The sequence below is a fragment of the Plantibacter auratus genome (assembly GCF_050587365.1).
Lineage (GTDB): Bacteria > Actinomycetota > Actinomycetes > Actinomycetales > Microbacteriaceae > Plantibacter > Plantibacter auratus.
In genome coordinates, this window is the sequence record NZ_JBOBFV010000001.1 from 1,309,815 (window position 1) to 1,366,711 (window position 56,897).

Genomic DNA, 56,897 nt, shown 5'->3' on the forward strand with positions numbered 1-56,897 from the left:
GGACGGCGTCGCGCATGGATACGGCGTCCCCGGCGTGGAAGCCGCAAGCGATGTTCGCGCTCGTGATCAGGGCGAACATGGCGTCGTCGTCGGCGGTCGGCACACCGCGCCAGACCTCGCCGAGGTCGCTGTTGAGGTCCACCTGCGCCACGGCCGCACCCCTTCCGCTCCGCCTCCCGCCACTGCGGGAAAGTCTAGGGTGGGGGTATGGACGAGGCACAGGTACGACTCGGCGTCAGCGGATACCTGGCCAGGATCGAGGCCGACCGCTTCGTGCCGGGCACCTATCAGCTGGTGGTCGATGGCACGCCGCAGTCGCACGTCAACCTCGATCAGCCCGAGGAGCTCTTCTTCGAGTACATCCAGCGGATCGGTCACATCATCGACGAGATCGCCGACCCCGGTCAGCCGATCACGGCGGTGCACCTCGGTGCCGGCGCGCTCACCCTCCCCCGCTACGTGGAGGCGACGAGGCCGGGCTCGCGGCAGCAGGTCGTCGAACTCGAGCGCGAACTGATCGATCTCGTGCGCGAGCACCTCCCCTGGTCGAAGCGCGCCCAGATCCGCGTCCGATACGGCGACGCCCGCGAGATCGTCGCGAAGCTGCCGCCAGGCCTGCGGGGCACCGTCGACCTCGTGGTCGTCGACATCTTCAGCGGCGCCAACACGCCGGCCCATGTCACGAGCACGGAGTTCTACGCCTCAGCGGTCGAGCTGCTGTCGCCGACCGGCGTCATCGTCGTGAACGTCGCCGACGGCCGCGGACTGGCGTTCGCCCGCGGACAGGCCGCGACGCTCGCCGACTCCGTGTCGCACGTCGCCGCCCTCGCGGAGACGCAGATCCTCAAGGGCCGCCGCTTCGGCAACGTCGTCCTCGTCGGTTCGAACACCGCCCTCCCACTCGACTTCCTGCCGAGGCTCCTCGCGGCCGGACCCCACCCCGCCAAGGCGGTGGCGGGCGCCGAGCTGCGCGCCTTCATCGCGGGCGCGCAGGTCGTGACGGACACGACCGCCGTCCCCTCCCCGAACCCCGCCCAGGGCATCTTCCAGACGAAGGGCTGACCATGGCCACCACGCAGACGCCGCGACGACGGTGCCTGCGTGCGCCCGCCTCGCTCACCACCCTGCTCGCCGCCGCCGCCCTGGCGCTCGTGGCCTGCACCGACGGGGAGCCACGATCACCGGGTACGGCCTCCCTTTCACCTTCCCCCGCGCCGAGCGCGTCCGCGTCGACGCCTACATCCGCGGTCCCCACCGGACCGGTCGCCCCGACCGGTGAGGCCTCCACGGTCGTCGGCGGCCTCGACGCGCCCTGGTCGATGGTCCGACTCGCCTCGGGCAGCACGCTGGTGAGCCAGCGCGACGCGGGCGACGTCCTCGAGGTCGTCAGCGGCGGCGCGGTGCGGCAGGTCGGCGTGGTCCCCGGGGTGGCCGCGGGAGGCGAGGGCGGCCTGCTCGGGCTCGCCGTCCTCACGCCGGCGGGATCGGAGACCGCGGGAACCTGGCTCTACGCCTACCTGACGACGTCGTCCGACAACCGCATCGTGCGGTTCCCGCTCACGGGAGCGGCCGGGTCGTACGCGCTGGGCGGCGTCGAGGAGGTCCTCGTCGGCATCCCCCGAGCCGGGAACCACAACGGCGGACGCATCGCGTTCGGACCGGACGGCATGCTCTACGCCACCGCGGGTGACGCCGGTGACCGCAGCCTGGCTCAGGACGTGGACAGCCTCGGCGGGAAGATCCTGCGGCTCACACCCGATGGCGCGGTGCCGGGCGACAACCCCTTCCCGGGGTCGCCCGTCTTCTCCCTCGGCCATCGCAACCCGCAGGGCATCGCGTGGGATCGCGACGGCGGCCTGTGGGCGAGCGAGTTCGGGCAGAACACCTGGGACGAGCTCAACCGGATCACCCCCGGTGGCAACTACGGATGGCCGGTCGCCGAGGGCGTCGCCGGAGCCCAGGGCATGATCGACCCGGTCGCGCAGTGGGCCACGGAGGACGCGAGCCCGAGCGGTCTCGCGATCGTCGACGACACGATCTTCATGGCCTCGCTCCGCGGCGAGCGCCTGTACGGCATCACCGACGGCGTGCACGTGCCGGCGGGGAGCAGCGCGCTCGTGGGCGTGATCGACGCGGTGCCCTACCTCGTCGGCGAGTTCGGACGGATCCGCGACGTCGTGGCCGGCCCGCCGGGGACCGCCTGGATCCTCACGAACAACACCGACGGCCGCGGTTCGCCCGGAACCGAGGACGACCGGATCGTCGAACTCCCCCTCGCCCCGCTCGCGGCCCGCTGAGGACTCACCGCCACACCTGTGGGTCATCCCGCTCCTGCGGTCCGGTGTCGGTCGCCGGGAGTACCATCCAGGCATGGCAGAACTCAGTCGGGTCACGGCGTGGGCACAGGCGCTCATCGTGCTGCACCTCGACCCGACGGTCTGGACCTTCGGCTTCGACAACGCCAAGCGACGCGCCGGCCTGTGCAACTTCACGACGAAGCGGATCACCGTCTCGCGCTATCTCGCGGCACGCTACGACGACGACGAGATCCACCAGATCCTTCTCCACGAGGTCGCGCACGCCCTCGCCGGGGCGCGCGCCGGGCACGGACCCAAGTGGCGCAAGGTCGCCGAGGAGATCGGCTACGAGGGCTCGCGGCTCCACGAGGGCCAGACGGCCGACGAACTCGCCCCGTGGGTCGGCACCTGCCCCTCGGGCCATGTCCTCTACCGGCACCGGCGCCCGAGCCGGGCGACCTCCTGCGGCAAGTGCTCGCGCTCGTGGGACGAACGCTTCCTCCTCAGCTGGGTGCACCGGGAGGTCACGCCGGCCATGCGGCGTCGGGCGGCCGCGTTCGACGGCTCCACCTCGCCTGAGCCAGGCATCGGGTCATGACCGGCGGCGCGGTTCCCGCCGGCAGCTGGATCGCACTCCTGCGCGGGGTCAACGTCGGCGGCGTCACGATCCGCTCCGCCGACCTCGCCGAGGTGTTCCGGTCGGCCGGGTTCTCGGGAGTCCGCACCGTCCTCGCGAGCGGCAACGTCGTCTTCGACGACCCCGAGCACCAGCCTGGCGAGACCGCGGACGATGCACGTGGTGCGCTGAAACGGCGCATCGAGCGGTCGCTCGCGGAGGCCTTCGGCTACGAGGCGTGGATCGTGCTCACGCATCAGCGCGCACTCGCCGACGTCATCGAGGCCTACCCTTGGCCGGAGGCCGAGCAGGTCCAGCCGTACGTCATGTTCTCCTCCGAGCAGGGCTCACTCGACGCCCTGCTCGCGTTCTCGACGGAGACCGGGGAGCAGCCCGACCGCGTCGCATCCGGCGACGGCGTCCTCTACTGGGAGGTTCCGAAGGGGTCGAGCACCGACACCGCCTTCGCGAAGGAGTCCTCGAAGGCCCGGTTCAAGCCGCACCTCACCACGCGCAACCTGCGGACGCTGCGCAAGCTCCTCTGAGCAGGCTGTTCCGCGGCGCCGGCGCAAGCCCCTGCGAGGCGCTCCACGGTGGCGTACGCTGAATTGATCAGCCAGCTGCACAATTCTGGAGGCATGCGTCATGACCGGCACCGATTCACCCACCACCGCGGACCGCGTCCGGCAGATCGCCGTCGCCGTCAGTGCGGTCCTCGCGATCATCGGCTCCTACATCGGGTCGGGAGCCGCCGGGGGCACGCAGGTCCAGAACGCGGCGAACGGCGCGTTGAGCGCCTCGTCGACGCCGATCGCACCGGACGGGCCCGCGTTCTCCATCTGGAGCGTCATCTACCTCGGGCTCGTCGCCTACGCGGTCTGGCAGTTCCTGCCCTCGCAGACGACCCGTGAGCGCCACCGTCGTCTCGGCTACTGGGTCGTGGCGAGCCTGCTGCTGAACGCGGCGTGGATCCTCGTGGTGCAGGCGGGCTTCCTGATCCTGAGCGTGTTCGTGATCATCGCCCTCCTCGGTGTCTTGGCCCGCATCTTCGTGATCGTGCTCCGGACCAAGCCGTCCGGCGTGGTCGACGCCATCATCACGGACGGCACGATGGGCCTCTACCTCGGATGGGTGTGCGTCGCGACGGCGGCGAACATCACCGCTGCGCTCGTCGGATCCGGGATCGGGAGCGCGGACGGTCCGGCCGCCGGTGTCTGGGCGATCATCGTCCTCGCGGTCGCCGGCGCGGTCGGGATCCTGCTCGCAGTCGTCGGCCGTGGACGGATCGCCCCCATGCTGTCGCTCTGCTGGGGGCTCGCGTGGGTGGCCGTGGGCCGCTTCACCGGCGAACTGCTGTCGACCGAAGCCGGGGTCACGGCGCTGATCGTCGCGGTCGTGGTGGCCGTCGTCACCGTGGCCGTCCGCGTCTCGCGGGGACGCGACCGAGCAGCGCTCGTCGACGCCTGACGCTCCGCCCGCTCGACGGCCGCGGCGCTACTCGCCGGTGCGGCCGTCGAGCTGTTCGCGGAGGACGTCGATGTGCCCGAGATGCCGGGCCGTCTCCTCGATCATGTGGAGCTCGATCCACCGCAGCGTGAACCGCTGGTCGTTGCCGAGGCAGACATCGTCGAGCTGATACCGCGACGCCACCTCGCGGGACTCCGCACAGGCCGCCTCGTAGTCGGCGATGATCTCGGCCAGGCTGTCGTCGGCCGTCACGCGCCATTCGCCGTCGGGGTCGTCGTCGGTCCACCGTGCCGGGACGTCCGACTGCCCGTCCATGTCCTCGCGGAACCAGCTGCGCTCGACATCGGCGAGGTGTCGGATGACGCCCGAGACGGTCGTGATGCTCGGCAACAGTCGCTTGGCCGCGAGCTCGTCGGTGAGTCCGCGTGCCTTCCAGACGATGCTGGCGCGCTGCAGATTGAGGAAGCCCTCGATCGTCTCGCGCTCGCCCCCGCGCTCAGGCGGCTGCGGGCGGTCGCCCCAGTCGGCCATCAGTCGACGACCTCGACCTCGTTCCCGAAGGCGACGTAGCCGGAGAAGTCCTTGCCGACCCGGTCGAACGCGGTCGGATACGGAGTGGGGTACGACCAGGCCACATCGGGCTTGACCTCGCCGCCGTCGGTGATGCCCCAGTATTGGGCGTCGCCCTTCCACGGGCAGTGGTACTGGGTGTCGGTCTCGACGAAGCGCTCGCGGTTGAGGCTCGACGGCGGGAAGTACCAGTTGCCCTCGATCTTGATGAGCTCCGATTCGGGGGCTTCGGCGAGGACGGTGGTTCCGAGGAGTGCGCGCATGCGCCGAGACTACGCCCGGAACACGGCTCCGTCCAGGACCGGGACGACGCTTGACACGTCGACCTCGCGTGCCGCCTGGACGTGCTGTGTGGCACCCGCCTGCGCGAGCTGCTGGGCGGTGGCGGACGCGGACAGCAGGTGCCCGACGCCGTTGCGCAGGCCCTCGTACGCGGCGGCAGCGGCGGCGGCCTCCGGTGAGGTGAAGTCGATACCGCGGAGTCCCAGCGCCTCGATCACGGCACCGGCCCCGAAGAGGTCCTCGACGGCGAACCGGGTCTCGGCCGTGTCGTCGAGTTCACCGACCGCGATGACGACGATGCTCGTACGCCGGCCGAGCTCGGCCTGCTTCGCGATGATCCAGTCCGCGACCGCCGACCGGTTGCGCAGGCACCCGGCGACGACCGTCGCACCCGCGTCGGCGAGGAGCGTGGCGATCTGCGCCGTCTCACCGCGGTCGTCCAACTCGGCGACGGCGACGGTCTCCCCGCCGCTCACGCGCTGCTCGACGGAGGTCGTCGCGTGGAGGACGTCCACGACGACCGCGACGTCCGCCGTCTCGACCCGCCGGGCTCCTGCGACGCCCCAGTCGAACCTGACCTGGTACTTGGTCTGGGCGAACGGCGGGTGGACGGGCGGCGGTGTGGCGGCTGCGGTACTCACCCGTTCATCGTATCCAGGCGCACCCACCCACCCCACGACTGTTGCGTCCGAAGACCTCCGTGGGGGTGGTCGCCAGCGCGGTGCGCTGACGCGAGCGCGGGTCATCGGACGTGAGCGCGGGCCTCCGGAGGGGCGCGCTCACGCGCCAGACCCGCGGTGACGTCAGCGCACCGCGCTGGCGCACGGGCAGGAGGGGTTCAGCGGGAGGCGGTGGGGAAACGACGGTCGTCGGGGTGGGGCGGACGCATCTCGTTCCGGATGAGCTCGAAATCGTGACGACTGAGCTCGAGGAACCCCCGACGGAGCTGGACACCCCAGTTCCGGGTGAAGCTCGTGAAGTCGAGGAGCGCGAGCATCGGACGGATGGGCGCCTCGACCGCGTCCGGGTACCAGTCGACACTCCGCCGCCAGGGCCGCCAATCGGCACCGTCCGGTCGCGGCACGGCCGCTTGGTAGACGGTGTCGTCGGAGACCCGCCCGATCGCGGTGAACGCCTTGAGCGGCTCGCCGTCCGGGGTGCTGACCCGCGGCGAGTAGTACACGAAGCCGTCGGACTCGCGCATCTGGTCGAGACCGCCGCGCTGCCCGTGGTTGATCTGCACGAAGCCGTGACGGACGCCGAGGACGACGTGATCCCGCTGGATCACGCCCAGCCAGTACCGGATCGCCATAGGCACAGTCTTCCCTACCGGCGCACCCCCTGCAGCCGCCGAGCCGCACATGCGACACTGAGGCATGCGCGTGATGCTGAAACTCGTCCTGGACTGTGATGTCGACGTCGCCTGGCGGGCACTCCGCTCCCCGGCCGTCCTGCGGGAGCTCTACAGCCCCGTCATGGGACTCGAGGCGCTCGACGCCGACGGGTTCCCGACCATCTGGGAGCCAGGGGCGCACCGCGTCCGTGTGAAGGCCGCCGGCGCGATCCCGGTCGGTGACCAGATCATCGACCTCGAGTTCATCGAGCGCCGCGACGGCACCCGCATCCTCCACGACCAGGGCGACCCGGTCAGCGGGCCGCTCAGCAAGCTCGCCGGGTGGGACCACCAGATGGCGGTCGCCCGCGACAAGCACGACCCGACGAAGACCCTGTACCGCGACCGACTCGTGATCACCGGCGCGATCGCCCCGCTCTACTGGTACCCGCTGTGGGCGACGTGGCAGTGGCGCGGTGCCCGCATCAAGGCGCTCGCGCCGAGCTGGGCCTACGACCCGCCGCTCCCCGGCGACGAGGAGGACGACGAGGTCGGCGCGACGGTCGAGGGCGCCATCTGACGCCTCGCCGTCCGGAGGCCCGACCAGCCGTGCGTCAGCGCTGAGCCGCCTCGCCCCAGTGCGTCGACTCACCCGCGGGTGCGACCCTGCGCGGCACACCCGTGGCCGACGACCGCAGCACCTCGGGCAGGAACCGGTCCGGCATGTTCTGGAACGCGACCGGCCGCAGGAAACGGGTGATCGCGGCCGTCCCCACCGAGGTGCTCGAGTCGTTCGTCGTCGCCGGCCACGGTCCGCCGTGCTGCATGGCGGGCGTGACGGCGACCCCGGTGGGCCAACCGCCGAACAGCACTCGGCCGGCGTGCGCCGAGAGCTGCTGGACGAGCTCGACGAGGTCGTCGCTCGTCTCGTCGGCACCGGCGTGCAGGGTGGCCGTCAGGTTGCCCTCGCAGAACTCCGGCACGAGGGGCGCGAACGCCGTACCGGCCGGGACCTCGACGAGGATCGACAACGGACCGAAGGTCTCGTCGAGCAGGGCGTCCCGACCGGCCCGCAGCGCGTCGAGTGAGACCGCGACGATCGTGGGGGTCGCCCAGCCGTCGCCGTCCTCGCCGACCCGCAGCGACCCCTCGGCGATGACCCGCACGCCGTCGGTGCCGAGGATGGCGTCTCGCCTCGCCTCGTACCCGGCCGTGATGCGGTCGTTCAGGAGTCGGTGCTCGGGGACCGCGGCAGCAGCCTCACGGATCGACTCGTCGAGCCCCGCGCCGTCCGGCAGGTAGACGAAGCCGGGCTTCGTGCACAGCTGACCCGCCGAGCCCGCGACACTCGTGACGAATCCTGTCGCGATGGCCGTCGCGGACTCGTCGAGGGCGGTCTGCGTCACGAACACGGGGTTGACGCTGCCGAGCTCGCCGAAGAACGGGATCGGGACGGGCCGTGCCGCCGCGAGGTCCGCGAGGATCCGGCCGGCCCGGAGGGAGCCCGTGAAGGAACCGGCCCGGACGCGCTCGTCCTGCAGCGCGACGACGCCGACTTCCTGGCCGATGATCGTCTGGAACACGCCGTCAGGAGCCCCGGACGCCCGGAGCGCGGCCTCGACGACGGCCGCCGTCGCGAGCGAGAGCCGCGGGTGCCCGTCGTGCACCTTGAGGATCACCGGGCATCCGGCCGCGAGGATCGACGCGGTGTCACCACCGGCGACGGAGAAGGCGAAGGGGAAGTTGCTCGCCGCGAAGTTCACGACCGGGCCGAGCGGCACGAGGACGCGGCGGAGTTCCGGGCGCGCGCCGAGAGCGAAGTCCGGGTCGGCCTCGTCGATCCGGACGTCGAGGTAGGAACCGTCGACGATCGTCTCCGCGAAGAGCCGCAGTTGCACGGCGGTGCGACGGAGCTCGCCTCGGAGCCGCGCCTCGGCGAGCCCCGTCTCGACCATGCCGACCGGGACGAGCTCGTCCGCGTGGGCCTGCAGGGCGTCGGCGACGGCGACGAGCGCTCGCGCACGGGCGTCCGCCGGCGTCGCGGCCCACGCGGGTGCCGCCGCGGCGGCTCCCCGGAGGACCTCCTCGAGCTGCTCGGGGGTGGTATCGGCGATGGTGGCGTCGGGGGCTGGCGTGGTCGTCATGTGATCCTCCAAGATCGTGGTGCGGTTCAGAACTGGAAGCCGGTCGGGAACGGATCGGCGGGGTCGAGGAGGTAGGAGCCGCTTCCGGTGACCCAGGCCCGACCGGAGATGGTCGGGATGACGGCCGGCCGGCCGGCCACCGTCGTCTCGGCGATCAGCCGGCCGGTGAACCGGCTGCCGATGAAGGACTCGTTGACGAAGTCCTGGTCGAGCGGCAGCTCACCGCGGGCCCAGAGCTCGGCCATGCGCGCCGAGGTGCCGGTGCCACATGGCGAGCGGTCGAACCACCCCGGGAAGATGGCCATGGCATGCCGGGACAGCACGGCGTCGGATCCCGGCGCGATGAACTCGACGTGGTGGCAGTGGTCGAGCCCGGCGATCTCGGGGTGCACGGGCGGCGCCTGCTCGTTGATCGCCGCCATGATCCGCAGGCCCGCGTCGAGGATGTCCTGCTGGCGGTCGCGGTCGAAGGGCAGGCCGACGTCGTCGAGGTCGACCATCGCGTAGAAGTTGCCGCCGAAGGCGAGGCTGTAGGGCACGGTGCCGAGGCCGGGCACCTCGATCGTGGCGTCGAGGCGGTCGACGTAGCTCGGGACGTTCTCGATCGTCACGCGGTCGGCGTGCCCGTCGCTGACGTCGACCCGCGCGATCACGAGTCCGGCGGGGGTGTCGAGCCGGATCGTCGTGACCGGCTCGACCACCTCCACCATGCCGGTCTCCACGAGGACCGTCGCGACCCCGATGGTGCCGTGCCCGCACATCGGCAGGCAGCCGGACACCTCGATGTACACGACGCCCCAGTCGCAGTCCGCACGCGTGGACGGCTGCAGGATCGCCCCGCTCATCGCCGCGTGACCGCGGGGCTCGTTCATGAGGAAGAGCCGCAGGTCGTCGAGGTGCTCCATGAAGTGGAGGCGCTTCTCGTTCATGGTCGCGCCGGGGATCACGCCGACCCCGCCGGTGACGACGCGGGTCGGCATGCCCTCGGTGTGCGAGTCGACCGCACTGATCATGCGGGAGGACTTCATGGTGTGCCTCTCAGGACTGGTGGTCGTGGTCGGGGTGTCGCGTCGGCCGCCAGGCTCAGCGTGCCGCGAGGTAGTCGAGCGCGCGACGCGTCTGCGTCGTGACCTGCTCCGTCTGGAGCGCGTTCAGCGGACCGCGCGGCGGACGCGTCGGACCACCGTAGCTCTCGCCGGCGATGTCGATCGACAGCTTGATGGCCTGGACGAACTCCGTCTTCGAGTCCCACCCGAAGACGGGCACGAGCTCGCGGTAGAGGGTGCGGGCCTCGTCGACGCGACCCGAGGTGACGAGCGTATACAGCTCGACGGCCTCGCGCGGAAAGGCGTTCGGGTAGCCGGCGAACCAGCCGACCGCGCCGGCGACGAGGGACTCGAAGAGGAGGTCGTCCGCCCCCGCGATGACGTCGAGGTCGGTCTTGTCCTGGATCTCGAGCACCCGACGGATGTCGGCCGAGAACTCCTTCACGGCGACCACGTGCTCGAGCTTGGCGAGCTCGACGAGCAGGTCGGGCGTGAGGTCGACCTTGGTGTCGATGGGGTTGTTGTAGGCCATGATCGGCAGGCCGACCTCGTCCACGCGGCTGTAGTGCTCGATGACCTCGTCGTCGTTCGCCCGGTAGATGGTGGGCGGCAGGAGCAGGACGCCGTCCGCGCCGTCCTCCTTCGCGTACTCGGCCCACTGCTGGGCCTGGTGCCAGCCGACGCCGTGCACCCCGGCGACGACGAGGCCGCGGTCGCCGACGGTGTCGACCGCGACCTGGATGACCTTGCGACGCTCGGCGTCCGTCAGCGACGAGTACTCACCGAGCGAGCCGTTCGGGCCGACGCCGCGGCAACCGTTCTCGATGAGCCAGTTGCAGTGCTCGGCGAAGCGGTCGTAGTCGACGGCGAGGCCTGCGGGCGCCGAGGCGTCCTCCTTGAACGCGAGGGTGGTCGCGACGATGACGCCGCCGAGGTCGAACTGCTTGGCCATGGGTGGTTCCTTTCCGAGGGAGTGGTGCGGAGACCGGTCGGTCATCCTGGGTGTTCGGCCGTCGGGGTCGACGGCGGTTCGTGGGGAGGGTGTCCCGGTGCCTGCGCGGCGAGTTCGCCGATGCGCAGCGGGGAGGCGATGGGCCGGCGGTCGCTCGAGACGCCGTCGATGAGGCCGCTGCCGCCGGATTCGGAGGCGACGCGGTGGAGGAGCTCCTCGACGGTGCGTCCGCACATGCGGCCCTGGCAGATCCCGAGCCCGGCACGCGTGCTGAGTTTGAGCGAGCGCAGGCCGGTCGCGCAGGTGGCGGTCGCCGTCGCTCGCAGGGAGCCGTAGTCGACCTCCTCGCAGCGGCAGATGGTGGTGTCGTCGTCGAGCCAGTCGCTCCAGCCGGCGCGGATGCCGTGGGCACGTTCGAGCCGGTCGGCGAAGGCGAGGAACGTGTCGCGTCGGCTCACGGCGGCGCGGATCCCGGAGGCACCGGGGAGGCCGCCGGCCGCAGCGTGTCCCGCGATCGCGCCCTCGGCGAGCGCGGCGTCGACACCCCCGATCCCGGTGATCTCCCCCGCCGCGAAGACGGTCGGGACGCTCGTGCGCTGCTCGGCGTCGACCTGGACGAACCGGGCTTCGGTGAGCGCGCAGCCGACCGCGACGGGCAGTTCGAGCCGCGGGGTGAACCCGTGACTGACGCACACGGCGTCCGCTTCGACCGTGCGCTCGGTGCCGGGGATCGGCGACCAGTCGGCGTCGACGGCGGCGATGGTCACGCGCTCGACCCGGTCGGCGCCGTGCGCGGCGACCACCGCGTGACCGACGCGGTACGGGATCCGGTGGCGGAGGTGGCCACCGACGTAACCGAGCAGTTCACCGGCCTTCCCGGTCACGCCGAGCAGCTGCCAGGGCTTGGGGAGCCAGCCCCTCGCGAGGCCGCCGACGGTCGTGGCCTCGTAGACCCCGAGCACGCGTGATCCGGTCGCGGTCAGGGACGCGGCCACCGGCAACAGGAACGGTCCGGCACCGGCCACGACCACCCGCTGACCGACGGTGACCCGCTCGCCCTTCGCGAGCGCCTGGGCGGCACCGGCCGAGAAGACGCCGGGGAGGTCCCAGCCGGGGAACGGCAGCGTGCGGTCGTGCGCGCCGGTCGCGAGGACGAGCGCGTCCGGCCGGAGGGTGAGGGGCGTGCGGTCGGTGCCGTCCGGCGGTCCGACGAGGACATGCAGGCGCAGGCCGGTCGCCCCGGAGGTGTCGTCGGACCCGTGGTCGGTGGCGGCGCGGTCGACGTCGATCGCCCAGACCTGCGCCTCGGTGATCACCGTGCAGGCGTCGTCGGCGTCGAGCGCCGCGCGCATGGAGACGAAGCGCTCGAAGCCGTGGTGCAGCGAGGCCTCTGCTTCCGACGGCCGGCTGGCCGGCAGGTGCCGCCAGTACTGACCGCCGAGCTCGTCCGAGGCGTCGAGCAGCGTGACGGCGGCGCCGAGCGCCCGGGCGGCGAGCGCGGCCTGGAGGCCGGCTGGCCCTGCGCCGACGACGACGACCTCACGCTGCCGGGCGCTCATGTCCGGTCCCCGAACGGGTCGTTCTCGGTCGTCGGTTCCGGGAGGGCGTCGTGCTGTGTCTCGATGCGGTCGCCGTCCGCGGCGCGACGCTGGCAGGCACGGACGTCCCGCTGGCCGTTCACCGTGACGATGCAGTCGAAGCAGACCCCGATGCCGCAGAAGACGCCGCGCGGCTTCCCGGACCCACTGGTGCGGCGCCAGGCGAGGACGCCGGAGCCCAACAGGACGCCGGCGATCGTCTGGCCGCGGAGTCCGTCGACGGGCGTCCCGTCGAGGTCGATGCGCAGCGCGTTCTCCGTGCCGGGCACGATGCGGTCCTCCGTCGCGGGCAGTCGTCTCGAGACCATCAGGCCACCTCCGCCGGCCGGTCGACGCGCAGGTGCGGGGCGAGGCCCGGGCGGTCGAGTTGGAACGGGGCGTCGTCGAGGTCGGCCGATCCGCCGAGCATGCGGGCGGCGATGAGCTCGGCCGTCGCGAGAGCCAGTCCGATGCCGGCGCCCTCGTGGCCCGTCGCGTGCCACAGGCCGTCGACGCGGTGGTCGGGGCCGATGACCGGGAGGTGGTCGGGCATGTACGGCCGGAAGCCGCCGTAGCTGCGCATGACCGAGGCGTCGCGGAGGAACGGGAAGAGGCGCAGCGACTTCGCCGCGACCTCGCGGAGCACGTCGACGTCGAGGCGCGCGTCGAACCCGATCTGCTGCCGGCTCGAGCCGATGAGGACCGTGCCCGCGGCGGTGGACTCGACGACGCTCGAGGTCTGGAGCGAGGCGTCGCTCGACTGCGTGGCCCCGAAGTAGTCGCCGTCGTAGACCTTGTGGTGCACGCGGTGCGGCATGCGGGTGGTGACGAGCACCATGCCGCGACGGGGACGGACCGGGACAGGTGCGCCGAGCAGGTCGCCGAGCTCGGCCGACCACGGTCCGGCGCAGACGAGGACCGCGTCGCCCGAGACGTCGCCCACGGAGGTCCTGACACCCGTGAGGCGTCCGGTCGCGCTCCGGACGCCGCCCGTCACGGTGACGCCGGTGCGCACGACAGCGCCCGCCCGCCGAGCCGAGGCGAGCAGGGCCTCCGTGGCGATGACGGGCTGGACCTGTGCGTCCTCGGGATAGTGGACGGCCGCCGTGGACGAGCGGGTGATCGACGGCTCCGCCGCGAGCAGCTCGTCCTCGGTGAGGGGGCTGGCGTCGACACCGGCCGCGCGCTGGGCGGCAGCGAAGTCGAGCAGGGGCTGCGCGCCGGCCTCGGTGGTGGCGACCACGATACCGCCCTTGCGCTCGAACTCGATGCTCGGGAAGGTCGGTCCCAGTTCGGCGCTGAGTTCGGCGGTGACGACGGGCCAGAGGCGTGAGGCATACCGCGCGAGGTCGAGTTCGGGGCCGGGCCCCTTGTCGGAGACGAGGAGGTTCCCCTCCCCCGAGCCGCTCGTGCCGCCGGCGGCCGCCGAACGGTCGAGCACGACGACCTCGGCACCGCGTCGGGCGAGGATCCGCGCGCAGGCCGCACCGACGATGCCGGCGCCGACGATGACGATGCGGGTCACGTGCGGTCCTCTCGGTCGGTGCAGGGAAGGGCTTTCAGTAATGTGTCACACATTCACTGAACAGGCAAGCGTGCACGATCGCGGATCCTGGTCGAGGTCCGCGCACGCACGCCAGGGGCTACTCGGCGTCGGATTCGGGCTTGCCGGCCCACCAGCCGGTGGTGTGCCCGATGTGTCGGTGCATGAGCTCGCGAGCGGCGACCCCGTCACCCCGCTCGAGGGCGTCGAAGAGTTCGTGGTGCTCCACGGCCGAGCGGTCGAGCTGCTGCGAATCGAGCATGGCGGCCAGTCCGACGAGCCGGGTACGTCCGCGGAGGTCCGCGACGAGCTCGACGAGCAGCGGGTTGCCGAGTTTCGCGGTGAGCGCGAGGTGGAACGCCTGGTCGGCTTCGAGGTACCGGGTCAGGTCGCCGTCGCGGGCACCGGCCACGATGTCGTCAGCCTGCTGCCGGAGCTCGGGCAGCGACCCGTGATCGAAGACCTCCGCCAGGTCCGCCATCGCGGGCGGCTCGAGGAGCTGGCGGATCTGCGCCGTGTTGCGGAGCGAGGCCTCGCTGACGACCGTGACGCGGAACCCCTTGTTCCGGACCGCCTCCACGAAGTCGCGCTTCTCGAGGTCGAGCATCGCTTCGCGGACGGGCGTCGCCGAGACGTTGAACTGCACCGCCAGCGTCGGTACCGAGATCATCGTCCCCGGCGCGAGCTCGCCCGAGATGATCGCCGCGGACACCGCCCGCTCCACCTGCGCCCGCAGGCTCAGCCGTTCCTCGGCCGGTCGGATCGCCGACATGCTCATCGCGACTCCCATCCTTCATCTCCCACCACGGTCCGCTCAGGTTACTGGGCGCGCATCCACGCTTCGATGCCCGACGCGTCGATGGGCAGCGCATCCGACAGCACCTCGGTGCCGTCGGCCGTCACGAGCAGGTCGTCCTCGAGCCGGACGCCGATGCCGCGCAGTTCCGGTGGAACCGTCTCGTCGAAGGCGTGGAAGTACAGCCCCGGCTCGACCGTGAGCACCATGCCGGGCGCCATCGAGCCGCCCTGGTAGGCCTCGTAGGAGGACTTGGCGCAGTCGTGGACATCGAGGCCGAGGTGGTGACCGATGCCGCACACGAGGTACCGCCGGTGCTGTTGCCCGACCGGGCTCAGAGCCTCGTCGACGGACACCGGCAGGAGGTCCCAGTCGTGGAGCCCCTGCGCGATGACCTCCATGGCCGCGTGGTGGAAGTCGGTGAAGTCGCGGCCCGGGCGTACGGCGGCCATCCCGGCGCGGTGGGACGCCTCGACGAGGTCGTGGACGCGACGCTGCTCCGGACTGAAGGTGCCCGAGACGGGGAAGGTGCGGGTCACGTCCGCCGTATAGAAGGCACGCGTCTCCACGCCCATGTCGAGCAGGATCGCGTCTTCGGGGCGGACCGGGCCGTCGCAGCGCACCCAGTGGAGCGTGGGTGCGTGCGCGCCGCTGCCGACGATGGTCGAGTAGCCGGGGCCGTTCCCCGTGGTGCGGGCGTGCCGGTCGAAGGTCCCCTGCAGCCAACGCTCACCCCCGCCGTCGACGGCCGTCGGCAGCTCCCGGATCACGGCGGAGAACCCGCCGACGGTCGCGTCGACCGCTCGCCGCAGCTCCGCGATCTCCCACTCGTCCTTGATCATGCGCAGTTCCGAAAGCACGCGGCCGAGTTCCGGCGCGACCGTCAGCGGCTCGAGCGAGCGATGCCGCGAGGTCAGGGTCCCCGCGAGGAGTGGTCGCTCGACGCCTCGGAGCGCGTCGGGCAGCGCGGCGAGCACCTCGACCCGGAGGTCGAGGACCGCCGACCAGTCGGCCGGCCCCGGCGCGGAGCCGACCCAGAGCTCACCGTGGTTGGCGTCGGCGAAGAACCCGGTCTCGCCCGGGTGCGCCGGTGCCGGGATGTACAACGTCGCGTCGTGACCGGCGCCGCTCGGACGCAGCACGAGGACCGCGTCCTCGGCGGAGCAGCCGGTGAGCCAGAAGAAGTCGCTGTCGGGGCGGAAGTCGTAGTTCGAGTCGTTGGCACGGACGGGCGCGCGTCCGGCGGCGACGACGAGTGTCCGCCCGACGAAGGCCTCGCTCAGCCGACGACGGTGCTCGGCTGCGGCCGCGGCGATCCCGGGCTCGACCGGCGGCGTGCGGTCGGGGGTGCCCCAGCCGGTGCCGAGGAACTCGCGGAACGCCGGCACCTCGGCCAGGCGGGGCAGCTTCGGGTCCGGGTTCGCCGGGCGCGGCATGGACGTGGCGGGTGCCTCCGTGGTGGCCGGCGCGAGGCCCGCCGTCTGCTCGGGTGCCTGCTGCTGCGTGTCGGTCATGCCTGCTCCTCATCCGCGCGACGGCCGCCGCGCTCGTCCACCATCGAGAACAGGCGGCGCACCACGGCGGCGTCCTGGATCCCGTCGTGCTCGTACTCGTTCGTGACCCATGCGGTCGCCCCGCCGACGGCGTCGACCGTCTCCAACTGCAGCTGCGCGTCCACGTACATGTCGTCGAAGTACACGGCCGCGGCGAGCGGCACCGTGCTCGCCTGCAGGACCGCGGGGTCGTACAGCGGGTCCCAGTCGGTCTTGGCCGCCAGTCGCTCCACTGCACCCTGGAAGGGCCGGAGCGAGCGGATCTCCTCGAACATCCAGGGATAGACCATCTCGCCCGTGAACAGCAGCGGCCTGGCCGTCTCGGCGAACGCCGGCCGTGCATCGCGCTCGGCCTGCGCCGCCCACGCGGTCGCCCCCGCGCCGGCGGCACCGTAGATGCTCTCCTGCAGGGCGATGAAGAGGGGGTTGTCGACGTAGGACGTCCTCCCCCAGACCTGCGCCAGGAAGGTGTCGCTCAGGCGGTCGCCGCTGTCGAACGCCTCGTCGAGCAGCCAGTGGAGGCGCTCGTAGCCGGGCTTCATCCCGAAGTCGATCCCGAGGTTCTGGAAGCGCCGCACGGTGAGTCGGTCGCCGTCCGGCAGGAGCACCTCCTCGGCGGCGAGTCGGTCGGCGATCCGCGCGACGGTGTCGACGTCCTGGGGGTACCGCTCGGCGAAGGCCCGGTTCTTGCGCTCGGTGCGCGGATAGGTGCGGCGGTACACCTCCGCCGCCGACGGGTGGATGCCCGCCAGACCGCCCGTGACGTAGCAGGCGGCCAGTCCCTCCGGGGCTCGCGAGAGGTAGGTGAGGGTCAGGAACCCGCCGTAGCTCTGACCGAGCGTCGACCAGCGACGGCCTCCGAAGACGGTGCGGCGCAGGTACTCGGCGTCGTCGACGATCGAGTCGGCCCGGAAGCGTTCCAGGTACTCGGCCTGTGCGGCAGCGTCACCGACGGCCGCGATGGACCGGCCGTCGATCCTGGTGCTCCGGCCGGTGCCGCGCTGGTCGAGCAGCACGAGCCGGAAGGTGCGGAGGGCCTCGGCGATCCAGCCGTCCCTGGACACCGGACGCGGGCCTTTGCCGCCCGGTCCGCCCTGGAGGAACACGAGGACCGGGAGCTGCTCGTCGCGACGCAGGGGGTCGACGAGTTCGCGGGCGAACACGCTGATCGTGCGGCCGTCGTCGGGCCGTCGCCAGTCGAGCGGGACGTCGACCGTGTGGTCGGTCACGTGGATCCCCGGCAGCAGGGAGGTGGTGGTGCGGTGGGTCATGCCTCTGTCCTTCCGGCGGCCGATCCGTGCGTCCGCTCCTGTTCGAGCATGGTGGCACGCGCGGCCTCCCAGCTCGGGTCGATCGTGGGCACGGCGGCGAGCAGGGTCTTCGTGTACTCGTCCTGCGGGTGGTCGAAGATCGCCTCGCGGTCACCCTGCTCGACCACCTTGCCCCGGTGCATGACGGCGACGTCGTGGGCGATCTGCCGCACGACGGCGAGGTCGTGCGCGATGAACAGGTAGCTCAGGCCGCGCTCGGCCTGCAGGTCTCGCAACAGGTCGATGATGCGTGCCTGCACCGACACGTCGAGCGCCGACACCGCCTCGTCGCAGATCACGAGCTTCGGGGAGACGGCGAGCGCCCGGGCGATCCCGATGCGCTGGGCCTGGCCGCCGGAGAACTGCCGCGGGTAGCGCTGGAGGTGGTCGGGGTTCAGGCCGACGCGGTCGAGCAGGTCGCGCACGAGGGCGCGCTTGCCCTGCTTCGGGGTGATCCCCTGGTAGTCGAGCGGAGCCGACACGATGCGCTCGACGGTGTGCCGGGGGTTCAGGGAGGAGAACGGGTCCTGGAAGACGACCTGCACCTTCGTCCGGAACGCGGCGAGCGCCGGCCCACGCGCGGCGGTGACGTCCTCACCGTCGAAGGTGATCGTGCCGGCGGTCGGTTCGATGAGCTTCGCGATCATCCGCGCGGTCGTCGACTTGCCGCTGCCCGACTCCCCGACGATGCCGAGCGTCTCGCCGGAGCGGACGGCGAACCCGACGTCGTCGACGGCGCGGAACTGGGTGGTGCGTGCGCGGAACGCCCCGTCACCCTTGGTCGTGAAGTCCTTCGTGAGCCCGGTGGCCTGCAGGAGCGCTGGTGCGTCGTTCATGCCTGTCCCTCTCCGGTCGTCGCGGGTGCCGTCGGGCGCTCGGTGAACGGGTCGTCGATCCGCGGAAGGGCGTCGAGCAGTGCGCGGGTGTACGGCGCCTGCGGCCGGGAGAAGATCTGCTCGGCGGCGCCCATCTCGACGGGGTCGCCGCCGCGCATGACGAGCACGTCGTCGGCGACCTGACTGACCACGGCGAGGTCGTGGGTGATGAAGATCATGCCGGTGCCGGTCTCCCGTTGCAGTTCGGAGAGGAGGTCGAGGATCTGCGCCTGGACGGTGACGTCGAGCGCCGTCGTCGGTTCGTCCGCGATGAGCAGGTCGGGTTCCAGGCAGAGCGCCATCGCGATCATGATGCGCTGCCGCATGCCGCCCGAGAACTGGTGCGGGTAGTGGTCGACGCGCCGGGAGGCGTCGGCGATGCGGACCCGTTCGAGGGCTTCGATCGTGACGGCCCTGGCGGCCTTCCGGGAACCGCCGCGATGGGCGCGGTACGCCTCCTCGATCTGCAGCCCGACCGTGTAGTACGGGTTGAGCGAGGAGAGCGGGTCCTGGAAGACCATCGCGATCCGATCGCCGCGCACTCGGCGCATCTCGCGGTCGCTGCGACCGACGAGCTCGTGTCCGCTCAGCCGGACGCTGCCGGTCGTGCGCCCGCCGTTCGGGAGCAGTCCCATGATCGCGAGCGAGGTCATGGACTTGCCGGAGCCGGACTCGCCCACGATGCCGAGGGTCTGGCCGTGCTGGACCGCGAACGACGCCTTCCGCACCACGTCGACGTCGCCGGAGGTGGTCGGGAAGGTGACCGTGAGGTCGTCGACCTCGAGCAGCGCCGCCCCGGGGACGGGCAGGGAGATGGTCCTGGTGACGGTGGGGCTCATGCGCTCTTCACTCTCACTCTCGGGTCGAGGAACGTGTACACGACGTCGACCACGACGTTGCCGATGACCACGAAGAACGCGGCCAGCAGGGTGACGCCCATGATGACGGGCTGGTCGTTCTTCGCGATCGAGTCGGCGGCGAGCTTGCCGACGCCGTTCAGTCCGAACACCGTCTCGGTGATGAGGGCGCCCCCGAGGAGGCCCGCGAAGTCCATGCCGAAGAGCGTGACGACGGGGGTGAGCGCCGGGCGCAGTGCGTGGCGGCGCAGGATGAGGGGCGCGGGCAGGCCCTTCGCCCGGGCGGTCCGCATGAAGTTCTCACCGAGGGTGTCGATGACATTCGCCCGGACGAGCCTCGCGTACATCGACGCGTACCCGAGGGCGAGCACGATCCACGGCATGAGGTAGTTCTGGAACCACCGGACCGGGTCCTCGGCGAAGGGCACGGCCTGCGGGAACGGCAGGATCTGCAATTGCACCACGAGGACGTACTGCAGGAGGAGCGCGAGGAAGTAGTTCGGCAGGCTGATGCCGGCGAGCGCGACCATCATCGCCCCACGGTCCCAGCCGGTCCCCTGCTTGACGGCGCTGAGCAGGCCACCGCTGACGCCGACGAGCAGCCAGAGGACCGCCGCACCGATCGCGACCGTCGCGGTCACGGGGAACCGCGCGGTGATCATGTCCATGACGGACTCGTTGGTCTGGAAGCTGAAGCCGAGGCACGGCGCCGCGCAGGAGACCGCCGAGGCGCCCTCCCCGTAGCTCCGGCCCATGACGATCCCACGGATGAACTCGAGGTACTGCTGCCAGAACGGCTGGTCGAGCCCGAGCTGCGCCCGGATCTGGTCGATGCGGTCGGGGGTGCAGGTCTTGCCGCAGATCTGCACCGCCGGGTCGGGCGACAGCAGGAAGAAGATGACGTAGGTGAAGAGGCTGATGAGCAGCAGGATGCCGATCGCCGACGCGATGCGGCGCAGGAGGTAGAGGGTCATGAGGCGGCGTCTCCCGAGTCGAGGGCCTTGCGCAGGCGGTCGCCGAGCACGGTGAAGGACAGCACCGTGAGGAACAGGAAGGTGCCGGGGATCAGGAAATACATCGGGTCGACCGCGTACCAGCCGACCGCGGTCGCGATCATCTGGCCCCAGCTCGGCGTGGGCGGGGTGACGCCGACACCGAGGAAGGAGAGGCCCGCCTCCGTGCCGATGTAACCGGGAACGGCGAGGGTGGCCAGGACGATGATGGTGCCGCGGAGGTTCGGCAGGATCTCGCGGAAGACGATGCGGATGCCCCCGGCGCCCGACGCACGCGCCGATTCGACGAACTCGCTCGTCCGCAGCGACATCGCCTGACCGCGCACCACCCGGGCGGTGTACGGCCAGCCGAAGAGGCTCAGCACGACGACGAGCAGGACCGGTCGGTTGCCGGCGGGCAGGGCCGACAGGAGCGCGATCATGAAGATGAGCGACGGGAACGCCATGAGGAAGTCCATGACGCGGGAGACGACCTGGTCGACCCACCCGCCGTAGAAGCCGGCGAGCATGCCGAGCACGACGCCGAGCACGGTCGTGACGATCGTCGCCGAGACGGCGATCGACAGCGACACCTGCGCACCGAAGGCGATGCGCGCGAAGATGTCGCGTCCGTTCCCGGGTTCGACCCCGAACCAGTGCTCGGCGGAGATCCCGCCGAGGTTGCCGATCGGCACGCCGCCGAGGTCGGAGTCCACGGCCGACTTGTCGAAGGTGTACGGACCCCAGCCGCTGATCGCGGTGATCAGCGGGGCGAGGATCGCGAGCAGCACGACGAGCACGATGAACGCGACGCTGAGCAGCACCGGTGGGCTGGAACGGAGGGTGGCGATCACCCGCCGCGCGGGGGTGGGCGCACCGACCGGCGCACCCACCTCCTCGGCGACGGTGGTCAGCTCACTGGGAACGGACGACGACATCTGCGGATACCGGCTTTCCGACTACTTGCCGGCCGAGGACAGGCCGACGGACACGTAGTCGATGCCACCGGAGTACCCGGCGTGCGAGTACGCACCGGCGACGTTGGCTCCGACGACCATGACCGTCTTCTCGAACAGCAGCGGCACCGTCGGCACGAGCTTCTGGATCTGCTCGTCGAGCGCGCCCCAAGCGGCGTTGGCCTCGTCGGTGTCGGTCATCGCGCGGATCTCGGCGATGCGCTCGTTGACGGCGGGGTCGTTCAGCTGCGCGATGTTCGAGTTGCCCTTCGGGAAGATCTGCGAGCCGTCGAAGAGCGGCGGCAGGAAGGTCGAGCCGGAGGCCCAGTCCGGGCACCAGCCGGTGATGGCGGCGTCGTTCTGCTGCGACGTCGTGCCGATGACCTCGTAGTAGGTCGAGGTGTCGATGAGGTTGAAGTTCACCGTGATGCCCGCCTTCGCGAGCGCCTGCTGCACCGCCTCGGCCTGCGCCTGCATCTTGGGCTGGCTGCGGATGTCGAGCGTGAAGGAGAAGCCGTCGGGCAGGCCCGCCTCGGCGAGGAGTTCCTTGGCCTTCTCCGGGTCACCGGCGTTGTCCTTGCTCGGGTAGAGGTCGAACTCGGTGTGGCCGGCGACGGTGGGCGGCAGCATGGTGGTCGCGATGTCCGCGAGCTGCGATCCGCCCGAGGCGTCCTTCACCGACTCGCGGTCGATGGCGTAGGCGATGGCCTGGCGGACCAGCGGGTTGTCCATGTTCGGCTTGGTCGTGTTCAGACCCATGTACGTGGTGCAGCCCTGGAGACCGGCGATGGTCCGAGCCTTGAGGGCCGGCGTCTGGATCCGGGAGATGGAGGCAGCCTGGACGGACCCGGCGATCGCGTTCGCGTCGTCACCCTGGCCGGCGATCATGCGCTCGTCGATGGTCGAGGCGTCGAGACCGAAGGTGAAGTCGAAGCCGTCCGGGTATGCCTTGCGGACGTCGTCCGTCTTCGGGTCCCACGAGTCGTTGCGGACGAGCTTCAGCTGCGAACCGCGCTCGTAGCTGTCGACCTTGTAGGGGCCGGAGGCGATCGGCATCTTGTCGAGGCTCGTCGTCGTCACCCGCTCGGTGTCGGCGGGGAAGGGCGTGAAGCTGTTCTGCCCGACGACGCTCGCGAAGTCGGCGAACGGCTCCTTGAGCGTGAAGACGATGGTCTGGTCGTCCGGCGTCTGGATGGACGGCAGGTCACCCGTGATGTATGGGCCCTCGTACGAGTCCGTGCCGGCGATCGTGAGGCGGGCGTAGGGCGATCCGACGGCGATGGCCGGGTCGAAGGAGCGCTCGACGCCGAACTTCACGTCCTTGCTCGTGATCGGCGTGCCGTCCTCGAACTTGAGGTCGTCCTTGAGCGTGAACGTCCACTGGAGGCCGTCGTCGCTCACCGTGCCGAGGTCGGTCGCGAGGTCGGGGACCATCTCGGTGCCCTTGGCGCCCTCGCCCGTCGACTGCGTCGTCAACGTGCGGTAGATGAGGCGGTAGAAGTTGTTCACGCCGCCATCGAAGCCCTGGACCGGGTCGAGGTGCGAGAAGTCCGCGTTCAGGAGGACGTCGACGGTGCCGCCCTTCACCGGGGTGCTGGACGGGCCGTCACCTCCCGAGCCCGAACCCGCGGAGGTACACCCCGCGAGGAGGAGGACGGCCGCCGCCGCGAGGGCGGGGATGGAGAATCGTTGCTTCATGACGCTCTGCTTTCGTGTCGATCGGGCGGGTCGCCCGCGGGTGGAGAGGGTGGAGCGGGGTCGGGGGACGGGAGGAGGTCAGTGGGCGCGGAACCAGACGCGCATGGCACCCGGTTCGCGGTTGCCCCAGAGGGCGTAGGGGATGAGGGTCGCGGTGGTCTGCGTCAGCGAGGCCGTCGTCTCGATGTCGGCGAGCGACGCCGCGGCCGGCTCGGCGTCGGGCGCACCGGACAGGACCGGGTAGAGCACGGCCGGAGCGGGGGCGTCGACCGTCGCCGGGACGAGGAGCGCGACGGCGTCGATCCCCTCCCGGTCCAGGATCCGACGGTGCTCGACGACCGCGCGACCCGCGTCGGCTCCGGAGAAGCGCAGGAGGTCGAGGTCCGCCGTCGTGTCCTGCTGCTCGGCGCAGGAGACGATCGGTCCGCGGACGAAGGCGATCGAGCCGCGGAGGGCGTCCACGGAGGGGTGCGCGCCGTGCGCCCGGACGGGCATCGGGAGGTCGAGCTTTACGGTGTCGCCCGCACGCCACCAGCGCCGGACGCGGATCCACCCGTCGACGGGTGCGAGCGGCGCGGTCGATCCGCCCACGCGGATGGAGCCGCCCACGACCCACGCGGGGATGCGGATGGCGAGCTCGACCTCGTCGTCGGCGGCGGTGTCCACCGTCACGGTGACCGCTCCGTCCCACGGATACGCGGTGTCGACGGTGACGGAGAGCCGTTCGGTCATGATCGACGCCGCGGTGAGGTGGGCCACTTCGACACCGGCGGGGGTCGACGTCGCGAGGTGATCCTGCAGCTCCGCGGTCCAGCGCACGATGTTCGGCGGGCAGCACGGGCAGCCGAACCAGCTCCGCCTGAGGAGTTCACCGTCCGCCTCCGCCCCCGACCGCTGGAGGTGGTCAGGGCGACGCTGCAGTGGGTTGTCGTAGAAGAAGGCCATGCCGTCCGCGGAGAGCCCGGCGGCGTAGGCGTTGTAGAGGACGGTCTCGACGGTGTCGAGGACGGCCGCCGACCCGGTCGCGAGGTACAGGCGCCAGCCCCACTGCATCACGGCGATCGCGGCACACGTCTCGCTGTAGGAGCGTTCGGACGGCAACTCGTAGCGGTCGCCGATCGCCTCGTCGGAGTGTCGACTCCCGAGGCCGCCCGTGAGGTAGAGCTTCGTCTCCACCATGTCGTCCCAGAGCCGCTGCAGCGACGCGAGCAGCTCCTGGTCGCCGCGTTCGAGGGCGACGTCGGTCGCTCCGGCGGCCAGGTACGCCATGCGGACGGCGTGGCCGGTCACGGAGTCGAGGTCGCGCAGAGGGGCCGAGTCCTGGAAGTACTCGGCGGGGAAGACCCGGAGCTCGACCGTGCCGTGACCACGTCGGTCGACGAACGCGGTCGCGAGCTCGAGGTAGGACGGCACGCCGGTCTCGCGGAACAGCTCGACCAGGGCCATCTCGACCTCGGGGTGCCCGCACACCTGCGGGTCGCCGTCCGGTCCGAACCGTTCGACCGCGAGGTCGGCGAACGCCCGGGCGACGATCAGCAGACGGTCGTCGCCGAGTCGACGCTTCGCGGCGACCGCCGCCTGGATGAGGTGCCCGAGGTTGTACAGCTCGTGGCCCCAGGCGAGGTCCTCCCAGGGTTCCTTCTCGATCTCCGGAGCCTGGAAGTAGGAGTTGAGGTAGCCGTCGTCGCGCTGCGCGGCTTCGATGACGCCGACGGCCTCCTCGTAGAAGTCGCGGACGTCGCCGGGTGCCGCCCCGACGACCTCGTCCTCGGCGAGCAGGTAGGCGAGGCCTTCGAGGGTCTTGAAGACGTCCGTGTCGAGGAACGGGTAGCGCCCGCGGAAGCGTGACGTGCCGTCCCCCGGGTCGGCGATCCGGGCGAGGTTGTCGAGGTTGCCGGCCAGGCGGAGCTGCTCGATCGAGTGCGGGACGGTGGCGTCCCGGTTCCGACGCTGCCACGCACCGAGTTCGCCGTCTCCCAGCGCGACCTGTCCGGCGCCCAGCGGGATGCGGACTCCTGCGATCGGTGCGACGGCGGCGTAACGGCCTCCCGCGTGCACCGCGGTGCTCGCTGCTCGGGCGTCTTCGTCGAAGCTCATGGGCGACAGGCCTTTCTGTACCGTGTGACACAGTACACGGATCCGGGTTTGTGGTGGGTGACACATTAATCACCTGTTCCAGCGGACTGTCAAGCGCCGACGACCGATTCCAGGAGATGGAAACACAGCCGTAACGCGCCACTCCCAGCAGACCCCTCGCCTGATGCGCTACGATGGAGGAACTTGCGTGCGATCGCGCCATCCGGTGCGGTACTCGCTTGCGTCGTAGAACGCTCCCTCTCTCCCCTGCACGGCACCCAGCGGTGCATGCCAGGGTCGATGACACTTCATACGGCGAACGGATGCGCGACCTGCGCCTTCGCCACCTCCCACCAGCGACGACGCCGACGGAAGCACGCCGTACCATCCACGTGAGTCATCAGGTGCGTGGTCACCCCGGCAGTGCCCGCTACCGCACACGAGTGCGCCGGCAGCCGTCATCGAAGCTCGTGGCCGTGCCTGAAAGAGACACACACCCATGACCGAAGCAACCATCACCTTCGACGCCCTCGGCGTCCCGGCACCACTCGTCGCCTCCCTCGCGAAGGACGGCAAGACGAGCGCGTTCCCCATCCAGATCGACACGCTCCCCGACACCCTCGGCGGACGCGACGTCCTCGGCCGCGGCAAGACCGGCTCCGGCAAGACCCTCGCCTTCAGCATCCCGATGGTCGCCCGTCTCGGCGGCGCCCTCGCCGGTGGCAAGCGCCGCCCGGGTCGCCCGCTCGGACTCGTCCTCGCACCGACGCGTGAGCTCGCCACCCAGATCGCGGCGGTCATGCAGCCGCTGGCCGACGCCTACTCGCTAAAGACCACCACGATCTTCGGCGGCGTCTCGCAGAAGCGTCAGGAAGAGGCGCTCCGCGCCGGCGTCGACATCGTCATCGCCTGCCCCGGCCGCCTCGAGGACCTCATGAAGCAGGGCTTCGTGAACCTCGACGCCGTGGAGATCACCGTCCTCGACGAGGCCGACCACATGGCCGACCTCGGCTTCCTGCCGGTCGTCACGCGCATTCTCGACAAGACGCCTCGCGGCGGCCAGCGTCTGCTGTTCTCCGCGACGCTCGACAACGGCGTGGACAAGCTCGTCCGCAAGTTCCTGCAGAACGAGGTGCTCCACTCCGTCGACGAGGCGAACTCGCCCGTCGCCGCGATGACGCACCACGTCTTCACGACCCCCTCGGTCGAGTCGAAGAAGGACCTCATCCAGGCCCTCGCCTCCGGCAGCGGCCGTCGCATCCTCTTCATGCGCACGAAGCACCACGCCAAGAAGCTCGCGAAGCAGCTCACCGACTCCGGCATCCCCGCGGTCGACCTGCACGGCAACCTCTCGCAGGTGGCCCGCGACCGCAACCTCGCGGCCTTCAGCGCCGGGACCGCCAAGGTCCTCGTCGCCACCGACGTCGCCGCCCGCGGTGTGCACGTCGACGACGTCGAGCTCGTCATCCACGTCGACCCGCCGACCGAGCACAAGGCGTACCTGCACCGCTCGGGCCGCACGGCTCGTGCGGGCAGCGCCGGTGACGTCGTCACCCTCGCGATCCCCGGCCAGATGGAGGACCTCAAGAAGCTCCTCCGCAAGGCTGAGATCAACGTCACCCCGCAGGCGGTCACCGCGACCTCCCCGGCGGTCCTCGAGCTCATCGGCGACGTCGCCGCCTACGTGAAGCCCGCGCCGCGTGCGGCCGTGCAGCAGCAGGGTGGTGGCGGCGGTGGTCGCTCGCAGGGTGCCAACGCGCAGCGCAAGCGCGCAGCCCGCGACGGCAACGGCCTCGGCAACGGTCACCGCGACCGCGACGGCGCCCGTGCCGGCGCGAGCCGCGACAGCGCTCCTCGCGAGGGCGGCCAGGGCGGCGGTCGTCGTGGCGGTCGTCCCGCCGGCGGCAACGGCGGTCAGGGCGGACAGCGCTCCGGCGCCGGTCGCTCGGGCGGTGCCCGTGCGGGTGCCGGTGCCGCCACCGGCGGCAGCCGCACGCACTACAGCACCGGCTACGCCGCGAACTCGGGTGCTCCCGCCGAGTCCTCGCGTCCCCGGACCAACCGACGCGCGTCCAGCGGCAACTAGCAGCGAACCGCTCGAACGAAGCGCCGTCCACCGCAGGGTGGGCGGCGCTTCGCCGTTCGCGGAGCCGCTCGATTTCGCGACACGGGGGCGCTCGGGATACGGTTCCACCATGAACGTCAACGCAGTCGTCCGCCCCGTCCGCGACGTCGACGCCGAGTCGCTGGGGCGTGTGCACGCCACGTGCTGGCACGAGACCTACGACCACCTCATCAGCTCGGCCACCCTCGCGAAGCTGTCACCACGCCGCATGGCCGAGCTGTGGACCCACTGGGCCGCGCAGGGTCCCGAGTACACGCACTTCGCAGCGCTCGTGGACGGCGAGATCGTCGGCTTCTCGGGTTCGGGCCCAGCCCGCGACGAGGACGCACCCCGTGAGCGCGAGCTGTACTTCATCTACCTGTTGGACGCGTTCCACGGGACCGGCATCGGTCAGCAGCTGTTCGACGCCGCCATCCCCGACGGTCAGCCGTCATTCCTGTGGGTCGCCGCGGACAATCCGCGCGCGCACCGCTTCTACCAGCGCAACGGGTTCGTCCTCGACGGTGGAGCCAAGACCGAGCCCTTCCTCGGCGAGATGATCGACGAGGTCCGCTACACCCGCTGACGCGCCCCGGCCCCTGAGCCGGTCCCCCGGTCCCTGAGCCCTTACCCGATCCCTGAGCCGCTCCCCCGGTCCGTGAGCCGCTCCCCCGGTCCCTGAGCCTGTCGAAGGGCAGGTCCCTGAGCCGCTCCCCCGGTCCCTGAGCCCGTACCCGGTCCCTGAGCTTGTCGAAGGGCTAGCGCAGCCGTCCGACGGAGGCGAGGGCCGCGCGGAGGAGCGTGCCGCGGCCGCCCTCCATCTCCGCGGCGATGGCGTCGGAGGACGCCGCCTCGGGTGTCATCCACGTGAGTTCGAGCGCGTCCTGGCGTGGTTCGCAGGTGCCGGTCACCGGGACGACGTACGCCAGGGCGACGGCGTGCTGGCGGTCGTCCGAGTACGGCGACAGGCCCGGCAACGGGAAGTACTCGGCCACCTGGAACGGCACGGGCGACGCGGGGAGCAGCGGGAACGCCATCGGACCGAGGTCCTTCTCCAGGTGGCGGAAGAGCGCGTCGCGAATCGTCTCGCCGTACATGACGCGACCGGAGACGAGCGTGCGCGTCATCTCGCCGAGCGCCGTGGCCCGGAGCAGGACGCCCACCTCGGTGACGACGCCGAAGCCGTCGACGCGGACCGGCACGGCCTCGACGTACAGCAGCGGGAGCCGGCGGCGGATCTCCTCGAGTTCGACGTCCGACAGCCAGCCCGGATTGGAATTGCCGGGGAGATCGGGTTCCGGGTTGGGATCAGGGGTACGAACGCTCATAGCTCCTTCATACCGTATGGAGCCGAGCGGCGATCCAGGCGGGCGGCGGTTCGACCGGACACCGCGCCCGACGCGCGGCGGGATCATACGGGGCCACGTGACCGCGCGCGACGCCGGTCGCGGTGTCGGTGGGGTGCAGGATGATGGAACCCATGACCGAGGTGCTCGAGCGCTTCTCCCCCGCGACGCGCGACTGGTTCGAGGGGGCCTTCGTCGCGCCCACGCCGGCGCAGGCGGGTGCCTGGGACGCGATCTCCCGCGGCGCCAACGCACTCGTCGTCGCGCCGACCGGTTCGGGCAAGACCCTGTCCGCGTTCCTCTGGTCGATCGACCGCCTGCTCTCCGAGGCCATCGCCGAGCACGCCGTGCGGCCACGCACCGGCGTCCCGCTCACCGGGCTCGAGGCCGACGAGGCGGAGGCCGCCGCCGCCCAGCGCGAGCGCTCCCGCGGCACCCGCGTCCTCTACATCTCACCGCTGAAGGCCCTCGGCGTCGACGTCGAGCGCAACCTCCGCACGCCGCTCGTCGGCATCGCCCAGGCGGCGCGCCGCCTCGGCACCGAGCCGCCCACCATCAGCGTCGGCGTCCGCTCGGGCGACACCCCGTCCGCCGACCGCCGGGCGATGGCCAAAGAGCCACCGGACATCCTCATCACCACCCCCGAGTCGCTCTTCCTCATGCTCACGAGCGCGGCGCGGGAGACCCTCCGCACGGTCGACACCGTCATCATCGACGAGATCCACGCCGTCGCCTCGACGAAGCGCGGCGCGCACCTCGCGGTGTCGCTCGAGCGGCTCGACGCCATGCTCGAGAAGCCGGTGCAGCGCATCGGGCTCTCCGCCACGGTGCGCCCTGCCGAGGAGGTCGCGCGGTTCCTCGGAGGCCGCGCACCGGTCGAGATCGTGGCCCCGCCGGCCGCGAAGACCTTCGACCTGCACGTGGTCGTCCCGGTCGACGACATGACCGACCCCGACGCCGGCATGCGGACACCCGGCGAGGCCGACGACGACGGCAGTGGCGGCGGGTTCACCGGGTACACCCCGAACAGCGACGGCGGCGGCGAAGACCGCGTCGGCAGCATCTGGCCGCACGTCGAGGAGGCGATCGTCGACCGCGTGCTCGCGCACCGCTCCACCATCGTGTTCGCCAACTCCCGTCGGCTGGCGGAGCGGCTCACGGCCCGGCTCAACGAGATCAACGAGGCCCGACTCAGCGAAACCACCCTCACGACCCCCGGTGCCGGGCGTCCACCGGCGCAGCTCATGGCCCAGAGCGGCCAGACCCGCGGATCGACGAGCGTCGCGGCCGCAGCCGCCCGGCCGGCCACCGAGGAGAGCGACGACGACATCCCCCTCCTCGCGCGCGCCCACCACGGATCCGTCTCCAAGGAGCAGCGTGCGGGCATCGAGGAGGACCTCAAGTCCGGACGTCTGCGCTGCGTGGTCGCGACCTCGAGCCTCGAGCTCGGCATCGACATGGGCGAGGTCGACCTCGTCATCCAGGTGGAGTCCCCGCCGAGCGTCGCGAGCGGACTGCAGCGGGTCGGCCGCGCCGGCCACCAGGTGGGCGAGGTCTCCCGAGGCGTCCTGTTCCCGAAGCACCGCGCCGACCTCATCAGCACCACGGTCGCGACCGAGCGGATGGAGGCCGGGCTCATCGAGGCGATCGAGGTCCCCTCGAACCCGCTCGACATCCTCGCGCAGCAGACGGTCGCGGCGGTCGCGCTCGACGAACTCGGCGTGGAGGACTGGTTCGAGACGGTCAAGCGCAGTGCCCCGTTCGCCTCCCTGCCCCGCTCGGCCTTCGAGGCGACGCTCGACCTCCTGGCCGGACGCTACCCCTCCGACGCCTTCGCCGAGCTGCGTCCGCGCATCGTCTGGGATCGCGACGCGGGGGTCCTGACCGGTCGGCCGGGAGCGCAGCGCCTCGCCGTCACGAGCGGCGGCACCATCCCCGACCGCGGGCTCTTCGGCGTGTTCATGGTCGGCGAGTCGGGCGCCGGCGCGCGCGTCGGTGAGCTCGACGAGGAGATGGTCTACGAGTCCCGCGTCGGCGACGTCTTCGCCCTCGGCGCCACGAGCTGGCGCATCCAGGAGATCACCCACGACCGCGTGCTCGTGACCCCGGCGTTCGGCCAGCCGGGGCGACTGCCGTTCTGGAAGGGCGACGGCATCGGTCGCCCGGCCGAGCTCGGTCGCGCCATCGGCGCCTTCGTGCGCGAGCTCGACACCACCGGCACGGGCTCCACCCCACGTCTCGAAGCAGCCGGCCTCGACGAGCGGGCCATCAGCAACCTCGTCGCCTACGTCCGCGAGCAGCGCGAGGCGACGGGTGTCGTCCCCAACGACACGACCCTCGTCGTCGAACGTTCACGCGACGAACTCGGCGACTGGCGGGTCATCCTCCACTCCCCCTACGGACTCCGTGTGCACGCCCCCTGGGCGCTCGCGGTCGGCGCCCGGGTGCAGGAGCGCCTCGGGGTCGACGGCTCGGCGGTGGCGAGCGACGACGGCATCATCGTCCGCCTGCCCGACACCGAGAGCGAGCCGCCGGGAGCCGAGCTCTTCGTCTTCGAACCGGAGGAGCTCGACGCCCTCGTCACGCAGGAGGTCGGCGGCTCGGCACTGTTCGCCTCACGGTTCCGCGAGTGCGCCGCCCGTGCCCTGCTGCTCCCGAACTACTCGCCGCAGAAACGCTCGCCGCTCTGGCAGCAGCGCCAGCGCTCGGCGCAGCTCCTCGAGGTCGCGAAGCAGTACCCGACGTTCCCGATCATCCTCGAGACGCTCCGCGAGTGTCTGCAGGACGTCTACGATCTCCCGGCCCTCGACCACCTCGCTCGAGAGCTGCAGTCGCGCGCGATCCGCATCGTCGAGACCACCACGGATCAGCCCTCGCCCTACGCCCGCTCGCTGCTGTTCGGCTACGTCGGCGCGTTCATGTACGAGGGCGACAGCCCCTTGGCCGAGCGTCGGGCCGCGGCGCTCGCGGTCGACAGCACCATGCTCGGCGAACTCCTCGGTCGGGTGGAACTCCGTGAACTCCTCGACCCCGGCGTCATCGAGCAGACCGCGCTCGAGCTGCAGCGTCTCGACCCCGAGCGTCGACTCAAGGGGGTCGAGGGCGTCGCCGACGCGCTGCGGATGCTCGGCCCGCTCACCATCGACGAGATCGCGGCCCGGACGACCTTCGACGGCGTCACCGTCTCCGCCGACGGCGAGGCGAGTCGTGGCGACGACCCGCAAGCCTGGGCCCCCGATCCGGCTCGCTCGGCGGCCGCCGTCGCCGAACTCGAACGCTCGAAGCGCGTCATCCGCGTCCCGATCGCCGGCGAGGAGCGCTTCGCCGCGATCGAGGATGCAGGCCGACTCCGCGACGCACTCGGCACCCCGCTGCCCATCGGCGTACCGGTCGCGTTCACCGAGCCGGTCGCCGATCCGTTGGGCGACCTCCTCGCCCGCCACGCGCGCACGCACGGGCCGTTCACGACCGGGCAGACGGCCAGGCGCTTCGGTCTCGGGACCGCGGTGGTCCAGCACACGCTCGCCCGGCTGGCCGACGCCGGCCGCGTGGTCAAGGGCGAGTTCCTCCCCGCCGGCCGGCAGCAGGTGGGCGAGGACGACGACGCCGACCGCAGCCCCACCGATGCGACGGAGTGGTGCGACGCCGGCGTGCTGCGCAAGCTCCGCATCCGTTCGCTCGCCGCGCTGCGGCACGAAGTCGAGCCGGTCGAGCAGCAGGCGTTCGCCCGGTTCCTGCCGGTGTGGCAGCACCTCGGCGGGACGCTCCGCGGCGTCGACGGCGTCGCGACGGTCATCGACCAGCTCGCCGGCGCGCCCATCCCGGCGTCGGCCTGGGAGTCGCTCATCCTGCCCTCGCGCGTCGCCGACTACAGTCCCGCCATGCTCGACGAACTCACCGCGACGGGCGAGGTCGTGTGGTCGGGTAGCGGTTCGATCCCCGGCAACGACGGCTGGGTCGCGCTCCACCTCGCCGACACGGCGCCCCTCACGTTGCCCCTCGCTCCGACGCCGCACACCCCGGACGCCCTGCAGACCGAACTGCTCGCGACGCTCGGCGGGGGCGGCGCGTACTTCTTCCGGCAGCTCGCGGAGTCGGTCGGCTCGACGGACGACAAGCTCCTCGTCGACGCCCTCTGGGAGCTCGTGTGGGCCGGGCTCGTCACCAACGACACCTTCTCGCCGCTCCGCACGCTCGTCGGTTCCGGCTCGGGGAACTCAGCGCACCGTGTGCAACGGCAGACCCCGCGCTCGAAGCTGTACCGCGGGCGCAACCTGCAGCGTCCCTCGATGTCGACGCGCGCGAGCCAGACCCTCGGCGGCCGGTGGTCGATCCTGCCGCTGGCCGAGCAGGACGCCACCATCCGAGCCGTCGCCACGGGCGAGACCCTGCTCGAGCGGTACGGCGTCGTGACGCGCGGGTCCGTCGTCGCGGAGGGCGTGACTGGCGGCTTCGCCCTCGCCTACCGCGTGCTGAAGCAGTTCGAGGAGAACGGTCGCTGCCGTCGCGGATACTTCGTGGAACGCCTCGGCGGGGCGCAGTTCGCCTCCTCCGGCACCGTCGACCGCCTGCGCGGGTTCATCCGGACCGACGACGAGCCACCGCTCGACGCCGTCACCCTCGCCGCGACCGACCCTGCGAACCCCTACGGCGCCGCCCTCGGTTGGCCGGGCCAGGAGGTCACCGGGGTGAAGCACCGGCCGGGGCGGAAGGCGGGTGCGCTCGTCGTCCTCGTCGACGGAGCGCCGGTCTACTACCTGGAACGCGGTGGCAAGACGGCCCTCGTCTTCTCGGAGGACGACGACCAGCTCCGCGCCGGGGCGCGTTCCCTGGCGTCCACGGTGCGCGCTGGTCGCATCGAGAAGCTCGGCATCGAGCAGGTCAACGGCGCCTTCGTGCTCGGCACCCCGACGGGCCACGCCCTCCGCGACGCCGGATTCGTCGAGACGCCGCGTGGATTGCGGCTCCGGCGTGGGTGAACCGGCTCGCGGCCGTCCCGCCACGGGTTGCGCCGGACACCCTGCCGGTGGCACCGTAGCCGGAACGGACGGAGCGGTTCATGCCAGAGGGTGACACGGTCTTCCAAGCCGCGCACCGGTTGCGGCAGGCGCTCGCCGGCGAGGTCGTCACCGGCTTCGACCTGCGGGTACCCGCCTTCGCGACCGTCGACCTGCGGGGCGACGTCGTCCACGACGTCATCCCGCGTGGCAAGCACCTCCTGCACCACATCGGCGACCACACGCTCCACACGCACCTCAAGATGGAGGGGTTGTGGCACGTCTACCAGCCGGGCGAGCACTGGCGGCGGCCGGCGTGGAAGGCCCGCGCGATCGTGTCGACGCAGCACTGGGTGACGGTCGGGTTCGAACTCGGCCTCGTCGAGGTCTTCCCCTCCCGCGAGGACGAGGAGCGCTTCGGCTGGCTCGGTCCCGACCTCCTCGGTCCGGACTGGGACGAGGAGCGTGCCATCCACAACCTCGAGGCCGACGGCCGAGAGATCCACGTCGCCCTGCTCGACCAGCGCAACCTCGCGGGGCTCGGCAACGAGTACGTCAACGAGCTGTGCTTCATCCGTGGCGTCCTCCCGACGAGGCCCACCGCCGAGGTCGACCTGCCGGGCGCCGTACGCCTCGGCTACCGGCTCATCAACGCCAATCGCGACCGTCGCAACCGCGTCACGACGGGCGACACGAGGCCCGGCCGGAAGACGTGGGTGTACTCACGCGACGGTCAACGCTGCCTGCGCTGCGGCACCCGGATCCAGCGGGGCAAACTCGGTGCCGACCCCACCGCGCTCCGCGACACCTACTGGTGTCCCCACTGCCAAACCTGACCCGACCACCGGCGGCCACTGAGCCACCACCGGTCACTGAGCCACCACCACCGGTCACGTAGCTCACCACCACCGGCCACTGAGCCACCACCGGTCACTGAGCTTGTCGAAGTGCAGCCCCACCGGACTCACCCCACCCTTCGACAAGCTCAGGGACCGGAATATGTTCACGAACCAGAAGGTCACCGGTCCCCGAGAGCAACCACCACCGGTCACTGAGCCTGTCGAAGTGCAGCACCACCCGACTCACCCCACCCTTCGACAAGCTCAGGGACCGAAACACGCTCACGGACCGAAGGGTCCCCGGTCTCCGAGCCAACACCACCGGTCTCCGAGAGCCACCTCCACCGGTCACTGAGCTTGTCGAAGTGCATCCCCACCCGACGCACCCCGCCCTTCGACAGGCTCAGGGACCGGAAGGTTCCTTGGTCCCTGAGCTTGTCGAAGGGGCGACCCGGTGCCGCCGACCACCGATCCAGCCGATCGGGATCGACAGCAGCAGGAGGTAGAGCGCCTGGGCACCGAGCCCCGGCACCGTCGCGGCGAGGACGCCGGCGAGCAGCATCAGGCCGGTCGGGAACCACACGAGCGGCCACGGTCGGCGCGCCGCGGCCGCCGCATCCTCGCTGAGCAGCCCGTCGCGCTCGACGACCACCTGCTGGAGCCGTACCGCGACCATCGACACGAGCATCGTCGCGATGTAGAGCGTGGGGGCGCCGCGGTCGTCGCCCGTCCCGTCGAAGAGGAGCACCGTCGGCAGCGGCAGGAACACGATCCCGGCGAGCCAGACGAAGTTCAGGGTCACGAGCCGCGTCGAGTATCCGACGGTGCGCTCGAACAGGCGGTGGTGGTCGCGCCAGAAGTTGGCGATGACGACGAAGCTCAGCGCGGCCGCGGCGAGGCCGGTCCAGTTGTGGCCGAAGAACGCGACCACGGAGCCGTCGTCGTGTTCCTGGGCGAGGTCGACGAGCGGCAGGATGATGAGGGTGATCGCGATGGCGACGACCGCGTCGCTGAAGTTGACGACGCGGTCCAGGCCGCGTTCCGTCGTGACGCCGCGTCCGCGGCCCGCCGTCCGACCCTCCCCGTCTCCCGCCATGGTCAGCTCACGTCGGCGTCGTCGGTCGCGGTCCCCTGCACCATGGCGACCCAGCGGGCCAGGAAGGCCGCGCCCGCCTCGTCGTGGATGAGCGTCGGGTGGGTCAGCACCGGGTAGGGCTTCTCGGGCACGCCGTCGGCGGGTCGGACGTCCACGTGCGCGACCTCGAACCCGTGCTCGAACAACCAGTCGGCCATCGCGTAGTCGCTCCGGGAGTCGCCGACCGTGCGCCAGGCGACCGGGAGCGCACCGCCGTCGGCCTCGAGGAGTTCGAGCGCGCGCTCGGCGCCGAGGTCCTTGCCGAGCCGGACCGACTCGATGTCGGTGGAGATGATCGTGGGATCGATGCGGTACTGCACGAGGCCGGCGTCGTCCGGGTAGCGGCCGGGGGCGTGCTCGACCCCGAACCCGCGACGGGCGAGCTCGGCCCGGGCATCGTCGTCGAAGTACTTCCGCACGACCGCGTAGTCCGCTGCCGGCACCTCGACGTGCTGCTCGACCGAGACCATCGCGCGCTTGGTGTGGTCGAAGAAGACCGTCTCGGCGTACCGTTCGTCGACGAGGCGCTCGATGACGTCGCCGTAGCCCTCCGGCATCGCGACGTCCTGATCGAGGCTCAGCTCGTCGACCCCGGCCGCCGAGAACCCGAACCACACGGCGCCCTTCTCGCAGATGCCGTAGAGCCGGACGTCGTCCGCGAGCCCGGCGGCCAGGAGCGGTGGGACCACCACCTCGCGGAGGAACGCGTCGCTCCGCCCGGTGTTGAAGGCGATCGGGACCCCGGCGTTCGCGAGCGTCGCGAGGTCCTGCGCGATGCTCGGGAGGTTGATCGTCCGAGTGATCGGACTGGCGATGGGGCCGTCGACGTCGAGCAGGAGACCGAGGATGGGGCGGGACGCGTTCACGGGTTCAGCCTAACGAGCACCCGGCGTGGATAGACTCACTCCACCATCACCGGTGTTCGAAGGAGATCACTCGTGTTCACCAGCCCGCATCCCGACGTCGAGATCCCCGACCTGAGCGTCTACGACACCCTGTTCGGCGGCATCGCCCCGAGCGACCTCGACCGCATCGCCCTCCGCGACGGCACGACCGGCGCCGAGACGAGCTACCGACAGCTCATCGGCCAGATCAACGCCCTCGCCGGCGCCCTCGCGGCGGCCGGCATCGGGGTCGGCGACGTCGTCGCCCTCCACGCGCCGAACGTCCCCGCCTTCGCGACCGTGTTCCACGGCATCCTGCGCGCGGGCGCGACGGCGACGACGGTGAACGGCCTCTACAACGCCGAGGAGATCGAGGCGCAGCTGCGCGACGCCGGCGCGACGATGCTGTTCACCGTCTCCCCACTGCTCCCCCAGGCCTGGGCTGCGGCGAGCGCCTGCGGCATCCCCTCCGACCGCGTCGTCGTCCTCGACGGTGCGGAGGGGCACGCGTCGCTGAGCGACCTCCTCCTGCGCCGCCTCCCCGCACCGGACGTCTCGTTCGACCCGGCCACACACGTGGCGGTGCTGCCCTACTCCTCCGGCACGACGGGTCGGCCGAAGGGCGTGATGCTCTCGCACCGGAACCTCGTCGCGAACGTGCAGCAGTCCATCCCGCAGCTCGGCATGGTCGCCGACGACCGGATCCTCGCGGTCCTGCCGTTCTTCCACATCTACGGCATGACGGTGCTCCTCAACCTCGCGCTGTCGCGGCGCGCCTCGCTCGTGACCATGCCGCGGTTCGACCTGGCGGAGTTCCTCCGGATCATCCAGGACTTCCGCTGCAGCTACGTGTTCATCGCCCCGCCGATCGCGGTTGCGCTCGCGAAGCACCCGCTCGTCGGCGAGTTCGACCTCTCGAGCGTCCACACGATCTTCTCCGGTGCCGCGCCCCTGGACGCGACACTCGGGCGGGCGGTCGAGGAGCGTCTGGGCTGTCGGATGCGACAGGGCTACGGCATGACGGAACTCAGCCCGGTCAGCCACGCGATCGCGTTCCAGGCCGAGGGGGCGTCCCTCGACAGCGTCGGCACGACCCTCCCGAACATGCAGTGCCGGATCGTCGATCCGGAGACCGGCGCCGAGGTGGACTACCCGGCCGAGGGCTCGGACGAGGAGAGCGCGGCGGGCGAGCTGCTCTGCGCCGGCCCGAACGTCATGCTCGGGTACCTCGGCAACGAGGAGGCCACTCGCGAGACCCTCGAGGACGACGGCTTCCTCCACACCGGCGATATCGCGACCGTCCGCGGCGACGGCACCGTGCGCATCATCGAGCGGTTGAAGGAGCTCATCAAGTACCACGGCTATCAGGTGGCCCCGGCGGAGCTCGAGGCGCTGCTGCTCGGCCACCCGGCGGTCGCCGACGCGGCCGTCATCGGGGTGCTCGACGACGAGGGCCAAGAGGTGCCGAAGGCGTTCGTGGTCCTGCAACCGGGCCAGGACGTCACCGCCGAGGCGCTCATGGCGTGGGTCACGGAGCGCGTCGCCCCGCACAAGAAGATCCGGCGCGTGGCGTTCGTCGACGCCATCCCGAAATCCGCCTCGGGCAAGATCCTCCGGAAGGACCTCCGGGCCGCGGAGGCCGCCCCCGCCGGTTCCTGAGCTGCGCCGCACTGAGCCTGTCGAAGTGTCGAAGGGCGCCCTTCGACAAGCTCAGGGACCGAAGGCCGCTCGGGACCGAAGGCCGGTCAGAATCGAGGGCAGGTCATCGACCGACGGCGGCGACCATCCGGTCGAAGGCCGCGTCGAGCTCCGGCTCGGCCGGCTGCCAGTGCGGGTTCGCGTCGTGGAACGCGACCATCTCCGCCGCGCCGTCCCAGAACGGGATGGCGGGCCGGAACTCCGGCACGAGACTGCGGATGCGCGTGTTGTCGAAGACCATCGGGAACGCCTTGTCGCCGAGGAGCGTCGGCCCGAGCGGTGGGTGGACCTCCGCGATGACGTCGGACGGCACGTGCACGATGTCGGCCTCCACGCCGGCCGCCTCCGCGATCCACCGGGTGATGTCGTTCCAGCTCGGTGCGTGATCGCCCGTGATGTGGAACGCCTCGCCGAGCACGTCGCGGCGACCCAGCAGGCCGACGAACCCGACCGCGAAGTCCTCGGTGTGGGTGATGGTCCAGCGGGTCGTCCCGTCGCCGTGGACGACCACCGGCTTGCCCGCGCGCATGCGGTCGAGGTCGGTGCGCCGTCCCATCGTGGGGATGAGCGTCCGGTCGTAGGTGTGTGACGGGCGCACGATCGTCGCCGGGAAACCCTGCTCGCGGTAAGCGTGGACGAGGACATCCTCGCAGGAGATCTTGTCGCGCGCGTACTGGGAGAACGGGTTCCGGAGCGGCGTCGACTCCACGACGGGCAGGCGCTGTGGCGGCTTCTGGTAGGCAGAAGCGGAGCTGATGAACACGTACTGGCCGATCCGACCGGCGAAGCGGTCGATGTCCGCCTGCACCTGCGGTGGCGTGAACGCGGTGAACTGCGCCACGACGTCGAACTCGCGCGAGCCGAGCGTCTCGGTCACCGCGTCGGTGTCGCGCACGTCCGCGCGGAGGAGCTCGACCTCCTCGGGGAGGGGGCGGACGTGGGACAGGCCGCGGTTCAGGACGGTGACGTGATGGCCGAGCGACACCGCTCTGGCGACCGACGCCGAGGAGATGATGCCGCTGCCGCCGATGAACAGGATGCGCTTCGTCGTCATTGGTCCATCCTCGCGCACCAGAGACAGACTCGCCCAGGCCTGGACAGGATAGGGAGGTCCCTTCTGGCACTTCGACAAGCTCAGTGACCGGGAGAGGTCTACCCGGACTGGGTCAGCGCTCGCGCTTGACGAACGCCATGGCACCGACGACGAGGGCGAGCAGCACCCCGGAGACGAGTCCCCACACGACCGGTGCCTCGGGTCCGAGGACCAGGAGCATCAGCAGCGCGGCGAGCGCGAGGATCCCGGCGACGACGAGCGCCGTCGTCCACTCGTTCCATCGCATTCCACCAGCCTAGGCTCCCGTCACCACGAAACGGCGACGCGGGAGCCACTGAGACGGACCGAGGGGACCGCTCAGCGGTGCTCGGCGAGCAGCTCCGCGGTCCGTTCCCAGAGCCCGCGGGCCAGGGCGACGTCGTCGGCGAGCTTGTTGGTGCGTGCGGGCTTCCGCTTCACGAAGTAGCCGCCCGAGGTCCAGTCGAGGCCCGGCTGACTCTCGGCGAGCCAGAAGAGGGTGTCGGCGCCCTCCTCGGGGGTGTTCAGCAGGCGACGACCGAGCGGGTTCGCATACAGGAACCGCATCGCGCCGTCGGGGGCGCTGGAGAAGTTCGTCGAGATGACCCCCGGGTGGAACGCCGCGGCGGACAGTCCGCGCGGGCCGTACCGGCGGTCGAGCTCCTTCGTGAAGAGGATCTGCGCCAGCTTCGCGTTGCCATAGGCACGCGTGGGCGAGTAGGAGCGTTCGGCGTCCAGGTCGTCGAGGTCGAGCTTCCCGAACAGGCGGTTGGCGACGCTCGAGGTGTTGATCACCGTCGCCTCGGACTCGACGAGGCGGTCCAGCAGGAGGTGGGTGAGGAGCGCGGGTGCCAGGTAGTTGATCTGGAACGTCTGCTCGTGGCCGTCGGCCGTGACCCGGCGGTCGGCGCCGAAGATCCCGCCGGCGTTGTTGGCGAGGACGTCGATCCGCGGGTACCGCTCGAGGAGCTGTTCGGCGAGGAGCCGCACCTGCGCCAGTTCGGCGAAGTCGGAGATGAACGAGGCAGCCCCGATCCGCTGCGCGACGGCCGCGGTCTTCTCCGGGGACCGCCCGACCACCACGACCTGCTCGCCCGCGTCCGTCAACGCCTTCGCGGCCGCAGCACCGATGCCGTCGCTGGCGCCGGTGAGGACGATCACCCGGTCGCTCACGCGGAGGACTTCCGGGGGCGGGGTTCGCTGACGTTGGTCGGGCGCGCCCGCTGGTCGATGTCGGGGACCTCACGTCCGATGGCGAGGTCGCCGGTCTTGTTGGCATCCTGCATCATCGACTCGAGCCAGCTGCGGTTGAGCTCCGGACGCTCCTCCTGGTCGAACTCGAACTGCAACGAGATCGACGGGTGCACCCAGATCGTCACGCGTCCGCCACCGGTCTCGAGCGAACGCGGCCAGGAGATCGTGAAGGACTCGTTGCGCCGCAGCTTCATGACCGCGATCGACTTCACGTGCGCGAGCATCCGGTCGTCGAGTTCGAGTTCTCGCGATGAACTCCCGTAGATCAGCTTTCCCACCAGATGTCTCCCTCTGTGCCGGTCGTCTCGCGCACCCTCGAATCAGGGCATCACGACGCCCGAGCACACCGGGCGTTGCCCCCATCGTAGGCGACCGAAGGATCGCCGTCGTGCCGGTTGACGGGCGGACGGAGGCCCAGTTCAGGGGGCCGCGGTGTTGTCCCCCGTGCCCTCGCGAGTACGTCAACTTCCGCGGAAAATCAAGGGATTTCAACCCTGTTTCGTGAACCTGGCAAAGCCCTGGGCGGCGGCGGAATCGACCAAACCGCGGTTCGCGCTGCCCCCGAACGGCGTGCATGACCGTGAAGCCCGAATCTTCCGTCGTGCACCCGAGCCAGCCGTCCGTCCCCGAACGATCCGTCGCTCCGGGAACGCGTCCCCGCCGTGCACGCCAGCCGTTGCGTCTCCCCAAGCTCGTCTCCCAGCTGGTCACCTTCGGCCTCGTCGGTGGCACCGCGTTCGTCGTGGACGTCGGTGTGTACAACCTCCTCCGGTTCACCGTGCTCGACGACAAGCCGATCGGCGCCAAGGTGATCTCCGTCGCCGTCGCCACGATCGTCGCGTGGCTCGGCAACCGGGCGCTGACGTTCCGGACCGAGCACCGCCGCGCGGTGTGGAAGGAGGGCGCCCTCTTCGCGCTCATGAACGTCCTGGGCCTCGGGATCGCCGCGGGGTGTCTCTTCGTCTCGCACTACGTCCTCGGCTACACCACGCCGCTCGCAGACAACATCGCGGGCAACGGCGTCGGACTCGTCCTCGGCATGGTGTTCCGCTTCCTCGCCTACCGCTTCGTCGTCTTCCGACCCGCCGAGTCGGCGACCGATCGCCGTCGGAGCACGACGCCGCAGGAAACTTCCGTTTCGAGCCCGGCCGCATCGGCACCCGCCGCCGCACCGCGCACCACGACCCCTCGTCGATCCGCACCGACCCACGCACTGCCGACCTCTGGAGGCCTGTCCTGATGGCACCCGCACTCGCACCGCTGCTCGGAGCGCTCGCGCTCATCCCCGCCCGCCCGTTCGCCGCCGCGGACGAGCCCGCTCCCCTGCTGACCCCGCAGCCCGCGGCACCCACGGAACCGCTGCCGAACCGCGGCACCCTGGTGGACCCGGCGTCGGCGGCCGACCCCGGCTCCTGGAGCATCGGTGAGTGGCTCGGCTACGGCACCATGCTGCTGTTCGCCGCCGCGCTGACGATCATCGCCGTCACCACGCTCTACTGGATGCTCCACGCCTGGCGGTCGACCGGCCACCTGAAGAACACGGGGTTCGCGGCGGTCCCGCTGCCCGCCAAGCACTCCTTCACCCTGCTCGTCCCCGGTCGGCATGAGGAGGAGGTCATGGGTCAGACCCTCGACCGCCTCGCCGAACAGGACCACCCCGACTTCGAGATCATCGCGATCGTGGGCCACGACGACCCGGGGACCGAGCGCGTCGTCCGGGAGGCCGCCGCCCGGCACCCCGACCTCATCAAAGTGGTCGTCGACGACAGCGTGCCGAAGAACAAGCCCAAGGCCCTCAACCGGGCGCTGCAGATCGCCCGTGGCGACGTCGTGGGCGTGTTCGACGCCGAGGACGAGGTGCATCCGCGCCTGCTCACGCTCGTGGACTCCCGCTTCACCGAGAGCGGCGCCGACGTCGTCCAGGGCGGCGTGCAGCTCATGAACTTCCAGTCGACCTGGTGGTCGCTCCGGAACGTGCTCGAGTACTACTTCTGGTTCCGGTCGCGCCTGCACTTCCACGCGAACTCCCGCTTCATCCCGCTCGGCGGCAACACGGTGTTCGTGAAGAAGACCTGGCTCGACTGGTCGGAAGGCTGGGACGACGGCTGCCTCGCCGAGGACTGCGAGCTCGGCGTCCGACTCTCGAGCGCCGGCGCGACGGTCGTCGTGGCCTACAGCCCGGAGGTCGTCACCCGCGAGGAGACGCCGGGCACCCTGCAGTCGCTCTACAAGCAGCGCACGCGCTGGAACCAGGGGTTCCTGCAGGTCCTGAAGAAGGGCGAATGGCGCAAGCTGCCGACGTTCCGTCAGCGCATGTTCGCCCGCTACCTGCTGTCGATGCCGTTCCTCCAGGCGGCGACCGGCCTCCTCATCCCCGTCTCGGTCCTGCTGGTGCTGTTCGCGAAGGTCCCCGCGCCGATCGCGCTCCTCACCTTCATCCCGCTCGCGCCGACGATCGTCACCCTCGCGGTGGAGGCCTCCGGGCTCGGTGAGTTCGGCCGCCTCTACGGCCAGAAGGTCCGCCTCCGCGACTACGCCCGGCTGATCCTCGGCACCTTCCCGTACCAGATCTTCCTCGGCCTGGCCGCCGTCCGTTCCGTCTTCCGCGAGTGGAAGGGCGACCACTCCTGGGAGAAGACGGAGCACACCGGCGCCCACCGCAGCGAGGAGGTCGCCGAGGCCACCGAGGCCGCTCCCGTCTCCGTCGACCTGCCCGACCGCGCACCCGAGCTCGTCCTCCAGAACGGAGCATCCCGATGACCGGCATCCTCGAACGACCGGCCGCCCCCGGCCGACCAGAGCTCCACCTGGAGAGTGAGCGCCTCGGCTGGCTCACCTCAGGGCCACCGGCACAGCGAGGCCCCGGCGTCGTGCGCCGCTGGCTCTCGCGCCACGGTCGCACCCTGGCCTTCCTCCTGCCCGTGCTCGCCATCGCCGCCGTCGTGCAGGCCATGAACCTGGGCGGATCCCCGCAGCGCATCGACGACGAGGGCACCTACACCGCCCAGGCGTGGAGCGTGCTGAAGCTCGGCGAACTCGCCCACTACACCTACTGGTACGACCACCCGCCGCTCGGCTGGCTGCAGATCGCGGCCTACACGGGGCTGACCGGCGCGTTCGACCGCTACGACATCGCCGTGGTCGCGGCACGTGAGGCGATGCTGGTCGCGACGCTCATCGCCGTCGTGCTCGTGTGGGTCCTCGCCCGCCGCCTGCACCTCAGCCGGGCCATGGCCGCCGTCGCCGCACTCGTGTTCGCGATCTCGCCGCTCGCCGTGCAGTTCCACCGCACCGTCTACCTCGACAACGTCGCGGTGCCCTGGCTCCTCGGTGCCTTCATCCTCGCGACGAGCCGCAAGCACCAGCTCGTCGGCTTCGCGGGTTCCGCCGCCGCGTTCGGCATCGCCGTGCTGAGCAAGGAGACCTTCCTGCTCGCCCTGCCCTTCCTCGCCTGGACCATGTGGCGCGCGGCTCGGAAGGAGACCCGCCGGTACACGCTGCCGGTCGCCGCGACCATCGTCGTCGTCATCGGCTTCACCTACGTGCTCTTCGCCGCCATCAAGGGCGAACTCATCCCCGGCCCTGACCGGGTGAGCCTCCTCGGTGGCGTCTTCTTCCAGCTCGGATCCCGCGTCGCGAGCGGGTCGCTGTTCGACCCGGAGAGCCTGTCGGCGAAGACCCTCGGCATGTGGTGGCAGTTGGACGCGGCCCTCCTCGTCGCCGGAGCGGTGGCCGCCGTCGCCGGGCTTTTCATCTCGCGACTGCGTGTCATCGCCGCGATGACCGTCTTCCTCGGCCTCTTCATGCTGCGCCCAGGCGGCTACCTGCCGGTGCCGTACGTCATCATGCTGCTGCCGTTCATGACGATCCTCATCATGGGCGTGACCGGCGCGGCCATCCGACAGTTCCGTCGCCGCTCGACCGTCGAGGCCGGTGCACCGCGCCGTCGTCTTCTCGGCGGACGCGCGGCCGGAGCCGTCTGGGTCGCCGCCGTGCTCGCGGCAGCCGTCGTCGCCGTCCCGAACACGGCGACCCAGCTCCGCGGCTTCCTCCTCGCCGACCTCGACAAGCCGGTCCGGCAGGCTCAGCAGTGGGTCCAGACCAATGTGCCGAAGGAGTCCCGCGTGATCGTCGACGACGCGATGTGGGTCGACCTCGTCGAGAGCGGCTTCGATCGCGACAACGTCATCTGGTACTACAAGATGGACACCGACTCCGCCGTCCAGGCTCAGTCGCCCAACGGCTGGCGCGACGCCGACTACATCGTCACGACCGACTCGATGCGGACCTTCCCGACCACCTTCCCCGAGGTGAAGGGTGCGATCGACAACTCCGAGCTCGTCGCGACCTTCGGCTCCGGGACGCAGGCCGTCGAGGTCCGCCGCATCGACGCCGACGGTCTCGACGCGGCGGCCGAACAGGCTGCCGGACGCACGGCGGCTCGGGCGGCCCTCGGTGCACAGCTCCTCCTGAACCCCTCGCTCAGCGTCTCGGCGGAGGCCGCGCAGACCGTGAGCGACGGCCAGCTCGACTCCCGCGCCCTGCTCGCCCTCGGACAGGTGCTCGCCACCACGCCGGTCCGGCTCGAGAGCACCCCGGTGCTCGACGGTGAAACAGGCGACGTGCGACGCACGATGGTGCTCCGCACCGGCACCGCGGCGGGCGACAGCCGTCTGGCCGACTCCATCCGCTCGATCCAGGACGACTACGCGGCCGACCGTGTCGAGCAGACGGCGGCCGGCGTGCGGGTCACCTACTCGGTCGTCGAACCCGACGTCGTCCGCTGACCACCGCCCCGAGCACCGGCTCGAGCCGGACGCCAGAACCACCCGAACCCCCGAACCACCCGAAGAACAGGAGTTCCACCATGCGAACCACCACCACGAGGCGACTCGCCCTCAGCGGCCTCGCCGCCGTCGCGACGGCAGCACTCATCGGCTTCGGCACCACCGCCGCGAGCGCCGCCACCACCGATGCCGCCGGCACCGGCTGGATCCGCGTCGGGCACCTCTCGGCCGACACCAAGACCGTCGACGTGAAGCTGTCGGCGCTCTCCGGCGGCGCGACCGTGTTCGAACTCGACGACGTCGCCTACGGCCAGGTCTCCCCCTACACCGACCTCGCCGCCGGCACCTACGTGGTGTCGATGGTGCCCGCCGGGGCTCCCGACAGCACGAAGCCGGTCATCAGCACCAACGTGACCATCACGGCCGGGGAAGCGGCCACCGTCGCCGCCTACGGTCCCAACAAGGACCTGCAGACGAAGGTGTTCGAGGACGACCTCACCGGTCCGGCCGAGGGTGCGGCGCGCATCCGACTGATCCAGGCGTCGACCGATGTGAAGAGCGTCGACGTCAGCACCTCGACCGGCATGCCCATCGCGAAGGGCGCCACCACCGGCACAGCGACCGACTACGCGAGCGTCCCCGCCGGCCCGTGGGATCTCGAGCTGACCGGCGGCAAGCAGGCGGCGGAAGCCTCTGTGAACCTCGCGCCGGGCACCGTGAGCACGCTCTTCGTGCTCGACAACGCCGCAGGTGGCGTCACCCTCATGCCCGTCCTCGACAGCTCAGCGGCGGGTGACGCTCCCGAGGGTCCGGTGGAGACCGGTGGCGGCGGACTCGCCAAGGAGTCGTCGACGCTCGGGACCGTCCTCGACGAACTCGACGCGAAGCTCGCCAGGCTCGTGCGCGACCTCGGGACGGCGGTGAGCTGACCATGAGCGCCAAGAAGACGATCGGCATCGCCGCGACCGCGGTCGCCGCGGTCACCGCGACCGCCGTGATCGCCTCGCTGGCGACCGGGTTCCCGGCGAACCTCCTCCAGGGTCCGACGGCTGCATCACCCGGCGCGACCGACGCCGACGGACAGCCTGGCCCGACCTCGACGGTCACGGACCGGACCACCACCGAGGCCGCAGACGCGTTCCTCGCCGACTGGGTCGACGACGGCCGCGTCGTGCGCCGGGACCAGGGCGACGACACGGTCAGCGAAGGGCAGGCCTACGGACTACTCGTCGCGGCCGGGGTCGGGGACGAGCAGTCCTTCACCGAGATCTGGGACTGGACCGAGCAGCACCTGCAGCGCCCCGACGGACTGCTCGCCTGGCGATGGAGCGACGGCGAGGTCGTCGACGACGAACCCGCCAGCGATGCGGACCTCGACGCCGCCCGCGCCCTCGTCATCGCCGGTACCCGCTTCGACGAGCCGCGGTTCACCGAGGCCGGCGTCACGCTTGCCGGTGTGATCGCGGACCGCATGACCGCCGAGACCGCCGCGGGCCGGATCCTCCTGCCCGGTGTCTGGGCCGCAGCGACCGAGCCCTACGCGTACAACCCGTCCTACGCCTCTCCCGTCGCCTTCTCGGTGCTGGGTGCGGCGACGGGTGACCCGCGGTGGGCCGAACTGCAGGCGGGTTCCGCAGCGGTCACCACCACCCTGCTCGACGAGAGCCCGCTGCCGCCGGACTGGGCCCAGGTGCACGCCGACGGCTCCGTCGATGCCATGCCCGGCGCGGCAGGGACCGGGCAGAGCGTCCGCTACGGCTACGACGCGGCCCGGCTCCCGATCCGCTACGCCGAATCCTGCGACACCGCCGACCAGGCGACGGCCGCCCGCCTCGCCTCGACCCTCGCGCGGTCGAAGGAGCTGCGGGCGGAGACCGATCTCGGCGGATCACCGCTGACCTCGGACGTCCACCCGCTCGCCCTCCAAGCCCGAGCGGCCGCGCGCGCCGCCGTGGGCAACCTGCCGGAGTCGGCGGACGACCTCCGTGCCGCCGACGAACTCGCGCAGGAGGTGCCGAGCTACTTCGGCGCCGCCTGGGCAGCCCTCGCGCCCATGATGCTCACGACCGGTGAGCTGGACGGGTGCCCGCCGCTCACCGAAGGAGCCACCTCATGATCCGCGCACACCGCCGGACGATCGGCACGCTCGCCGCGGCCGGAGCACTCCTCACGGCGCTCGCCCTCTCGGGCTGCGCCACGACGCACGCCGGGCAGACGCCGACCTCGCCGAACGCCGCCGACGGGCCCATCACCTCCTCGGAGGCGACCGACCGTGGCGCCGCCGGTGCGAAGCAGGACCCGGTCGCCCAGGCGCCGGCCGCCGATGTCAGCGCGCTGAGCGTGAGCCGGGTGCAGATCCCGTCGATCGGGGTCGACGCGGCGGTCGAACCGCTCGAGCGCGATGCGTCCGGTGTCCTCCTGCCGCCGGTCGAGTGGGAGGACGCCGGGTGGTACCGCGCCGGCGTCCTGCCCGGTCAGGTGGGGCCCGCGGTCATCGCCGGTCACCTCGACACGACCCTCCGTGAGGCGGTGTTCGTCCACCTCAAGCAGCTCGTGGCGGGCGACCAGGTGACGGTCACGATGTCCGACGGCTCGACCGCCACCTACGCGGTGGACCGCGCCATCGACGTCGAGAAGAAGACCTTCCCCACCGAGGAGGTCTACGGGCCGACGCCCGACGCGCAGCTCCGGCTCATCACCTGCAACGGCCCCTTCGACGACGCCGCGGACACCTACGCGAACAATTACGTCGTCTTCGCGTCGCTCGTCGGCACGACCCCGTAGCGCCGCTCCCCACCCCTCGCTCCTGTCGAGGGGCCGCCCCGCTCCGAACCACTCCCAACGACCCGAAAGGAACCGACGTGAACCGCTCCCTCGTCGTCATCCCCACCTACAACGAACTCGACAACCTGCAGCCGATCGTGAACCGCACGCTCGCCGTCGCCGGGGTCGACATCCTCGTCGTGGACGACTCCTCCCCCGACGGCACCGGGTTCCTCGCCGAGCAGCTCGCCGCGCAGCACCCGCAGGTGCACGTGTTCCACCGGGCCGTGAAGGACGGGCTCGGCGGGGCATACCTCGCGGGCTTCGCCTGGGCGCTCGCGCGCGGCTACGAGGTCATCGTCGAGATGGACGCGGACGGCTCCCACCACCCCGAGGACCTGCCCCGCCTGATCGGACTCCTCGACGACCACGACCTCGCGCTCGGCTCGCGCTGGGTCCCGGGTGGCGTCGTCGAGAACTGGCCCGCGCATCGGCTCGCGCTGAGTCGCGGCGGCAACCTCTACACACGACTCGCCCTTGGGATCGGTGTCGCCGACGCGACCGGCGGGTTCCGCGCGTTCCGCAGCGAGGCGCTGCGCCGGATCGACCTCGCCGACGTCGCGTCGCAGGGGTACTGCTTCCAGGTCGACCTCCTCTGGCGGGCGCTGCAGCGCGGGCTCCGGGTCGTGGAGACGCCCATCGTCTTCACCGAACGGGTGTCTGGCGAGTCGAAGATGAGCGGCGGCATCGTCTCCGAGTCGCTCAAGAAGGTCACGATGTGGGGCGTGCGTCGCCGCCTGCAGGAGGTCCGTGCGCTGCTGCACGGCCACCCGCTCCCATCCGTGCGTGTGCTGTCCACCCGCTGAGACCAGGTGGTGCGGGCGACGACGACCACGGGCCGACGAGGGCTGCACATCTTCCCAGGTCCTTCCGGTTCCGCCGCCCTCCCCGGAGTCGTAGCGTGAGGGCATGACGAATCGCACACGCACCCCGCAGCAGCCCATCGGTTCCGGCTTCGGCCACTCGAGCACCGCGGCGGAGGTGCTCGAGGGCATCGACCTCACCGGCAAGCTCGCCATCGTCACCGGCGGCTACTCCGGTATCGGCCGCGAGGCCGTCCGTGCCCTGGTCGGCGCGGGTGCCCACGTCATCGTCCCGGCACGGCGCCCGGATACCGCTCGCGAGGAGCTCGCCGGCATCGACGGCGTGGAGGTCGACGAGCTCGACCTGGCCGACCTCGCGAGCGTCGAGGCGTTCGCCGACCGCTTCCTCGCCACGGGCCGGGGCATCGACCTCGTCATCACGAACGCGGGCGTCATGGCGGCTCCCGAGACGCGCGTCGGTCCCGGCTGGGAACTCCAGTTCGCGACGAACCACCTCGGCCACTTCGCCCTCGTCAACCGCCTCTGGCCCGCCATCGTCAAGGGCGGCTCCTCGCGGGTCGTCGCGTTGTCCTCCAGCGGCCACAAGCGCTCGGGGATCCGCTGGGACGACGTCCAGTTCGAGCACGGCTACGACAAGTGGGAGGCCTACGGGCAGGCGAAGACCGCCAACGCGCTCTTCGCCCTCCAGCTCGACACGCTCGGTGCCGAGGAGGGCGTCCGCGCGTTCTCCGTCCACCCCGGTGGCATCCTCACGCCGCTGCAGCGGCACCTGCCCCGCGAGGAGATGATGGCGCTCGGCTGGGTCGACGCCGACGGCAACCTCCTCGTCTCGGGGTTCAAGTCGCCCGAGCAGGGTGCCGCAACGGAGGTCTGGGCCGCGACCTCGCCGTCGCTCGACGGCCTCGGCGGGGTGTTCTGCGAGGACTGCGACATCGCCGGCCCGGCCGAGACCGCGGTCTCCCCGGCCTCCGGTGTCGCCGACCACGCGACCGATCCTGAGGAGGCGGCCCGCCTCTGGGCGCTCTCCGCCGAACTCACCGGGGTCGACGCCTTCGCCGCCCGCGACTGATCGGCCGGCGCCACCCCTTGCAGCCACCCGCCCACGGACCTACCGTGAGAGCGGATCAGCGCGACGATGCGCGAGACGGAGACCGCCCAGGCGGATCTCGGAAGGAGCACCCCATGAGTGACCAGAACGCCGACATCAACAACCCGGGCCCACACGACGAGGCCGTCGACGACGCGGCGGCCGAGCGCGTGGCTTCCACGACGAACCCCGGCCCGCACGTCGCCGCCGACGACCCCGCGGCGAGCGGCGAGGCCGACATCACGAACCCCGGCTCGGAGACCGAACGCGACGCTGCGGCCGAGCGCGAGGCGGAGCGCGTCGCGAACATCACCAACCCCGGCCCAAGTTCCTGACCGCAACGACCCTTTCTCAGGAGTTCGCCGGCGCGTCGGTCCGTTTCCCGGGCGGCGCGCCGGAGGACTCCTGAGAACGGTCAAGCAGCCTCAGCGGTCGGCGCGAGGCGGAGTGCGTCGCCGACATCACCAACCCCGGCCCGAGTTCCTGACCGCACCGACCCTTTCTCAGGAGTTCGCTGGCGCGTCGGTCCGTTTCCCGAGCGGCGCACCGGAGGACTCCTGAGAAAGGTCACCCAGCTCTAGTGGTCGGCACGAGGCGGCCGCAGGCGCGTCTCCTCGATGTCGAGCATCGTCTGCGCCTCGGCGAGGATGCGCGACGGGTACGCACCGCGCGCCCGGGCGTCGAGGAGCCGCTCACGCTCGGCCTGCACGACGGCGAGGCGCAGCTGGCGGTAGAGCCGGTGCGGTGTCTCGGCGTGCGTCTCACTCGGCGAGACCGACTCGCGCGAGCGTTCCCAGGCGGCTTCCGCCCGCAGGAACGTCGACTGTCTGACGCGTTCGAGCAGATCGGGGTCGATCTCCTCCTCGATGCCGACCGCCGAGGCCGGGTCCTCCAGCACACTGATGCCCGCGTAGCTGATCTCGTCGAGCAGGGTCGCGAGCTGTCGACGGTCCTCGGACTCGTCGATCCCCTGCACCTTGAGCAGCCGGATGAGCCACGGCAGTGTGCCGCCCTGGACGACGAGCGTCACGACGGCGACCGTGAAGGCGATGAGGACGAGCTGCTCGCGGTACGGGGTGCTCTGCGGCAGTGACTGTGCCGCGGCGAGCGTCACGACGCCGCGCATGCCCGACCAGCTGAGGATGACGCCACCCCGCCAGTCGATCTGCTCCAGCCGCAACTGCTCGAGGTCGGCGCGCTGCCGCTCGTAGGCGCGCTCCCGACGCCGCCGTCGATGCCATCGGCGGTTCTGTCTCGGGAACCGTTCCGAGTACCCCATCGACAGCCACCGTTGCAGGGTCTGCCGCTCGGCCCAGCGTTCTCGTGCACGGAGCCCGAGCACCAGCGGACCCACCCACAGGAACCGCAGCGCGATGAGCGCGGCCGTCGCGACGAGACCGATCCCGATGGACTCCTCGACGGACAGGATCTCGGCGTCGACGGCGCCGATGAGCGTCCGGATCTCGAGTCCGATGAGGAGGAACACGGCGTTCTCGAGTAGGAACTGGATGGTCCGCCAGTTGATGCGGTCGCTGATCCGCGCCTGGGCCGAGAACGCGGCCGAGCTCGCGTGCCCCGTGTACAGGCCGGCGATGACGACGGCCAGCACGCCGGACCCACCGAGCGCCTCGGTCGGCATGAACGCCACGAACGGGACGGCGATGGAGATCGCGGTGTCGAGGACGGAGTCGTTGAGCTTCGACCGCAGCCAGACGGTGACGTATCCGGCGATGAAGCCGACGATGATCGCCAGGACGACCGCGTAGACGAAGTCGCCGACCGTCGCCCACGGCGTGAGCATGCCGCCGGCTGCCGCAGCGCTCGCCGATCGGAGGAGCACGAGCGCGGTCGCGTCGTTCACGAGCCCCTCGCCCTCGAGCACGGTCAGGAGGCGGGGCGGGAGGCCGAGACGGCGTCCAATGGAGGTGGCCGCGACCGCGTCGGGCGGGCTGATGATCGCGCCGAGGGCGATGGCGGCGGCGAGGTTGAGGTCGGGCAGGAGGCTGAAGAGGAGGAAGCCGGCACCGAACGCGGTGACGATGACGAGCACGACGGACAGACTCGTGATGGTGGCGAGGTTGCGGCGGAAGTCCATGATCGGGACGCTGATCGCCGCGGCGTAGAGGATCGGCGGCAGGACGACGTCGAGCACGAGTTCCGGCTCGACCTCGAACTCCGGGACGCCCGGGAGGTACGAGAGCCCGACACCGACGATCACGAGGATGATCGGTGCGGCGACGCCGAGCTTGCGGGAGAAGGCCGCGACGGCGACGATCACCGCGATGCCGACGACCGCATACACCCCGAGTTCCATAGCGATCAGGCTATCGGTCGCTCGACCGACCCCATCCCGACGGGCGTCGTGGGTCCCGGAGCCTACTCGAGCAGGCCCCGGATGTCCTCCGCGGTGAGCGCCTGGCTGAAGACCGCGTCGTCGTCGAGGACCGCGGCGAAGAGCTCCGACTTCTTCGCCTGGAGCGCCATCACCTTCTCCTCGATCGTGTCGGCGGCGACCAGTCGGTAGACCATGACGTTCTCCGTCTGGCCGATGCGGTGCGTCCGGTCGATGGCCTGCGCCTCTGCTGCCGGGTTCCACCACGGGTCGAGCAGGAAGACGTAGTCCGCCTCGGTCAGGTTGAGGCCGAACCCGCCGGCCTTCAGGCTGATGAGGAACACGGGGGCGTCACCGGTGCGGAAACGGTCGATGACCTCACCCCGACGACGGGTGGACCCGTCGAGGTACTCGTACGCGATGCCCTGCTCCTCGAGCCGACGAGCGGCGGTGCCGAGGAAGCTCGTGAACTGGCTGAAGATGAGCGCCCGGTGCCCCTCGGCGACGACGTCGTCGAGCTGTTCGAGGAGTGCGTCGAGCTTGCTCGAGGGGATGCCCGCGTGCTCCTCGGCGTCGATGAGACTCGCGTCGAGGCTGAGCATGCGGAGGAGCGTGAGCGAGCGGAACACGATGAACCGGTTGCGGTCGAGGTCGTCGACGAGTCCGAGGAGCTTCTGCCGTTCGCGTTGGAGGACGAGGTCGTAGAGCTTGCGGTGGGCCGGTGCGAGCTCGATGCGCAGCACCTGTTCCTGCTTCGGCGGCAGTTCGGGCGCGACCATCTCCTTCGTCCGGCGCATGAGCAGCGGTCGGATGCGTCGGCGCAGGGTCTGCAGCCGACTCGAGTCGAGCCCCTTGCCGATCGGCTTGACGTAGTGCTCGGTGAAGCGCGGCGCCGACGCGAACAGCCCCGGCGCGACGATCGACAGCAGCGACCACAGCTCCATGAGCGTGTTCTCGATGGGCGTGCCGGTGATCGCGAGCTTGAACGGTGCTCTGAGGTCGACCGCGCACTCGTGCAGCTTGGCGCGGTGGTTCTTCACGAACTGCGCCTCGTCGAGGATGAGCCCCGACCACTCGACCGCCTGGTACGCCGCTGCGTCGAGCCGGAACAGCGCATAGCTCGTGACCACGATGTCGGCGCCCGCCGCGAGGTCCGCGATCGACGCGCTGCCCTTCGCCTGCGTGGCCGTGATGCTGCGGACGACGAGGCCGGGCACGAAGCGCGTGGCCTCGGCGACCCAGTTGGAGACGACCGACGTCGGGGCGACCACGAGGAACGGTGGTGCCGTGGTGCCGGTCGTCTCGCGCGCGTGGGCGACGAGGGCGAGGGTCTGCAGCGTCTTGCCGAGGCCCATGTCGTCGGCCAGGATGCCGCCGAGTCCGTGCTGCCAGAGGAACGCGAGCCAGCGGAAGCCCTCGACCTGGTAGGGCCGGAGGTCGGCATGGAGTCCCGACGGCAAGGGGGTGTCGGGGACCGCTTCGATCGCGTTGAGTCCGGCTGCAGCCTCGCGCCAGGAGACGGCCTGCTCGGTCTCGTCGGCGAGGTCTTCGAAGTCGGCCCAGAGGCTCGCCTGATAGCGACTGATGCTCGGCTTCGTCTCCCACTCCTTGAGCGCGGCCGCCTCGGTGAGCAGTTCGCGCAGGCGGTCGAAGGCGGGGTGCTCGAGCGAGAGGTAGGTGTGGTCGACCATGAGCAGCTTCGTGCGCCCCTTCGAGAGGGCCTTGAAGAGGGGCTCGAAGGGGACGCTGTACTCGCCGATGTGGATGACGATCCCGAGGTCGAACCAGTCGCGCTGCTCCGTCTCCACCGTGGTGACCGAGATGTGAGGTGTGCCGGTGAGCTCCCGGTACTCAGGGCGGTCGCCGGACACCTCGACGAGGACGTCGTCGAGCGATTCGATGACGGGCAGGGTGCGCTCGGTGACGAGTGCCGCGTCGAACTCCGTCAGGACCTGCGGCCTGGGCGGCCAGACGCCCGGGGTCGTGAGCTCGTCGAACGAGCCGGCGGCGAGCGCGCGGCGTTCCGGTTCCGCTGCGGCGGCGATGGCGGCACCGACCCGGTCGAGGATGGCCCGTTCCGCGCGTTCGTCGCGGAGGACCTCCGCTGCGGCAGTGCCGGTGGCGGCGTCGGTCGGCGCGCCGTTCGGCACCGTGGACACGAGTGGTCGCCCTGCGGCGAGCGCCGGGGTGCCGCCACCGATCGGGACGCGCTGCGCCGGGGCGTACTGCCAGAACCAGGCGAGGCGAAGGGTCTGCTTCGGTTCGAACGAGGCCGCGAGCACGAGCACCGGTGGCACGATCTCGGGGAGGGCGACGGTGCCGTCCGTCGAACTCAGCGAGATGCTGCGGCGGAGTCGTGGGACGTAGTGCTCGAGGAACTCCGCCACCTCGGCTTCGGGGACCACGACGGGCTCGCCTGGCCCGAGGAGTCCGCGGGCCTCGTCCGTCAGCGGTTCGGCGAGCGGTGCGAGCACGATCGCCTGCTGGGGTTCGAGCGTGTAGTGGTAGAGCCCGTGGTCGCCGAGGGCTCCGCTCGTGGCGGCGTCGACGTCGGTGCCGTCGATCGTCACGACGGATCGGAGGACCACGCCCTCGTCGTCGTGCGCGGCGTCCAGCCGGATGGCGGCTGTGGTGCCGAGGGTGACCGTGCCCTTGCGCGTGCCGACGAGTTCGATCCCGAGTTGGGCCGCCTCCTCGAACAGATGCCAGAGGACGGGGCTGCCGAAGTCGTCGAGGACGAGCCAGTCCGAGTCACCGGCGCCGGCGTAGGCACCGGCCGGCGGACGGGTGGCACGCAGGAGCGCCTGGAACTGCGTGAACCACTGCTGGTGCGCCGGATCGAGCGACAGCCGGTGGCCCTGGTGCGTGAACGAGGTCCACGAGATCGTCGACTTCACGAAGCCGCCGCCGGCCTTCCTGACCACGGGTCGGACGGCGATCCGGCGGGGATGCCGCGGCTCGGGCGGGCCGTCGGCCGTGCGGGAGGTCGGTCCGCGCCATCGTTCGGCGGTGCGCGGGATGCTCTCGCGGACCTCGAACTGCAGGCCCATGGCCGTCGGTGCCGTGGCGCGACCGGCGTCGCCCGCGAGGGAGTCGAGTCGGTTCCGCCAGCTGGGCGGCGCCGTCGGCGTCTGCGGGCTCGGGTTCCACCGCGCTGCTCGCCGTTCCGCCTCCGGACGCCAGGCGTCAGGGAGGTCGTCGAGCTCGTCGAGGGCGTACATCGGCTGGTGCTCGGCCGGTTCGTCGAGCGCGGGGTCGTTGATGGGCGCGGTCCAACGCCGGTCGGAACGCCAGGACGCCTCCTTCCCCGAAGGCGGCCGTTGTGGGGCCACCCACCGGTCGGAGCGACCTTCGGCCCGGAGGTGGGCCGCGTTGCTGTGCAGCAGGGTGGCGACGATGTGCTTGCAGTCGCCGCGCAAGGGGCACGAGCACGCGCTTCCTTCGATCCGAGCGAACCCGCCGGTGTCGTCGCCGAGGTCGACGATGCAGGCGTACGGGACGTCGGTGGAGCCTTCGACGATCCCGTGGAGCCGATGCTTGTCGGGGTCCCAGTCGGCGGCGGTGACCCGGCCGTCCCTCGCGTAGACCCGGCCGCGGTCGAACGCCACCCGCCCGACGAGCCGGACGAGGTCGGCCACGTCGACCAGTGGTGCGGGCTCGGGAGTCATCGCCCCATGGTCTCACGCACGACGGACACCCTTCCCTCGGGTCAGCGCGGTGCGCTGACGCGAGCGCGGGTCTCCGACGTGAGCGCGCCCCTCCGGAGGGGCGCGCTCACGCCTGTGGGTCGCGGTCGGTCCAGCGCCCCGCGCTGACCACAGCACCGACCGAGGCACGTCCGGCGGCTCGTAGAATGAAGCAATGACCTCTCTCCCCCACGACGAGCCTGCGAACCACGCTCCCGGCGACGACGCGGGCATCGATCCCACCGATCTCGAGGTCACGCTGCGCGTCCTCCAGACCATGGCGACGATGGACGAGGAGCACCCCGACTACCTCCAGGTGCGCCGTGCCACCGCCAAGATGTTCAAGGCTGTTAAGAAGGAGCGCCGACTCGACCGCCGGGCCCGGATCGCCGACGCCGACCGCGCCGTGATCGCCGCCACCGCGACGGGCGCCCCCGACCGCATCGACGACGAGACGCGGGGCATCCCGCTCGCCACCACCACGACGGCCCCGACCGCCGGCGAACTGCTGGTGCCGCGTAATTGCTACATCTGCAAGCAGCCGTACACGACGGTCGACGCCTTCTACCACCAGCTCTGCCCGCAGTGCGCGGCGATGAGCCACGCGAAGCGCGACGCCCGCACCGACCTCACCGGCAAGCGCGCCCTCCTCACCGGTGGCCGCGCGAAGATCGGCATGTACATCGCGCTGCGACTCCTGCGCGACGGCGCACACACCACCATCACGACGCGGTTCCCACGCGACGCCGTCCGACGCTTCAGCGCGCTCCCCGACAGCGCCGACTGGCTGCACCGCCTGCGCGTCGTCGGCATCGACCTCCGCGACCCGGCCCAGGTCATCGCCCTCGCGGACTCCGTGGCTGAGCAGGGTCCGCTCGACATCCTCATCAACAACGCCGCGCAGACGGTCCGCCGCACGAAGGGCGCGTACCAGCCGCTCGTCGACGCGGAGCTCGCCCCGCTGCCCGACGGCCCGCTGCCCGAGCTCGTCACCTTCGGCCACACGAACGACGCACACCCGCTGTCGCTCGCGGCGTCGGTGTCCGCGCACCCGATCCTCGCCGCTGCGGCCGCCAAGGCCGACGCCCT

50 protein-coding genes (2 of these 50 cut by a window edge) are annotated in these 56,897 nt (G+C 71.1%); 21 read left to right on the top strand and 29 right to left on the bottom strand.

Annotated features, from left to right (window positions below; all coding sequences use genetic code 11):
• Positions 1-151, bottom strand: the start of a protein-coding gene (locus ACQ3HE_RS06110) for a LamB/YcsF family protein (protein ID WP_430891687.1). The gene continues 638 nt to the left of window position 1, outside the view; only the first 151 of its 789 coding nucleotides appear in the window; it begins with the start codon at positions 149-151; its stop codon lies beyond the left edge, outside the window.
• 56 nt (positions 152-207) lie between these two features.
• On the opposite strand from ACQ3HE_RS06110, the gene ACQ3HE_RS06115 reads away from it, so the two are divergent.
• The 5 genes from ACQ3HE_RS06115 to ACQ3HE_RS06135 all read left to right on the top strand — a co-directional run bounded on the left by ACQ3HE_RS06115 (position 208) and on the right by ACQ3HE_RS06135 (position 4,380).
• Complete coding sequence (locus tag ACQ3HE_RS06115) at positions 208-1,062, top strand: spermidine synthase (RefSeq protein ID WP_071259566.1); 855 nt, start codon at positions 208-210, stop codon at positions 1,060-1,062.
• A gap of 2 nt (positions 1,063-1,064) precedes the next feature.
• Positions 1,065-2,297: a PQQ-dependent sugar dehydrogenase gene (locus tag ACQ3HE_RS06120; RefSeq protein WP_430891688.1), complete on the top strand. Its 1,233-nt coding sequence runs from the start codon at positions 1,065-1,067 to the stop codon at positions 2,295-2,297.
• 73 nt (positions 2,298-2,370) lie between these two features.
• Positions 2,371-2,895 carry a SprT-like domain-containing protein gene (locus tag ACQ3HE_RS06125; protein ID WP_079705233.1) on the top strand — a complete coding sequence of 175 codons (525 nt, stop codon included), beginning with the start codon at positions 2,371-2,373 and terminating at the stop codon, positions 2,893-2,895.
• Positions 2,892-3,458, top strand: a complete 567-nt coding sequence (locus ACQ3HE_RS06130; protein ID WP_430891689.1) for a DUF1697 domain-containing protein — start codon at positions 2,892-2,894, stop codon at positions 3,456-3,458. The genes ACQ3HE_RS06125 and ACQ3HE_RS06130 overlap by 4 nt, the downstream gene beginning before the upstream one ends.
• A gap of 100 nt (positions 3,459-3,558) precedes the next feature.
• The gene (locus ACQ3HE_RS06135) at positions 3,559-4,380 is read left to right on the top strand and encodes a TspO/MBR family protein (RefSeq protein WP_430891690.1); all 822 of its coding nucleotides are present in this window, start codon (positions 3,559-3,561) and stop codon (positions 4,378-4,380) included.
• A 27-nt stretch (positions 4,381-4,407) separates the two neighbouring features.
• Here ACQ3HE_RS06135 and ACQ3HE_RS06140 read toward each other — a convergent pair whose 3' ends face one another.
• The 4 genes from ACQ3HE_RS06140 to ACQ3HE_RS06155 all read right to left on the bottom strand — a co-directional run bounded on the left by ACQ3HE_RS06140 (position 4,408) and on the right by ACQ3HE_RS06155 (position 6,544).
• Positions 4,408-4,911 (bottom strand): DinB family protein, encoded by a 504-nt coding sequence (locus ACQ3HE_RS06140; protein ID WP_430891691.1) that lies wholly within the window; start codon positions 4,909-4,911, stop codon positions 4,408-4,410.
• Positions 4,911-5,213, bottom strand: a complete 303-nt coding sequence (locus ACQ3HE_RS06145; RefSeq protein WP_124768789.1) for a DUF427 domain-containing protein — start codon at positions 5,211-5,213, stop codon at positions 4,911-4,913. Before ACQ3HE_RS06145 ends, ACQ3HE_RS06140 begins: the two co-directional genes overlap by 1 nt.
• Before the next feature lie 9 nt (positions 5,214-5,222).
• A complete protein-coding gene (locus ACQ3HE_RS06150) occupies positions 5,223-5,873 on the bottom strand; it encodes a 2-phosphosulfolactate phosphatase (RefSeq protein ID WP_430891692.1) in 651 nt (216 codons plus the stop codon).
• Positions 5,874-6,070: 197 nt separating this feature from the next.
• A complete protein-coding gene (locus ACQ3HE_RS06155) occupies positions 6,071-6,544 on the bottom strand; it encodes an EVE domain-containing protein (protein WP_079705228.1) in 474 nt (157 codons plus the stop codon).
• A gap of 73 nt (positions 6,545-6,617) precedes the next feature.
• Here ACQ3HE_RS06155 and ACQ3HE_RS06160 point away from each other — a divergent pair, with 73 nt between their 5' ends.
• Positions 6,618-7,145 (top strand): hypothetical protein, encoded by a 528-nt coding sequence (locus ACQ3HE_RS06160; protein ID WP_229940281.1) that lies wholly within the window; start codon positions 6,618-6,620, stop codon positions 7,143-7,145.
• 34 nt (positions 7,146-7,179) lie between these two features.
• Here ACQ3HE_RS06160 and ACQ3HE_RS06165 read toward each other — a convergent pair whose 3' ends face one another.
• From ACQ3HE_RS06165 to ACQ3HE_RS06235, 15 genes are all read right to left on the bottom strand, one after another.
• Positions 7,180-8,709, bottom strand: coding sequence for an aldehyde dehydrogenase (NADP(+)) (locus tag ACQ3HE_RS06165; RefSeq protein ID WP_430891693.1), 1,530 nt, complete (start codon positions 8,707-8,709; stop codon positions 7,180-7,182).
• A 26-nt stretch (positions 8,710-8,735) separates the two neighbouring features.
• Positions 8,736-9,737, bottom strand: coding sequence for a proline racemase family protein (locus ACQ3HE_RS06170; protein WP_430891694.1), 1,002 nt, complete (start codon positions 9,735-9,737; stop codon positions 8,736-8,738).
• Between the two features lie 55 nt (positions 9,738-9,792).
• Positions 9,793-10,707 (bottom strand): dihydrodipicolinate synthase family protein, encoded by a 915-nt coding sequence (locus ACQ3HE_RS06175; protein ID WP_064294275.1) that lies wholly within the window; start codon positions 10,705-10,707, stop codon positions 9,793-9,795.
• A gap of 41 nt (positions 10,708-10,748) precedes the next feature.
• Positions 10,749-12,266, bottom strand: a complete 1,518-nt coding sequence (locus ACQ3HE_RS06180) for an FAD-dependent oxidoreductase (RefSeq protein ID WP_430891695.1) — start codon at positions 12,264-12,266, stop codon at positions 10,749-10,751.
• On the bottom strand, positions 12,263-12,613 hold the full coding sequence (locus ACQ3HE_RS06185; RefSeq protein ID WP_430891696.1) for a (2Fe-2S)-binding protein: 351 nt from the start codon (positions 12,611-12,613) through the stop codon (positions 12,263-12,265). Before ACQ3HE_RS06185 ends, ACQ3HE_RS06180 begins: the two co-directional genes overlap by 4 nt.
• Positions 12,613-13,809, bottom strand: coding sequence for an NAD(P)/FAD-dependent oxidoreductase (locus ACQ3HE_RS06190; protein ID WP_430891697.1), 1,197 nt, complete (start codon positions 13,807-13,809; stop codon positions 12,613-12,615). The genes ACQ3HE_RS06185 and ACQ3HE_RS06190 overlap by 1 nt, the downstream gene beginning before the upstream one ends.
• 118 nt (positions 13,810-13,927) lie before the next feature.
• Positions 13,928-14,605 (bottom strand): GntR family transcriptional regulator, encoded by a 678-nt coding sequence (locus tag ACQ3HE_RS06195; RefSeq protein ID WP_430891698.1) that lies wholly within the window; start codon positions 14,603-14,605, stop codon positions 13,928-13,930.
• A 41-nt stretch (positions 14,606-14,646) separates the two neighbouring features.
• A complete protein-coding gene (locus ACQ3HE_RS06200) occupies positions 14,647-16,137 on the bottom strand; it encodes an aminopeptidase P family protein (RefSeq protein ID WP_430891699.1) in 1,491 nt (496 codons plus the stop codon).
• Positions 16,134-17,447 carry an alpha/beta fold hydrolase gene (locus tag ACQ3HE_RS06205; RefSeq protein WP_430891700.1) on the bottom strand — a complete coding sequence of 438 codons (1,314 nt, stop codon included), beginning with the start codon at positions 17,445-17,447 and terminating at the stop codon, positions 16,134-16,136. Before ACQ3HE_RS06205 ends, ACQ3HE_RS06200 begins: the two co-directional genes overlap by 4 nt.
• Complete coding sequence (locus ACQ3HE_RS06210; protein ID WP_430891701.1) at positions 17,444-18,322, bottom strand: ABC transporter ATP-binding protein; 879 nt, start codon at positions 18,320-18,322, stop codon at positions 17,444-17,446. Before ACQ3HE_RS06210 ends, ACQ3HE_RS06205 begins: the two co-directional genes overlap by 4 nt.
• A complete protein-coding gene (locus ACQ3HE_RS06215; RefSeq protein ID WP_430891702.1) occupies positions 18,319-19,200 on the bottom strand; it encodes an ABC transporter ATP-binding protein in 882 nt (293 codons plus the stop codon). The genes ACQ3HE_RS06210 and ACQ3HE_RS06215 overlap by 4 nt, the downstream gene beginning before the upstream one ends.
• The gene (locus ACQ3HE_RS06220) at positions 19,197-20,192 is read right to left on the bottom strand and encodes an ABC transporter permease (protein ID WP_079705218.1); all 996 of its coding nucleotides are present in this window, start codon (positions 20,190-20,192) and stop codon (positions 19,197-19,199) included. Before ACQ3HE_RS06220 ends, ACQ3HE_RS06215 begins: the two co-directional genes overlap by 4 nt.
• Positions 20,189-21,124, bottom strand: coding sequence for an ABC transporter permease (locus ACQ3HE_RS06225; protein WP_064294392.1), 936 nt, complete (start codon positions 21,122-21,124; stop codon positions 20,189-20,191). Before ACQ3HE_RS06225 ends, ACQ3HE_RS06220 begins: the two co-directional genes overlap by 4 nt.
• A 45-nt stretch (positions 21,125-21,169) precedes the next feature.
• The gene (locus ACQ3HE_RS06230; protein ID WP_079705216.1) at positions 21,170-22,864 is read right to left on the bottom strand and encodes an ABC transporter substrate-binding protein; all 1,695 of its coding nucleotides are present in this window, start codon (positions 22,862-22,864) and stop codon (positions 21,170-21,172) included.
• Between the two features lie 78 nt (positions 22,865-22,942).
• Complete coding sequence (locus ACQ3HE_RS06235) at positions 22,943-24,961, bottom strand: glycoside hydrolase family 127 protein (RefSeq protein ID WP_430891703.1); 2,019 nt, start codon at positions 24,959-24,961, stop codon at positions 22,943-22,945.
• A 478-nt stretch (positions 24,962-25,439) separates the two neighbouring features.
• Between ACQ3HE_RS06235 and ACQ3HE_RS06240 the strand changes: the two genes are divergently transcribed.
• Positions 25,440-27,026 carry a DEAD/DEAH box helicase gene (locus tag ACQ3HE_RS06240; RefSeq protein ID WP_430891704.1) on the top strand — a complete coding sequence of 529 codons (1,587 nt, stop codon included), beginning with the start codon at positions 25,440-25,442 and terminating at the stop codon, positions 27,024-27,026.
• A 109-nt stretch (positions 27,027-27,135) separates the two neighbouring features.
• Positions 27,136-27,630 carry a GNAT family N-acetyltransferase gene (locus ACQ3HE_RS06245; RefSeq protein WP_430891705.1) on the top strand — a complete coding sequence of 165 codons (495 nt, stop codon included), beginning with the start codon at positions 27,136-27,138 and terminating at the stop codon, positions 27,628-27,630.
• A gap of 172 nt (positions 27,631-27,802) precedes the next feature.
• Here ACQ3HE_RS06245 and ACQ3HE_RS06250 read toward each other — a convergent pair whose 3' ends face one another.
• Entirely contained in the window at positions 27,803-28,372 is a 570-nt protein-coding gene (locus ACQ3HE_RS06250; protein WP_064294286.1) for an NUDIX hydrolase family protein, read from the bottom strand.
• 152 nt (positions 28,373-28,524) lie between these two features.
• Between ACQ3HE_RS06250 and ACQ3HE_RS06255 the strand changes: the two genes are divergently transcribed.
• Positions 28,525-33,369, top strand: a complete 4,845-nt coding sequence (locus ACQ3HE_RS06255; RefSeq protein ID WP_430891706.1) for an ATP-dependent helicase — start codon at positions 28,525-28,527, stop codon at positions 33,367-33,369.
• Between the two features lie 80 nt (positions 33,370-33,449).
• A complete protein-coding gene (locus ACQ3HE_RS06260) occupies positions 33,450-34,223 on the top strand; it encodes a DNA-formamidopyrimidine glycosylase family protein (protein WP_138946489.1) in 774 nt (257 codons plus the stop codon).
• A gap of 406 nt (positions 34,224-34,629) precedes the next feature.
• On the opposite strand, the gene ACQ3HE_RS06265 is transcribed toward ACQ3HE_RS06260, so the two are convergent.
• Entirely contained in the window at positions 34,630-35,322 is a 693-nt protein-coding gene (locus tag ACQ3HE_RS06265; protein WP_430891707.1) for a TMEM175 family protein, read from the bottom strand.
• 2 nt (positions 35,323-35,324) lie between these two features.
• Positions 35,325-36,227, bottom strand: coding sequence for a hypothetical protein (locus ACQ3HE_RS06270; RefSeq protein ID WP_430891708.1), 903 nt, complete (start codon positions 36,225-36,227; stop codon positions 35,325-35,327).
• A gap of 72 nt (positions 36,228-36,299) precedes the next feature.
• Between ACQ3HE_RS06270 and ACQ3HE_RS06275 the strand changes: the two genes are divergently transcribed.
• Positions 36,300-37,904, top strand: coding sequence for an AMP-binding protein (locus tag ACQ3HE_RS06275; RefSeq protein WP_430891709.1), 1,605 nt, complete (start codon positions 36,300-36,302; stop codon positions 37,902-37,904).
• A gap of 103 nt (positions 37,905-38,007) precedes the next feature.
• Here the strand turns inward: ACQ3HE_RS06275 and ACQ3HE_RS06280 are convergent, their stop codons facing one another.
• The 4 genes from ACQ3HE_RS06280 to ACQ3HE_RS06295 form a co-directional block, all read right to left on the bottom strand.
• Positions 38,008-38,997, bottom strand: a complete 990-nt coding sequence (locus ACQ3HE_RS06280) for an NAD-dependent epimerase/dehydratase family protein (protein WP_430891710.1) — start codon at positions 38,995-38,997, stop codon at positions 38,008-38,010.
• A 112-nt stretch (positions 38,998-39,109) separates the two neighbouring features.
• The gene (locus tag ACQ3HE_RS06285; RefSeq protein WP_164486924.1) at positions 39,110-39,283 is read right to left on the bottom strand and encodes a hypothetical protein; all 174 of its coding nucleotides are present in this window, start codon (positions 39,281-39,283) and stop codon (positions 39,110-39,112) included.
• 71 nt (positions 39,284-39,354) lie between these two features.
• Complete coding sequence (locus tag ACQ3HE_RS06290; RefSeq protein WP_411557956.1) at positions 39,355-40,188, bottom strand: SDR family NAD(P)-dependent oxidoreductase; 834 nt, start codon at positions 40,186-40,188, stop codon at positions 39,355-39,357.
• Positions 40,185-40,547 carry a DUF7882 family protein gene (locus ACQ3HE_RS06295; RefSeq protein WP_079705204.1) on the bottom strand — a complete coding sequence of 121 codons (363 nt, stop codon included), beginning with the start codon at positions 40,545-40,547 and terminating at the stop codon, positions 40,185-40,187. The genes ACQ3HE_RS06290 and ACQ3HE_RS06295 overlap by 4 nt, the downstream gene beginning before the upstream one ends.
• Before the next feature lie 296 nt (positions 40,548-40,843).
• Here ACQ3HE_RS06295 and ACQ3HE_RS06300 point away from each other — a divergent pair, with 296 nt between their 5' ends.
• The 9 genes from ACQ3HE_RS06300 (at position 40,844) to ACQ3HE_RS06340 (ending at position 50,125) form a co-directional block, all read left to right on the top strand.
• Complete coding sequence (locus ACQ3HE_RS06300) at positions 40,844-41,509, top strand: GtrA family protein (protein WP_159877872.1); 666 nt, start codon at positions 40,844-40,846, stop codon at positions 41,507-41,509.
• Positions 41,509-43,029, top strand: coding sequence for a glycosyltransferase family 2 protein (locus ACQ3HE_RS06305; protein ID WP_430891712.1), 1,521 nt, complete (start codon positions 41,509-41,511; stop codon positions 43,027-43,029). The genes ACQ3HE_RS06300 and ACQ3HE_RS06305 overlap by 1 nt, the downstream gene beginning before the upstream one ends.
• Positions 43,026-45,056 (top strand): ArnT family glycosyltransferase, encoded by a 2,031-nt coding sequence (locus tag ACQ3HE_RS06310; RefSeq protein ID WP_430891714.1) that lies wholly within the window; start codon positions 43,026-43,028, stop codon positions 45,054-45,056. Before ACQ3HE_RS06305 ends, ACQ3HE_RS06310 begins: the two co-directional genes overlap by 4 nt.
• An 80-nt stretch (positions 45,057-45,136) precedes the next feature.
• On the top strand, positions 45,137-45,985 hold the full coding sequence (locus ACQ3HE_RS06315; RefSeq protein ID WP_430891716.1) for a DUF4397 domain-containing protein: 849 nt from the start codon (positions 45,137-45,139) through the stop codon (positions 45,983-45,985).
• A gap of 2 nt (positions 45,986-45,987) precedes the next feature.
• A complete protein-coding gene (locus ACQ3HE_RS06320; RefSeq protein WP_430891718.1) occupies positions 45,988-47,172 on the top strand; it encodes a glycosyl hydrolase family 8 in 1,185 nt (394 codons plus the stop codon).
• Positions 47,169-47,840 (top strand): class F sortase, encoded by a 672-nt coding sequence (locus ACQ3HE_RS06325; protein ID WP_159877864.1) that lies wholly within the window; start codon positions 47,169-47,171, stop codon positions 47,838-47,840. The genes ACQ3HE_RS06320 and ACQ3HE_RS06325 overlap by 4 nt, the downstream gene beginning before the upstream one ends.
• Before the next feature lie 77 nt (positions 47,841-47,917).
• Positions 47,918-48,685, top strand: coding sequence for a polyprenol monophosphomannose synthase (locus tag ACQ3HE_RS06330; protein WP_079705198.1), 768 nt, complete (start codon positions 47,918-47,920; stop codon positions 48,683-48,685).
• 103 nt (positions 48,686-48,788) lie between these two features.
• Complete coding sequence (locus ACQ3HE_RS06335; protein ID WP_430891720.1) at positions 48,789-49,772, top strand: SDR family NAD(P)-dependent oxidoreductase; 984 nt, start codon at positions 48,789-48,791, stop codon at positions 49,770-49,772.
• A 113-nt stretch (positions 49,773-49,885) separates the two neighbouring features.
• The gene (locus tag ACQ3HE_RS06340; protein ID WP_086474520.1) at positions 49,886-50,125 is read left to right on the top strand and encodes a hypothetical protein; all 240 of its coding nucleotides are present in this window, start codon (positions 49,886-49,888) and stop codon (positions 50,123-50,125) included.
• 242 nt (positions 50,126-50,367) lie between these two features.
• Here ACQ3HE_RS06340 and ACQ3HE_RS06345 read toward each other — a convergent pair whose 3' ends face one another.
• A complete protein-coding gene (locus ACQ3HE_RS06345) occupies positions 50,368-52,104 on the bottom strand; it encodes a cation:proton antiporter (protein WP_430891722.1) in 1,737 nt (578 codons plus the stop codon).
• A gap of 62 nt (positions 52,105-52,166) precedes the next feature.
• Positions 52,167-55,790, bottom strand: a complete 3,624-nt coding sequence (locus ACQ3HE_RS06350; RefSeq protein WP_430891723.1) for a DEAD/DEAH box helicase — start codon at positions 55,788-55,790, stop codon at positions 52,167-52,169.
• Positions 55,791-55,983: 193 nt separating this feature from the next.
• On the opposite strand from ACQ3HE_RS06350, the gene ACQ3HE_RS06355 reads away from it, so the two are divergent.
• Positions 55,984-56,897: the 5' portion of an SDR family NAD(P)-dependent oxidoreductase gene (locus tag ACQ3HE_RS06355; protein WP_064294305.1), read on the top strand. The gene runs 580 nt beyond the window's last position; 914 of the gene's 1,494 nt are visible here — the first part of the coding sequence; the start codon lies at positions 55,984-55,986; the stop codon falls past the right edge of the window.

Coding starts and splice junctions, on each gene's coding strand:
- ACQ3HE_RS06300 (WP_159877872.1), top strand. CDS start 40,844: ATGACCGTGAAGCCCGAATCTTCCGTCGTGCACCCGAGCCAGCCGTCC.
- ACQ3HE_RS06335 (WP_430891720.1), top strand. CDS start 48,789: ATGACGAATCGCACACGCACCCCGCAGCAGCCCATCGGTTCCGGCTTC.
- ACQ3HE_RS06260 (WP_138946489.1), top strand. CDS start 33,450: ATGCCAGAGGGTGACACGGTCTTCCAAGCCGCGCACCGGTTGCGGCAG.
- ACQ3HE_RS06120 (WP_430891688.1), top strand. CDS start 1,065: ATGGCCACCACGCAGACGCCGCGACGACGGTGCCTGCGTGCGCCCGCC.
- ACQ3HE_RS06200 (WP_430891699.1), bottom strand. CDS start 16,137: ATGACCGACACGCAGCAGCAGGCACCCGAGCAGACGGCGGGCCTCGCG.
- ACQ3HE_RS06205 (WP_430891700.1), bottom strand. CDS start 17,447: ATGACCCACCGCACCACCACCTCCCTGCTGCCGGGGATCCACGTGACC.
- ACQ3HE_RS06315 (WP_430891716.1), top strand. CDS start 45,137: ATGCGAACCACCACCACGAGGCGACTCGCCCTCAGCGGCCTCGCCGCC.
- ACQ3HE_RS06285 (WP_164486924.1), bottom strand. CDS start 39,283: ATGCGATGGAACGAGTGGACGACGGCGCTCGTCGTCGCCGGGATCCTC.
- ACQ3HE_RS06280 (WP_430891710.1), bottom strand. CDS start 38,997: ATGACGACGAAGCGCATCCTGTTCATCGGCGGCAGCGGCATCATCTCC.
- ACQ3HE_RS06165 (WP_430891693.1), bottom strand. CDS start 8,709: ATGACGACCACGCCAGCCCCCGACGCCACCATCGCCGATACCACCCCC.
- ACQ3HE_RS06325 (WP_159877864.1), top strand. CDS start 47,169: ATGATCCGCGCACACCGCCGGACGATCGGCACGCTCGCCGCGGCCGGA.
- ACQ3HE_RS06310 (WP_430891714.1), top strand. CDS start 43,026: ATGACCGGCATCCTCGAACGACCGGCCGCCCCCGGCCGACCAGAGCTC.
- ACQ3HE_RS06160 (WP_229940281.1), top strand. CDS start 6,618: ATGCTGAAACTCGTCCTGGACTGTGATGTCGACGTCGCCTGGCGGGCA.
- ACQ3HE_RS06115 (WP_071259566.1), top strand. CDS start 208: ATGGACGAGGCACAGGTACGACTCGGCGTCAGCGGATACCTGGCCAGG.
- ACQ3HE_RS06235 (WP_430891703.1), bottom strand. CDS start 24,961: ATGAGCTTCGACGAAGACGCCCGAGCAGCGAGCACCGCGGTGCACGCG.
- ACQ3HE_RS06130 (WP_430891689.1), top strand. CDS start 2,892: ATGACCGGCGGCGCGGTTCCCGCCGGCAGCTGGATCGCACTCCTGCGC.
- ACQ3HE_RS06230 (WP_079705216.1), bottom strand. CDS start 22,864: ATGAAGCAACGATTCTCCATCCCCGCCCTCGCGGCGGCGGCCGTCCTC.
- ACQ3HE_RS06340 (WP_086474520.1), top strand. CDS start 49,886: ATGAGTGACCAGAACGCCGACATCAACAACCCGGGCCCACACGACGAG.
- ACQ3HE_RS06245 (WP_430891705.1), top strand. CDS start 27,136: ATGAACGTCAACGCAGTCGTCCGCCCCGTCCGCGACGTCGACGCCGAG.
- ACQ3HE_RS06255 (WP_430891706.1), top strand. CDS start 28,525: ATGACCGAGGTGCTCGAGCGCTTCTCCCCCGCGACGCGCGACTGGTTC.
- ACQ3HE_RS06215 (WP_430891702.1), bottom strand. CDS start 19,200: ATGAGCCCCACCGTCACCAGGACCATCTCCCTGCCCGTCCCCGGGGCG.
- ACQ3HE_RS06145 (WP_124768789.1), bottom strand. CDS start 5,213: ATGCGCGCACTCCTCGGAACCACCGTCCTCGCCGAAGCCCCCGAATCG.
- ACQ3HE_RS06210 (WP_430891701.1), bottom strand. CDS start 18,322: ATGAACGACGCACCAGCGCTCCTGCAGGCCACCGGGCTCACGAAGGAC.
- ACQ3HE_RS06345 (WP_430891722.1), bottom strand. CDS start 52,104: ATGGAACTCGGGGTGTATGCGGTCGTCGGCATCGCGGTGATCGTCGCC.
- ACQ3HE_RS06195 (WP_430891698.1), bottom strand. CDS start 14,605: ATGAGCATGTCGGCGATCCGACCGGCCGAGGAACGGCTGAGCCTGCGG.
- ACQ3HE_RS06240 (WP_430891704.1), top strand. CDS start 25,440: ATGACCGAAGCAACCATCACCTTCGACGCCCTCGGCGTCCCGGCACCA.
- ACQ3HE_RS06175 (WP_064294275.1), bottom strand. CDS start 10,707: ATGGCCAAGCAGTTCGACCTCGGCGGCGTCATCGTCGCGACCACCCTC.
- ACQ3HE_RS06180 (WP_430891695.1), bottom strand. CDS start 12,266: ATGAGCGCCCGGCAGCGTGAGGTCGTCGTCGTCGGCGCAGGGCCAGCC.
- ACQ3HE_RS06250 (WP_064294286.1), bottom strand. CDS start 28,372: ATGAGCGTTCGTACCCCTGATCCCAACCCGGAACCCGATCTCCCCGGC.
- ACQ3HE_RS06220 (WP_079705218.1), bottom strand. CDS start 20,192: ATGACCCTCTACCTCCTGCGCCGCATCGCGTCGGCGATCGGCATCCTG.
- ACQ3HE_RS06320 (WP_430891718.1), top strand. CDS start 45,988: ATGAGCGCCAAGAAGACGATCGGCATCGCCGCGACCGCGGTCGCCGCG.
- ACQ3HE_RS06170 (WP_430891694.1), bottom strand. CDS start 9,737: ATGAAGTCCTCCCGCATGATCAGTGCGGTCGACTCGCACACCGAGGGC.
- ACQ3HE_RS06265 (WP_430891707.1), bottom strand. CDS start 35,322: ATGGCGGGAGACGGGGAGGGTCGGACGGCGGGCCGCGGACGCGGCGTC.
- ACQ3HE_RS06350 (WP_430891723.1), bottom strand. CDS start 55,790: ATGACTCCCGAGCCCGCACCACTGGTCGACGTGGCCGACCTCGTCCGG.
- ACQ3HE_RS06125 (WP_079705233.1), top strand. CDS start 2,371: ATGGCAGAACTCAGTCGGGTCACGGCGTGGGCACAGGCGCTCATCGTG.
- ACQ3HE_RS06155 (WP_079705228.1), bottom strand. CDS start 6,544: ATGGCGATCCGGTACTGGCTGGGCGTGATCCAGCGGGATCACGTCGTC.
- ACQ3HE_RS06140 (WP_430891691.1), bottom strand. CDS start 4,911: ATGGCCGACTGGGGCGACCGCCCGCAGCCGCCTGAGCGCGGGGGCGAG.
- ACQ3HE_RS06185 (WP_430891696.1), bottom strand. CDS start 12,613: ATGGTCTCGAGACGACTGCCCGCGACGGAGGACCGCATCGTGCCCGGC.
- ACQ3HE_RS06305 (WP_430891712.1), top strand. CDS start 41,509: ATGGCACCCGCACTCGCACCGCTGCTCGGAGCGCTCGCGCTCATCCCC.
- ACQ3HE_RS06135 (WP_430891690.1), top strand. CDS start 3,559: ATGACCGGCACCGATTCACCCACCACCGCGGACCGCGTCCGGCAGATC.